This window comes from Amycolatopsis sp. WAC 01416, from assembly GCF_003947485.1.
Classification (GTDB): domain Bacteria; phylum Actinomycetota; class Actinomycetes; order Mycobacteriales; family Pseudonocardiaceae; genus Amycolatopsis.
The window spans coordinates 115,143-172,813 of the sequence record NZ_QHHX01000008.1 but is presented as its reverse complement, the minus strand read 5'-3'; the positions used below and the strand labels follow the sequence as shown (position 1 = coordinate 172,813).

The following is a 57,671-nucleotide window of genomic DNA, read 5'->3' as shown; positions in this document are numbered from 1 at the left end:
GGCGGGAAGATCTTACCCTCTCGACCCCCGCGGATCACGGGACGGCGAGCCGGGTCCGGCTACGTTCCGCGATCGGGTTCCACCCGGCCGGGTCACCGGAACAACTCGTTTCCCGGATACGGGGACCTTTGCGAGGATGGGCCGCGATGACCACTGATCGGCGCACTCGCGCCCTGAATTCCCTGTACGGACTTGCCCTCGGCGACGCGCTGGGTTCCCAGTTCTTCGTCCCCGACAACCGCGACGCCTGGCAACGGCGGCAACTGCCGCCAGGCCACTGGCAATGGACCGACGACGCCGAAATGGCGTGTTCCGTTTTCGTCGTACTGACGCAGGCGGGCCACGTCGACCAAGACCGCTTGGCCGCGAGCTTCGCGACACACCACGATTTCGACCGCGGCTACGGGCCGTCCATGAACCGCTTGCTCCGTCTCGTCCGTGAAGGCGGCTCGTGGCGTGAGCTGGCCACCGACCTGTTCGACGGACAGGGTTCGTGGGGCAACGGAGCGGCCATGCGGGTCGCGCCGCTCGGTGCCTGGTTCGCCGGCGATCCCGACGAGGCCGGGCGTCAGGCGGCGCTTTCGGCCGAGGTGACCCACACCCATCCGGACGGGGTGGCCGGCGCGATCGCGGTCGCGGTCGCCGCCTCGCTGGCCGCCGCACCCACCCCGCCGTCACCGGCGGATCTCCTCGACCAGGTCCTGCGACGGGTACCGCCCGGCCGGGTGCGCGACGGTGTCCTGGCCGCCAGGGAGCTGGCGCACGTGCCCTCGCCCGCGACCGCCGCCCACGAGCTGGGCAACGGCAGCCACACCGGCGCCCACGACACGGTGCCGTTCACGCTGTGGGCCGCGGCCCGCCACCTCGACGATTACGAGCAGGCCTTCTGGGCCACGGCAAGCGCCGGTGGCGACGTCGACACCACCTGCGCCATCGTCGGGGGCATCGTCGCCGCGCGCGTCGGCGTCGATGGCCTGCCGTCGTCCTGGCGAGCCGCTTGCGAACCGCTCCCGGAATGGGCGGGCGCCTAGACCAGGCCGAGCTCGCGTGCCCGGACGCCCGCCTGGAAGCGGGATTCGGCGCCCAGCGCGGACATCAGCTCCGCCACCCGGCGCCGGTAGGTCCGCACGCCGAGGCCGAGGGTCCGGGCGGCGGCTTCGTCCTTGACGCCGCTGCCGAGCAGGTCCAGCACCGCGGGCGCGAGCCGCCGGATCTCGGCGACCCGCGCGTCGTAGACGGCGAGATCCGTCGCCGATCGCCAGGCCGTTTCGAACAGCGACATCACGCCCTGCACGGTTTCGGGCTGGGTGATGACGCTGTAGCCGCGTTGCCCGGCGGTGAGGTCGCCTGCCAGGATCACGACCCGGCCATCCAGGATGATCGTCTCGTTGACGTCCTCGGCGGAGATGCGGATCCGCGCGCCGAACCGCTCGCTGACCCGCGCCAGCTCCCGTGCGGACGCCGAGTCGAGCAGCAGACCGGCCCGGTAGATCTTGCGGATCCGCACCTCGCCGGAGCGGCGCTCGGCGGCCGCGGTGAGCTCGTCCGACCGGCGATCGGCCACCCAGGTCGCGAGGTCGTTGGCGGCGCACGCCAGATCGGTCACGGTCGAGAACAGGTGCCCGACCCGGCGGAACAGCTCTTCTTCGCCGCGCACGACCGTGACCGAATCGCCCGCCCTCGTGAGGCCGTCACCTGTCCGCATGGCATCGATACTGCCCCAACCGCGCGACCAGCTGGCAGGTTGTTGCCATTTCCTGACTGCCGGCGGGCCCGTCGCGACGCTGATGGGTATGACGAACCTTTACGAAGACGCGGGCACCTGGCGGCTCGGCGACCTCACCGTGAACCGCGTCGGCCTCGGCGCGATGCGGTTGACCGGGATGCCGTGGGACGAGAAGCCCAAGCGCCGCGAGGACGCGATCGCGGTCCTGCGCCGCGCGATCGAACTCGGTGTCGACCACATCGACACCGCTTCGTTCTACTTCACTGCCCAGCGGTCGGCGAACGAGTTGATCAGCACCGCGCTCCAGCCGTATCCCGAAGACCTCGTGATCACCACGAAGGTCGGCGCGGGCCGCTCGAGCGACGGCGAGTTCTCGTTCGCGCGGCCGGATCAGCTCCGCGGCCAGGTCGAGGAGAACATCCGGCAACTCGGTCTCGACCACCTCGACGTCGTCAACCTGCGCTGGGGCTCCGGGATGGGCAAGGAGCCCGGATCGGTGGCCGAGCACTTCGGCGCGCTGGCCGACCTGCGCGAGGCGGGGCTGATCCGGCACCTCGGCATCTCCAACATCGTGGCGGACCAGCTGACCGAAGCGAGGACGATCGCACCGGTCGTCTGCGTGCAGAACCGCTACGGCCTGGCCGACCGCGAGGACGACGCCCTGGTCGACCTGTGCGCGGAGCACGGCATCGCGTTCGTGCCGTTCTTCGCCGTCACGACGTCGGTTCCCGGCGCTCCCACGCCCGGCGCCGTTCCGGGCGAGGCCGAGATCGCGAAGGTCGCGGCGGCACACGACGCGACCCCGGCGCAGATCCGGCTCGCCTGGACCCTGCACCGCGGCGAGCACGTCCTCGCCATCCCTGGCACCGGCGATCCCCGGCATCTGGAGGAGAACGTCGCGGCGGGCGGCATCCGGCTGGGCGACGACGAACTGGCGCTGCTCGACACGGTCGGCCGCGGCTGAGCGGTCGGTCCCGCGGTCCGTGAAGGACCCCAGTCAGGCGTTCACGTGAGTGGTCGCCGGTCCGCGAAGGGCTCCTTCCCTGGTACATGAAGGACCCCATCCTTGCGCCTAGGTACAGGAAGGGGTCCTTCACGTACTTCGAGCCGGGCATCACGCAAACCCGAATCGCCACTCACGACCCGCTGTACTTCAGGCATCACCGGCGGATGCGGTGGTCCACGGCGACCCAGTTCGTTTCCCAGGTCGTCCCGCCGTCGGCCGAGAACGCCTGCTCGAACCGAGCCACGTCCGGACCTTGCCGGACCACGAGGAAGCGCACCTTGATCGGCCGGTCGCCGAGCCGGTCGTCGCCGTGGAACTCGCCGACACCGTCGCGGAAGCCGCCGTGGACCGCCGGGGTGAGCAGGCCGTCGCGCATGTTGACGAAGGTCAGGCTCCACCGTTGCGCCTGAGGTTCGTACAGCCGCAGGTTGAGCGCGTCGATGCGACCGTTCGGCCCCGAGACCGCGAACTCGAGGACGTTCGCCCGCCGGTCCATGAGCGGGCGCACGGTGCTGGTGCCGTCGAACTGGAGCCACTGGTCCGCGGAGCCGGAAAGCGGTTCGGCGAGCACCCGCACCGTGGACCGCCAGGTCCCGATTTCCCAGTCGAACGCTCGCTGCGCATCGGGAACCGAAGCGACCGAGGCCGCGGGAGAGACCGCCGTCGCGATCAGAAGGAGAGCCGAAAGGCCCACTGTCAGGATTCGTTTGTATGGCACCGTCATGGTCCGACTATCCGAGCGGAGGACGGCCATGAACAAGAAGGCACCTGTGGGTAACCTTTCGCGTCCCAATCCGCTGCCCGGCTGCCCGATGGCCGCGGCGTTCGCCGCGATCGGCGGGAAATGGAAGCTCACCCTGCTGTACTGGCTCGCCAACGGCGAGTCCCATTTCGCCGGTCTTCGCCGCCGGGGCGCCCCGATCACGCCCAAGGTGCTGGCCGAACAGCTGCGTGAACTCGAGGCCGACGGACTCGTCGAACGCGTGGTCACCGGGCCGGTCCCGGCGCGGGTCATCTACCGCCTCACGCCCTACGGCGCCACGGTCCTGCCCGTGGTCGAGGAGGTCCGGGTCTGGGGTGAGGCGCATCTCCGGCGCACCCGCGGCGACGCCGCGCCGAACCCGGCGATGGGGTGCGCCGAGGCGATCAGGTAGTCACTTCGCACCGGCCCGGCGGGCGGCGGTCGCGGTGGCGAGGGTCTGGAAGACCTCCTGGGTGGCGGCGAGGTCGATGCAGGCGTCCGTGATGGACTGGCCGTAGGTGAGCGGCCGGTCGGGGTGGAGGTCCTGGCGGCCGGCCTGGAGGTTGGATTCGAGCATGACCCCGACGATGCCGCGCTGGCCGTTCTTGATCTGTTCGGCGATCTGGTCGGCGACGACGGCCTGCCGGAGATGGTCCTTGCGGCTGTTGTCGTGGCTGGCGTCGATCACCACACGGCGGGGCAGGCCCGCGTTCTGCAGGGCGGTGAGCGTCGCGCGGACGGACGCGGGGTGGTGGTTCGGCTCGCTGTTGCCGCCGCGCAGGACGACGTGACAGTCCGGGTTGCCGGCGGTGTGCAGGATGGCGGGCAGCCCGCTGGGGTCGACACCGGGGACGACGTGGCGCGCCTCGGCGGCACGGATGGCGTCGACCGCGACGGTGACATCGCCGTCGCGGCGGTTCTTGAAGCCGACCGGCATGGACAGGCCGCTGGCCAGCATCCGGTGGTTCTGGCTTTCCACCGTGCGGGCGCCGATCGCGCCCCACGAAACGGTGTCGGCGAGATAGGCCGGGATGGTGGTGTCCAGCCACTCGCACGCGGCGGGCAGGCCGCCCTCGGCGAGTTCGAGGAGCAGATCCCTCGCGATGCGCAGGCCGCGGTTGACGTCGCCGGTGCCGTCGAGGTGCGGGTCGTTGATGAGCCCTTTCCAGCCGCCGACCGTGCGGGGTTTTTCGAAGTACACGCGCATGACGATGAGGAGGTCGTTGACGAAGCGGCCGGCGAGGGCGGCGAGGCGGTCGGCGTATTCGAGGGCGGCGGCGGGATCGTGGATGGAACAGGGCCCGGCGATCACGAGCAGCCGGTCGTCCGTGCCGTCGAGGACACGGAGGACGTTTTCCCTGCCTTGCCGCACCGTGTCGGCCGCGGTGGGGCTGAGCGGCAGTTCGTGGTGCAGCAAGGCGGGGGTGACCAAGGGGACCATGCGGTCGATGCGCTGGTTGTCGAGTTCGACCGCGGCGATGGTTGTCATCACAGATGTCCAGGATTTCTGCCGTCACCGGGCGGGCGGGAAAGCCGGGATTTCCCGGCCCGGTCGGCGGTCTCGGGTGAATGAAAAGGCGAACCCGGCATTACCCGGAATCTTCCACCATCCGCCACTCGAAACAATGGTCCAACCCGATTCCCGCCGATTCAGCGACCGGTCCAGATCGGCTCCCGTTTTTCGGCGAAGGCACGGGCTCCTTCGCTCGCGTCGGCGCTGCGCCGTCGGCGTTCTTCCCACGGATAAGAGGTCTTGAACGCCTCTTCGAGCGGGAGGTCGAGCGAGCGCAGCGCGGCCTCCTTGATCGCGCGGACCGAAAGCGGAGCGGCGCGCACGAGGCTGTCCGTCCATTCCGCGACGCACCGGTCCAGTTCGGCGAACGGTACGACTTCGTTCACCAGCCCGTGGCGAAGCGCCGTCGCCGCGTCCATTCTGCGGCCGGTCAGCAGATAGCCCATCGCCACCTTCTGCGGAAGCTGTCGCGGCAACCGGAACACGCCGCCCGCACCGGCGATCAGGCCGAGGCGGACCTCCGGCAACGCGAAGACCGCGTCCTCGGAGGCGACGACGATGTCGCAGGCGAGCACCAGTTCGAAACCGCCGCCCAGCGCGTAGCCGTGCACCCTGGCGACCACCGGTTTGGACAGCGTGAACCGGTCGGTCAGCCGGGGATGTCCCGGCTGACCGCCACTGCCGAACGTCGAGGCCTCGACGCCTTCCTCGGTCAGCCGCGCGCGTTCCTTGAGGTCCTGGCCGACGGAGAAGGCGCGGTCTCCCGCACCGGTCAGGACCACCGCCCTGATCTCGTCGTCGGCTTCGACGTCGTCCCAGATCCCGGCGAGTTCCGTGTGCATCCGCCGGTCCATCGCGTTCAGCACTTCGGGCCGGTCCATCGTCACGTACGCGACGTGGTTCTTCTTTTCGTACCGAACCTGGCTTTCACTCATCGCGAGCCCACCGCGAAACCGTCCACCTTGCCGATCACGTCCGCGCCGTAGATGCGCAAAGCCTGCTGCAGCGCGAATTCGGCCAGGTACCGGCGGAATTCCTCCGGCGGTTCCTCGGCGAGGTTCAGCATGCGCCGGTTGGCCACCACGGCTTCCCCGTCGAGCCGTGCCAGCGCGTGGTCGATCGCCGCGTCCATCTCCTCGGGCGGGACGACCTCGTCGACAATGGACTCGGCGTCGGGTTCGCCGGCCTGGAGCCGCCGTCCGCCGAGGATCACTTGCCGGGCCACCCGGGGCCCGGCGATGCGGGAAAGCCGGAAGTTCGACGCGCCGGGGATGATCCCCTCCTTCGCCGCGGGCAGGCTGAGGTACGCGTCGGACGCCGCCAGCACGTGGTCGAAGACCAGGAGGAGCTGCGTCCCGCCGCCGATGGCGAAGGAATCCACGGCCGCCATCCAGGGCTTGTCGGTCAACCGGGACCGCCACGAGCCGTCCGTGAGCAACCCGCGGAAGATCTTCTGGAGGTAGCCCATTTCCCGCCGCAAAAGGAAATCCACGAGCGGGATGTCGCCGGAACTGAGCTTCTTGAGGTTGATCCCCGCGCAGAACACCCGGCGTCCCACGTACCGCGGATGACTCATCACCCCGCCCCGCAACAGTCCCACCCGGACGGAGGGATCGAGCAGCACCAGATCGACGGCGGTCTCCATGTCGTCGACCTGCTGGGCGTCCTCGGCGTTCAGGCAGTCGTCCCGGCACAGGGTCAGATACGCGACGCCGTCACGGCGTTCCAGCCGGACGGCCTCCAGCCGAAGGACACCGGTCTCGACGAACTCGGGCAGCAGCCGCAGCGCCCTGGCGGTGGGCCGCAGCATGGCGTCGAGCAGATGCGGACCGGCCTTCGGCGCGCGCAGGATCCCGCGCAGGAAGATGCCCTGGTCGATCTCGCGCCCCAGCTTCTCCGCCTGCGGACGCGACCGCTCGGCCGCCATCTGCTCTTCCGACGGCACCAGACCGGGAAAGGCGAGGGCCGCGGCCCGGACGAGTTCGTCGATGCGCAGGTACCGTGTCCGGCCGCCGGTGAGCTCGTCGTAGATCTCTTCGGCGTGCGCCTCGACGAAGGCCGTGCGCAGGGCACGGACGTCGTCGTCGACCCGGTGGGCCTCCCCCGCCAGGGCCCGGAGATCGCGCCCTGGCGAATCCGTTGTCACGACTTGGCTTCCCGCCGCAAGGCCCGGTCGGCCGCCGCCAGGTGGGAACCGAGCGCCTCCTCGAAGGTGGTCGAGCCCGCTTCGAAGATCAGCTGACGGCGGATCGCCGTCTCGGGTCCGTCCGTGACCCTGGCCAGTTCGGCCAGCGTCTTCGCCGGGTCGTCGGACACCTCGTCGATCAGGTCGAGGGCGAGCGCGCGATCCGCCTCGATCGGGGTGCCGACCAGCACGGCCCGCCGGATGGCGGCCGCACCGGCCTGCTGGGTGAGCCGGTAGACGCTCATCCCCGGCCAGGCACCGCCACCCGCCCAGGCGAGCCGCAACCGGGTCCCCGGGTCGGCGATCCGGATGTCGGCGGCGAGCAGCAGATCCAGTGCCATTCCGGCACATTCGCCCGACGCCACCGCGACCGTGAGCCTGCCGAGCCGCTCGAACCGGCGCACGGCCCGCTCCCATTTGGAGACAAGACCGACCGCCAGCCCCTTCGCCCAGTCGGCGGGCGGGGCGCCCGTGACGTGGATGGCGACCGGTCCCGGCTCGCGCTGGTCCTCGGCACGGTCGCAAAGGCCGCCGATCTCCTCGACCGCCGCGGCGGACAGCGGACGGGAACCGTCGAAGCGCAGCACCAGTTCGCCCTTGCTTTCGTTACGCGTCACCATTGAATAAGCGCCATTTCGATTGTGGACCCGGGCCCCATGGTCATGAGCACGCCGTAGTCCCCCGGGCGGGCGACGTCTTCGTCGGCGAGCCGCTCGAAGGAGAAGAGGAAGGAGCCGCTGGAAAGGTTCCCGTAGTCACGGAGCACACCGGTGGTGTGGCGGACGTCGTGCCGGCTCAGGCCGAGGTTGACGACGACGGCGTCGATCACCTTCTTCCCGCCCGAGTGCACCAGCCAGTGGCCGATGTCGCTGCGGCGCAGGCCCGTCCCGGACAGCAGCCGGTCGATGACGATTTCGGCGTGCGCGCCGACCACGTAGGGAATCTGCGGGTCGAGGAAGAAACTGAACCGGTCCTGGTCACGGTCCCAGTCGTAGCGCATCGCGTCGACGGCGTCGGTGATGATGTAGCTGGCGAACTTCAGGACGCGCGGACCCGGCACGCGTCCGTCGCCGGAAATGAGCGCGAGGGCCGCGGATCCGTCGCCGAAAAGGCTGTTGACCACGGCGGTCCGCATGGTGCCGTCGAGGGCGTAGGCGGCGGAACACGCCTCACTGCACAGGACGACGCCGAGTTCGCCCGGATGGGCCGCGGACCAGCCCGAAACGACGTTGAGCGCGTTCAGTCCGGCGTTGCAGCCCATGCCCACGATGTCCGAACGGCCGCAATGCGGGTCGATGCCCAGCTCTCGGATGATCAGCGCGCTCAGCCCGGGGGTCAGGAAACCGGTCGAGGTGACACAGCACAGGTGACGCAGGTCCGAAAGTGTTGCTCCGGCCGATTTCAGGCAGGCTTCCAGCGCCCGGCATCCCATGTCGACGGCGATCTTCTTGTGCTTGTCGAGAAGGTCACCCTGCGGTTCCGCCGCGCGGGCGCCGCCGGGACCCTCCTGCGGCAGGGTGAGGAAACGCCGGTCGATGGCGCTGTTGAGGAAGATCGAGCGGATCTTCGGATCCTCGATGCCGAGGATTTCGAGAAGTTCGGATTGCGAGTAGGACGACGCGGAAACCGCCGTTCCCACACCGGCGAACCGGGTGATCTCGGTGAGTCCGGTGAGGACGGAGAGGTCCTCGGCCGGTTCGATGATGGCAGTCATCGGTACATCCACCCCCATGTTCTGAGCTTGCTACGAAGCAGTTGCTTGAACCGCGCAGCGGGCATTGGTCTCACCTTTCGCGAATCTCAGTGGACATTTCCGAAATTAGGCTTCCGTGATCTCGGCGGTCAACGCGTCCAAGGCCGAATGGATGACCGGGGATCGGCGTCATCAAAGAATCTGCTCCTGCGGGCTTCTCGCCGGTTGCGTGCTCCAGGCCCGTTGTTCGGTCTCACGGACTTGCTCCTCGGCGGTGTGCTCCAGTCTTTTCATGGCGAACCGCAGGATCGGCGGTGCCATCAGCGGTGTGACGATGGCGATGAGGATGACGATCGTGTAGATCTCCACGCCGAGAATGCCCAGCCGCAGGCCGACCGTGGCCACCATGATCCCGATGACTCCGCGCGCGTTCAATCCGGCGCCGAGCGCCAGCCCTTCCCATTTGTTCAGACGGCTGAGCCGCGCACCGGCGTACACGCCGGCGAACTTGCCGATGATGGCCAGTGCGAGCACCACGAGCCCGGTGAGCAGGACGTCCGGGCGGATCAGCGCGGTGAGGTCCATCCGCAAACCGGCCGTGGCGAAGAAGAGCGGCGCGAACACCGACAGGACGACGGTACGCAGGGGAGCGAGCCGGGCCGGGTCCACCTTGCCGGCCGTACCGATCAGGATCCCGCAGACGAAAGCCCCGAAAAGGGCCTCCAGGCCGAGGGCGTGCGTTCCGGCCGAGGCGAGGAGAAGCAGTGCGACGACGGCGCCGACCGTGGTCCAGGCACCGTCGGACCTGCCGGCGAGGTGCAGTACACCCCGCACCAACGGCCTGCCGAGGGTGAGTGCGAACACGACGATGGCGACCAGGTAGGCGAGGGAGAGCAGCACGGTGCCCGCGGTCACGGCCTGGATCGCCATCGCGCTGACGACGGACAGCATCAGCCAGCCGACCACGTCGTCGATCATTCCCGCCGCGAGCGTGAGCTGTCCGACGTTGCGGTGCAACAGGTTCATGTCGATGAGGGTCTTGGCGATGACGGGGATGGCGCTGACGCACAGCGCCACGCCGAGGAACAGCGCGAAGACGGTGAGGTCGGTCCCCTCGGGAATCAGTGCCTTCGGCAGGACGAATCCCGCGCCGATGCCCAGGCCGAGAGGAATGATCAAGCCGCCGAAGCCGACTCCGGCGGCGGCACCGAAGCGCCGCCGGACCATGCCCATATCCATCTGCATGCCGGTGAGACCGACCAGCAGCAGGACACCGATCTGGCCGACGGCGTCGAGAAGGTGGTACTGCTCGGCGACGGCAGGGAACAGCCGGCCGTGCAGTCCCGGTGCGGCCCACGCCAGCAGCGAGGGACCGAGGATCACCCCGACGAACAGCTCGCCGACGACAGCCGGCATCCCGAACCGGGCGGCCAGCCGCCCGAAAACGAGGGCCAGCAGGAGAAGTAGGCCGACCTGGAGCAAGAAGATCAGGAGACTGTGCGCGGCGATCGGCGCGATCGGCGCGGGAAGCGAGAGAAGCACCTTCCTCCTTCAGGAAAGATTCACCGCGGAGACGCACTGCGGAGGGTCGACACGAACACCGGCGACGTGGCCTTCGCCGACGGGAAAGCCGGCCGGATCTTCAGCCGCTTCCAGCGACCTTCGTGCGCAACCGCCGGGCCGCGCTCACCGAGTCGCAGCCCGCCAGGCCCAACGCGTTCCGGAGTTCGACGGCGAGCAGGTCGAGCACCTGCCGCGCGCCGTCCTGGCCGTCCGCGGCCAGCCCCCATATGAAGGGCCGTCCGACCAGCACGCCCGATGCGCCCAGCGCCGCCGCCTTGAGGATGTCGCCACCGGTCCGGATTCCGCCGTCCAGCAACACTTCGCAGCCGCCGGCGACCGCGTCCGCGATCTCCTCCAGCATCTCGATTCCCGGTACGGCGCCGTCCAACTGCCTGCCTCCGTGGTTGGACACCACGATTCCGGCGGCACCCGCGTCGACGGCGCGCGTGGCGTCCTCGACCGCGAGGATCCCCTTGAGCACCAACGGAAGGTCGGTATGCCTGCGCACCGCCTCGACGGATTTCCAAGTGGCCGGGGCGAATTCGCGTGCGGTGTGGTCGGCGACGGCCGAAAGCCCTTCGGTACGCCGGTGCGCGGCCGCCCCGGCGTCGAAGTTGGCCGCCGTCACCGTTTCCGGCAGCGCGAAGCCGTTCCGCATGTCCCGCAGCCGCCGCCCCATCCACGGCACGTCGACGGTGAACACGATCGACTCGCAGCCGGCGTCCTCCGCGCGGCGTACGAGCTCCAGTGATCGTTTCTCGTCACGCAGCCAGTACAGCTGGAACCACGGCCGCCCGCCGACGGCCGCGATCTCCTCCAGCGGGACACTGCTCAAAGTGCAGATGGTGTACGGCACACCGGCGTCCCGCGCCGCACGTGCCGCCGCGAGCTCACCTTCGGGATGGAACAACCGCTGGTACGCGACCGGCGCGACCGCCACGGGAAGCGCGGCGCGCCTGCCGAGTACCTCGGACTCGGTGGTGCCGCCGGTCAGCTCGCGCAGCATCCGGGGGATCACGAAGATCCGCTCGAACGCGGTGCGATTGGCCGCCAGCGATACCTCGGCGCCGCTGCCCCCGGCGAGAAAATCCCAGATCTCGCCGGGGAGAACCGCCTTCGCGGCACGCTCGAGGTCGTCCAGGCAGAGGTGGGTCATCGCCGGGCGGGGCCGAGCTTGCTCTGCCCGGTGCGTTCCAGCTCGACGGCTTCGTACAGGGCCTTGATGTTGGAGCTGCCGAAGGTGCCGGCGCCCTGGCGCTCGATGATCTCGAAGAAGATCGTCTTACGCGGATGCGTGGAAGCGGTGAAGATCTGGAACAGCTGGCCGCCGTGGTCCTCGTCGGCGAGCAGCTTCGTCTCGCGCAGGTCGTCCAGCGAGTGCGTCTCCAGTTCGATCCGCTCGCCGAGCATGTCGTAGTAGGTGTCCGGCGTCTTCAGGAACTCGACGCCGCGCGCGGAAAGCTCCTTGACCGCGGTGACCGCGTCCGGGCTGGTGAAGGCGATGTGCTGGACGCCCGAACCGTGGTGCTCCTTGATGAAGTCGTCGATCTGGCCGGGGTCGGCGGTCTTGTCGGGCTCGATCAGCGTGAGGGTGACCGCCCCCGACAGGCTCTGCACGACGGTGGAGTTCATCGCCTGGGCACCGACCACGATGTGCTCTTCGAAGATCTGCTTGAACCCGAGGGCACGCTCGTAGAACGCCACCGTGGGGCCGAGATCGCCCGCGTCCAGGCAGACCGCGAAGTGGTCGATCTCCCCCAGCTCCACGCCACCCTCGCCGCGGACGGCTTCCTCGGTGGCGTCGCTCTGGATCAGAGTGTGCACGACGTCGCCGAAACCGCTGACGGTGGCGGTGACGACCGAGTCGCCGCGCTTCTCCGGCTCGCGAATGGGTTCGGCGCCGCCCTTCACCGCGGCCGCGAAGGCGGCGGCCACGTCGGGAGTGCGCAGCGCGATGTCGGCCACCCCTTCGCCGTGGGTCTGCAGGTACGTGGCCCCCGGGTGACGATCCGACAGCGGCTCGGTGAGGACGAGCGTGATCGCGGCGTGCCGCAACGTCACGCTACGGTGGTCCTCCGACCGGTCGGTGGTGACGACGGAGAAGTCGTACCGGTCCCTCCAGCCGGTCGCGGCCGCCTCGAGGTCGGCCACGTACATTTCCACCTGGTCGATCTCGAAATTCTGTGTGCTTTCCTGAGCAGACAAGACATTCCTCCGTGGAATAGATGTGATCCTCGAGCACAGGATGGCGTGAAGCCATTTCCGCATCAACGTTGTCCGCTTGACACTTCCGTCCACATCGGACGGACGGGGTCAGCGGCCGGTGAACCGCACCGGGAGTTCCCGGTACCCCTGCACGACGACCGCGCGCAGCCAGGCCGGCTCCTTCACCGGCTCCACCCGCGAAACCCGCTCGGCCACTTCCCGCAGCACGACCGCCAGCTCGATCCGCGCGAGCGCGGAGCCGAGACAGTGGTGCATGCCGTGCCCGAAGGCGATGTGCCGGTTGGGTTTCCGCCCCGGCCGGAACGTGTCGGGATCGTCGAACACGGCGGGATCCCGGTTCGCGGCGGGCAACCACGCGACCACCGGCGTGCCCGCCTCCAGGTCGTGGCCGTTGATCGTGACCTCGCCGGTCGTCACCCGCAGCACGTGCATCGCGGGCGAGGTCCAGCGCAGCACTTCGTCCACGACGGTGTCGACGTCCGCGCTCCCGTCACGCACCTGGTCCAGTAGCCCGGGCACCGTGGCGAAAGCGTGCACCGCGCCGGTGATCGCATGGCGCGTGGTCTCGTTTCCGCCGATCAACACGTTGTCGCAGTTGAGCAACACGTCGTCGATCGAAAGTTCGTCGTCGGAAAGGAGGGTGCTGACGAGGTCTTCGCCGGGACTCGCGCGGCGCGCGGTGATCAGCTCGTCGAAGTAGACGAGGATCTCGGTGTGCGCCTGCCTCGGCGTCATCCCGTCGAACAGCTCGTCCTCGCCGCCGAACGCGTGATTGGTCAGGTCGATGAGCATGCCCTGGTCCTCGGCGGGCACACCGAGGATTTCGCAGACGACGGCGGCGGGGATCCGCGGGCCGATCGCGGCGGCGACGTCACACACCTCGCCCTCGAGCGCTTGGTCGAGTACGCCGCGCACTTCGGCGCGCACCCGCTCCGAGAGCTTCCGTGCGGACGCCCTCGAAAGCAGCGGCCCGACCAGTTTGCGCAGTTTCCGGTGCTGATCCTGTTCGGACACCACCATCATCTGGCCACCCGAGTTGTCGGGATGGTCGCGGTCGAAGCCGATCATCATCCCGTATTCGGAGGTGAACGGGGCGGAAGGGCCGAGCACCGCGGCGCACGCCTGATGCGAGAACACCGACCAGAAGCCACTGGGTGAGCTGCCCGGCTCACTCCACACCATCGCGTCTTCCGCCGCGTACGCACGCCATCGGTCGTGCCGGTCCAAAGTCGTGTACAGGTCGGGATCGCCGAGGTCGACGGCTGCCGTCGTCTGCATGAATGGTCTCCAGGTCAGGGGTGGGCGCCGTCGAGCACCTTGGCGAGCCGTGCCACGGTCGGCGCGTCGAAGAACGCCTGCACCCTCAGCCGGATCTTCAGACGTTCCCGGATCCGGCTCACGAGCCGGGTCGCGAGCAGCGAATGACCGCCGATTTCGAAGAAGCTGTCTTCCACCCCGACACTGCTGACGCCGAGCACTTCGGCGAACAGTTCGGCCAGGATGATTTCCGTTGGCGTCAGGGGTTCCCGGCCCGCCGCGCGTCCCGCGTGCTCCTCTTCGGGAGTGGGCAGGGCGACCCGGTCGATCTTGCCGTTCGGCGAGACCGGCAGGCTCGGCAGACCGACGACCACGTCGGGCACCAGATATCCGGGCAGTTGCTCGCGAAGCGGCGGCAAGAGCCGATCGGCGGGCACGCGCGTGCCGCCGGTGCCGACGACATAGGCGACGAGCCTGTTCTCGTGTTCGGTCACCACCGCCTGGGCCACGCCGTCCACCGCCAGCAGGGCGGCTTCGACCTCGCCCGGCTCGATCCGGTGGCCGCGCACCTTCAGCTGGTCGTCGACCCGGCCGACGAAGACGTACTGGCCGTCCGAACGCGCCCGCACCCGGTCTCCGGTGCGGTACATGCGCCCACCCGGGCCGCCGAAAGGATCCGGCAGGAAGCGCTCCGCGGTCGCGGCCGCTCGTCGGAGGTAACCGCGGGCGAGACCGGGGCCGACCGTGTACAGCTCGCCGACGTCCCCGTCCTCGACGGGCTTCAGCCTGTCGTCCAGGACGTAGGTACGGACACCGGTGATCGGCCTGCCGATCGGCGGCGTCTCCTCACCGGTCAGGGGTTCGCTCGCGGTCACCGCGACGGTGGTCTCCGTCGGGCCGTACGCGTTGATCATCACGCGGTCCACGGCCCAGCGTTTCGCGACCGGGGCGGGGCAAGCCTCGCCGGCGACCAGGAGGGTCAGCCCGGCGGGCAGGCCACCCGCCTCCTCCAGCGGCGCCAGCGCGGACGGCGGCAGCGTCACATGGGTGATGCGCTGATCCCGCACCAGCCTGCCGAGCGGCTCGCCGGGCACCAGATCCGGTGCGGAAGCCAGCACGAGACAGCCACCGGCCTGCCAGATCGGCCAGAACTCGGCGACCGCGGCGTCGAAACTGGGGGACGCGAAGGCCAGCAACCTGCTCTCCGGCCCCAGTTCTTGACGGCGCACGTAGTCGTCGGCGAGGTTCGGGATGCCGCGATGCGTGACCAGCACGCCCTTCGGCCGTCCCGTCGAGCCCGAGGTGTAGATGACGTACGCGGGGTGATCCGGGCGCAACGGGCCGTTCCGGTCCTCGTCGGCCAGGTTCGGCTCGGCGCGGCCCGGCTCCCGTTCCACGCTCAGCACGACGGGGGCACCGGTCACGTCCTGACCCGGCAGGGACAGCAGGCAGTGCGCCGACGTGTCGTCCAGCATCTGCCGCTTGCGCTCTTCCGGATAGTCCGGGTCGACCGGCACATACGCGGCGCCTGCCTTGTGCACGGCCAAAACCGCGATGACGAACTCGATCGACCTCGGCATCGCCAGCGCGACGAGCCGCTCCGGGCCGATGCCGTGCGCCACGAGCCGTCGGGCGAGCCGGTTGGCCTCACCGTTCAACTCCGCGTAGGTGAGCGTGGTGGTGTCCATGGCCACCGCCGGACGATCCGGCAGCACGGCTGCGGTCGCCTCGAACAGGGCCGGTGTCGTGGCCGCCGAAAGGACGGTCATGCGGTCTCTCCCAGTGTCTCGCGCGATTCGGTGCGGAGGAACCGGATCAGCTCGCGGTTCACCGCTTCCGGGTTCTCGAGGTAGCCGAAATGCCCGCACTCGGGAATCGTGCGGTAGGTCGAGCCGGGGATCGCCGAGGCCAGTTCGAGCCCGGCGGCCGGTGGCGCCACGAGGTCGTGCTCGAAGGAGACGACGTGGCAGGGCACCTTGATCGCGCGATAGGCGTCGAGGCGATCCGGCAACGCGCTCAGCAACAACTGCGCCCGGACACCCGGACCACCCCACGACCCCGACGCCGCGAACAGGTCGAGCCAGTCTCCGGCGAGATCGTCGTCGGCGAGCGTCGCGGGCCCCAGGTTGTGCATCGCGCGGACGGCGGCGAGGAATCCCGGCGGCAACTCGATGCCCTGTTCGATCAGTTTCGCCTCACCCTCGGCGAGCTCCCGCTGGACGAGGCTGCTCTTGCCACAGGCCGCCATCAGCACGACCGAATGCAGCAGTTCCGGATGGGCGAGCGCGACCTCTTGCGCGATGTACGAACCCATCGAAGTCCCGATCACGCGGCACGGCACCGCGTCGAGAAAGTCGATGAGGGCGGCCACATCCGAGACGAGATCTTCGATGGTGAAGCCGTCCGTGCCGTCGTCGCTCGGCTTGATCCCACGATTGTCCATCGTGATCACGCGGAAACCGGCGGCACGTAACGCGGGTACCTGATGCAGGTCCCACACCGAACTCGGCGCCCCGGTGCCGGTCAGCAGAAGAACGGGCGGGCCGTCACCACAGTCGTTGTAGGACAACCGGATCCCGTTCTCGGTTGTCATCAGCATGATGCTCCTCCGGAAAAATGCCTTGTCGCGGATCCGACCGTACCTTCGGAGATCGAGTGTCGGCGAGGATTCGGCGATGGACAGCCTGAACGTTCCCGGGAACATTCCCGGCGTCCACGGACTTTTCTTGACACCTCAACGGCGTATGGAAATCCTAGTATTCATGGATTCAAACGGTCTGTCCACTCACTTGAACGTGGAAACGCTGCACGGATCGCTCACCGATCCGGCCATCTCGTCGATGAATCTGCTGAACGAACTGATCGACGAATACCCTGTGGCCATTTCCATGGCGGCAGGCAGGCCGTACGAAGAGTTCTTCGACCTGCGGCTCATTCACGAGTACCTCGACGCCTATTGTGATCATCTCCGGCGCGACCGGAAAATGGCGGAGTCCGTGGTCACCCGCACGCTCTTCCAATACGGCACCACCAAGGGCGTCATCGCCGATCTCATCGCCCGGAATCTCGCCGAGGACGAGAACATCGACGCCGCCCCCGAATCCGTCGTCGTCACGGTCGGCGCACAGGAAGCCATGTTCCTGGTTCTCCGCACGCTGCGGGCGGGCGGACGGGACGTGCTGCTCGCCCCGGCCCCCACCTACGTCGGCCTGACCGGCGCGGCGCTGCTCACCGACACGCCCGTGTGGCCGGTGCGGTCGACCGAGAACGGCATCGATCCGGAGGACCTCGTCCTCCAGCTCAAACGTGCCGACGAACAGGGCAAGCGGGCCCGGGCCTGTTACGTGACCCCCAACTTCGCCAACCCCACCGGCACCAGCATGGATCTCCCTTCGCGCCACCGGCTCCTCGACGTCGCCGAATCGCACGGGATCCTGCTCCTGGAGGACAACGCGTACGGGTTGTTCGGCGCCGAGCGGCTGCCCTCGCTGAAATCCCTCGACCGGTCGGGATCCGTGGTCTACCTCGGCTCCTTCGCCAAGACCGGCATGCCCGGCGCCCGGGTCGGCTTCGCGGTGGCGGACCAGCGGATGGCCGACGGCGGCCTGTACGCCGACCAGCTTTCGAAGCTCAAGGGCATGCTCACGGTGAACACCTCGCCCATCGCGCAGGCCGTGATCGCCGGCAAACTCCTGCTCAACGATTTCAGCCTCACCAAGGCGAACGCGCGGGAAATCGCCATCTACCAGCGCAATCTCCAGCTCACCCTGAGCGCACTCGACCGCGAACTCGGCTCGTGCGCCGACGTCAGCTGGAATAGCCCGACGGGCGGGTTCTTCGTCACCGTCACAGTGCCGTTCGTCGTCGATGACGAATTGCTGGAAATCGCCGCCCGTGACCACGGCGTGCTGTTCACCCCGATGCATCATTTCTACGGCGGAAAGGGCGGATTCCATCAGCTCCGGCTGTCGATCAGCCTGCTCACGCCCGAATTGATCAAAGAGGGCGTTGTGCGGCTCGCGGCGCTCATCAAGCCGCGGCTCCCCTGAGTGGAATCGTGTCGCGCGCCCAATGCGGCATTGGGCCACTGATCGTCCCCAATGCCGCATTGGCGCATCCTGATCGCGAAATAAACGTTCCGGCTGCGGCCAGGCCGGTCCGTGAAGGACTCCGGCCAGAGGCACTCACGTGAGCTTTCGCGGTCGTGGGGATGTCGTGAAGGGCCCCTTTGAGACGTTGAAGGTCTCAAAGGGGCCCTTCACGACACACCGGGCCGCCTCAGCCCGGGCCGAGGCTCGCCAGAACGACACTTACCACTCACGACCCACCCGACCCGCCGCGCCAGGTTGCCTTACTTCTCAATAGCTCCTCAGTGCAGGTAGCGCTCGAGGAAGGCACGCTCGGAAACGGTGAAGCGCCGCGGCTTGGCGGTGTCCTGGTCGACTGCCGCGATCGTCGAACGGGCCTCGATGTGCACCCCTTCGTCCGAGCGGATCTCCGCGGCCAGTTCGCAACTGGCCCAGCTGACCTTGGTCACCCACGACTCGATCCGCACCGAACGCCGCCCGAATTCGAGCGGCCTGCGGTAGTCGACCTCGTGCCGGACGACCACCATCCCCACCGATGGCAACCCGCCGCGGTCTTCCTGCAGGGCACCGGCGTAATCGAGGTAGAGGGCGATCCTCGCGTCTTCCAGGTACTCGACGAAACGGGCGTTGTTGACGTGGCCGTGTGCGTCGATGTCCGCGAAGCGGATCTGGCGGTCATAGGTGTGCCGCCTGGAAGTCTCCCGCACCTCGATCGGACGGCCGGCGGCCGCGAGCTGGGTGACGGCCTCGGTCATCAGGTACCCCCGGATGGTCGTGACGGTCCGGCGACTTGGTTCACCGGATCCGCTCTGTGGTGAGAAGGTGTCGCCGCACGCGCCGAGAAGGGAGGATCCGGCACCTGCGCACCCGGATCCTCCCTCTCGGATCGCTCACCTCACGCGGAACCTGACGCCGGTCCGGCGTTGGCGTCGAAGGAGCTGCCGGCGTAGTTCGGATGGATGACCGAGGCGGCATACGTGACGGGTGCGGCCAGCATGGCCGTGACGCCGACGACGAGCCCGGCCTTGACCAGGGCCGCGGGGGCGTTTTCGCGCACCCGCGCCAGAATCAGCAGGGCGAGAGCGACCGTGCCGAGCACGAGCGTTCCCCATTTCGCCCACGGCAGGAAGTTCGGATAGTGGGACCACAGCCAGGCACCCCAGGCCAGTTCGGCCGCGATCGCGATCGGCAGTAGCCAGGCCTGCTTTCCGCCACGCTGGTATGCCCGCCAGAACATCACGATGCCAATGGCGGAAAGGGCGGCGATCGCCGGCGCGAGTGAGGCCACGTACGCGGTGTGCGCGACGGCGCTCGCACTGAAGACCAAACCGAAGGTCGCCAGCCACACGCCCCACATCACCAGCCCGCCGCGCACCGGGTCGGTGCGTTCGGCCCGGCGCCACCACCGGAGCCCGCAGATCAGTGACAGCACGGTGAGCGGGAACAGCCAGGCGATCGCGACGCCGAGGTGACCGTCGAACAGCTTGGTCCAGCCCATCGGATCCGGCCTGCTCTCCACCTTGGACAGGTCCCCGCCCGGGGGCCCGCCCAGTTGCCCCGCACCGATCGGCGGCAGGCCGTGCGCCTTCGGGCCGACCTTCGGGCGACCGCTCGACCCGGGGCCCTCCTTGGCCTTCGGCCCGACCTTCGGCCCGTTCCTGCCGTTGGCGTCCGCGGCGCCCGGCAGGTCGATGCCCACGCGCCCGAGGCCGTTGTATCCGAACACCATGGCGACGGCGCTGTTGTTCGTGCTGCCACTGACGTACGGCCGGGAACCGGCCGGGGTGAAGGTGTAAAGCGCGACCCACGAGAGCGACACCGCCAGCATCACCACTCCGGCGATCCCCAGATGCTTCAGCCGGAGGCGCCGTCCGATCGGCGCGGTCAGCAGGTAGCCGATCGCCAGCGCGGGCAGGATCATCCACGCCTGCATCATCTTCGCCTGGAAGCCCAGCCCGATCCAGACTCCTGCCCAGACCAGGGATCGAAGCCGCGCCTCGAGGACGGCCCGCTGATACGCGTCCACCGCGAGGACCAGGCACATGGTCAGCAGGCCGTCCTGCATGCTGTGCCCGAACATCGACGCGACGACCGGGGTGAACGCGAAGATACCCGCCGCGAGCAGGCCGGGGACCGCACCTGCCCACCGCCGCACGACCCGGTACATCACCAGCACCGAGATCACGCCCTCGATCACCTGCGGCAGCGCCAGCGACCAGGCGTGATAGCCGAAGATCTTGGCCGAGATGGCCTGCGGTACGAAAGACCCCGCCAGCTTGTCGAGGGTGTACGTGGCCTCCGCGTCGACGGCGCCGAAGAAGAACGCCTTCCAGCTCCCCGACATGCTCTTGACGGCGTCCGCGTACAGCGGCGCGTAGTCGACGAACGGCAGGCTCGCGGCATAGAGCACCATCGCCACGAAAGCCATGCCCAGCAACACCGGCCGGGCCCAACGCGGCTGATCGGACGGCGACCGCCAGACCGCCCAACGGTTCGCTCCGCCACCGGGTCCGGGGTCCGGGGACCGCGACGGCAGATAGGTCAGTGTTGCGGACATTCCGATACCTCCGGCGTGATACGGCATCGCAGGGTGGCGGATCAGGGACTTCGGTCTCACCCGATGGCGGGAGAGGCGGTGGATTAGCCGACGGTCACGACCGGCCAGGTCGTTTCGCCGTATCCGCCAGGGGGCGAAGTCTTCCGAGCATGCGTTTCGAGTCGCTCGAACAGATTCTTGTCCCGCCCGTTGAGCATCGACAGCTGGGACGGGTAGTACTCCACGGACTCGAACTTCCGTACCCGTGCCTCCGGTTCGACCGCGGTGAAATCGGGCGAACCGAGCTGGAAGCCCTGCGGCAATTCGACCGCGCCTGGCCGGAACACCGCGTAGGGGAGGTCTTCCCAAAGCCGGACGGGAACGTTCATCTCGTGCGCGGCGAGCAATGCGGCGTCTCGCGCGGTCTCGTGATCGGGATGGCCACCGATGGCCGCGCACGTGACGAGCAGCGTGGGATCGACTTCCTCGATGAGCGACTTGATGTCGTCCTTGATCTCGGCGACGAGATCGTGATCCCGCTCCGGCGCCTTCTCGTTGATCGCCAGCTTTTGCCCGCCTTCCACGTGATCCGCCAGCCAGCCGCCATCGGGCAGCTTGCGATAGATCGTGTCGAGGAACCGGCCGTGCCGGTAGCCCACCTTCAGATGGCCGAGCGCGGCGATGTCCTCCTCTCGGCGATAGAGCGGCGCGTCGTCATCCGGTGAAAGACCCCAGATCGCGTGCATCCGTTCCGCCGCGGGAGAATAGGGAGGGGCCGCGGTACCGGCGAACACCGTGTAGACGGTCACCTTCGCGCCGTCTTGCGCCGCTTGGGTGAGGCAGGCTCCGAAAGACAGGACCGCGTCGTCCAAATGAGGGGAAATCGCCAGTAACCGGGTCGCGCCGGCGTCGTGGAACATGGGGTTCGGTTTGGCGACGGACTCGCCACCCGGCAACGGGGAACCCTGGACGGAAGACACCACGTCTTCACCTCTCTCGACCGTGAAACGGCCGTATAGGACGCTTTTACGGAAGCGGAAGATGACCGGCGTACTCGTACCAGTGCCGCCCGGCCCTCAAATGGGCGACCACCGCCCTTTCCAGGGAGGTGCGCTGGGGAAGTTCGTCCAGCGGCTCGCCGTTGTAGTGGAACACGAACTCCAGGATCGCGTCGTCCCCAGGCTCGGGGTCGCCCTCGATACGCGTCCACGCCCGCCTGAACCGGATGATGTGGGACTCCTCGGAGAGGTATTCCTCCAGCTGCGGATCGAGCAACCACGATGTGCCGGTCAGCACGTCCGCGCCGTGCTCGGGGAAATGCCGGTCGAAGAACGGGCGGGCAAGGCACAGCGAGTCGTAGAAGATGGTGCCTTTCAGCGGTCCGCCCGCTTCGGGGATGTGCAGACCGAGCTCGGGAGTGCCGTCACGGCCGACGGCGAGGCTGAACTGGAGACGGCCGAGCTGGTAGACGATGCCGCTCAGGAAGTAGGCGGTCCACCATTGCGTGTCCATGCCGCCCTCGCCGTGCTTGCGGCGATAAGTGGCGACCGAATCCCCCAGTTGCGCCAAGGACTCCCAGGTGACTTTCTCGGGGATTCCCCGGCTCTCGTGGAAGCCGCGCACCGACGGAACGGTCGCGAGGAAGACATATACATGGAAGTAACGCCCGGCGGCGCCTGTCCCGGACGGCAGGTTCGGCGCACCCCGCCGCTTCACCCGGCAGTCGCCCATGTTCCGGATGATCGCGTGGTGGCTGCGTTCGAGCAGCCACCACAGGGCCGGGTCACGATCGGGCTCTGGAGCGGCCGCCACGATCTCCTCGACGTCGAGCTCCGGCACCCCCAGCCGCCGCAAGAGCTCTCGTGCCTCGTCGCCCCGCGGGAGTCGTACCGGCTCGGGAGGCGAGCCGAGCTTCTCGAGGTCCGAGAGCCAGGCCACACTCCTCTCGTCCTCCATCTTCAGCGCACTGCGTACGGTTTCGGCATCCATCGGCGACCGCCCTCGGTTTTTGACGACTCGGTGTCAAGCGGAAACAGCCGGCTTGTTCCGGCTGACCGCCTCGAACAACAGGTTCGCGGCCACGCCGGCCCCGTCGGTACGGACGGTGCCTGCCACGGCCGAAGCCCGCGCCCGGGTCTCCGGGCTCAGGGCCGTCGCGAGCGCGGCCGACAAGGAATCGAAGGTCGGGGCCGGACCGTCGTGTGCCACCCCGACGCCCAGCTCGGCCACCCGGCCCGCGTAATACGGCTGATCGGTCATCTGGGGCACCACGACCTGCGGGACGCCCGCCCGGGTGGCCGCGGTCGTCGTGCCCGCGCTGCCCGCGTGGACGACGGCGGCCACCCGGCCGAACAGCACCTGATGGTTCACCTCGCCCACCGCCCGGCAATCCTCCTGGTCATCGGGAAGAGCCAGGTCCGCCCACCCTCGGGACAAGACCACCCGATGCCCCTGCGCACGAACCACCTCGACCGCCAGCCTGGCGGCGTCGGCGGGCGCCGGCCCACTGCCGAAACCCACGTAGACAGGCGGCGGCCCGGCGCGCAGAAACGCCTCCAGCTCCGCCGACAGCGGCCTCGTATCGGGCAAGATCCACGCACCGGTCTGGACGGCCGCGAGATCCGTCGGCCGCAACGGGGCCAGCACCGCGTCCGCGGCGAGCCACGGGTGATCGGTGAACCCGTAATCGAAGATCTTCTCCACCGGCGCCAGCCCGATCGAAGCCCGGCGGCTGTTGAGCGCGTCGCCGAACCGCCGGTATGCGCTCTGGTCGTTCCTCTCCCAGAGCACGCGGTTGTCGGTCACGTCCTGTGCGGGCGGTTCACCGAGCGGTGGCGGCGGCGGGTAATACGGCGACGGCAGGTAGATCGGGCAGTAAAACGCGTAGAAATAAGGGATCCCCAGTTTCTCGGCCACCGACCGCACCCCGACCGCGGCGGCAAGCACGCCGGACGCGACCACCGCGTCGCACCCCTCGGCGGCCGCCGGAACCTTGTCGAACTGCAGGGCGATCGCCTCGGCCGAGAGCCGGGGCCCGTCCGCGGGTGTCGGCCGCTTCTTCCCGTGCAGCATCGCTCGCGCCGACTGACCGACCGGTACCAGCGGCACGTCGACCTCGGCCAGCCGCTCCGCGGAGTCCGGCGGCGCGCACATCCGCACCTCGGCGCCGAGTGCGCGCAACCGCACCGCCAGCGCCACCAGCGGTTCGACATCTCCGCGGCTTCCGGACGTCGACAACAACACGCGCATGAGGTATTCCCCCGATTCATAGGTTCTGGTTCGCGGACCTGCTCGGTGCGGGTTACGCGGAAACGGTCGGCTTGTTCCGGCTGACCGCCTCGAACAACAGGTCCGCGGCCACCGACGTCCCGTCGACGCGGATCGTGCCTGCCACCGCCGAAGCCCGCGCCCGCGTCTCCTGGCTCAAGGCCGTCGCGAGCGCGGCCGACAAGGAATCGAAGGTCGGGGCCGGACCGTCGTGTGCCACCCCGACGCCCAGGTCGGCCACCCGGCCCGCGAAGTACGGCTGATCGGCCTTCTGGGGCACCACGACCTGCGGGACACCGGCCCGGGTCGCCACGGTCGTCGTACCCGCGCCGCCATGGTGCACGACGGCGGCCACGCGGCCGAACAGCGCCTGATGGTTCACCTCGCCCACCGCCAGGCAATCCCCCCGATCGTCGGGAAGAGCCAGTCCGGCCCAACCCCTGGCGAGCACCACCCGGTACCCCTGCGCCCGGACCGCCTCGACGGCCACCGTGGCCACATCGGTGGGCGCGGGCCCGCTACCGAAGCTCACGTAGACCGGGGGCGGGCCGGCGTTCAGGAACGCTTCCAGCTCCGCCGGCAACGGCCGCTCGTCGGGCGAGATCCACGCGCCGGTCTGCACGGTGGCGGCATCGGGCGGCGCCGGAGCCAGCACCGCGTCCGCGGCGAGCCACGGTTCCTCGGTGAACCCGTAATCGAAGATCTTCTCCACCGGCGCCAACCCGACCGACGCCCGACGGCTGTTGAGCGGACCGCCGAACAGGTCGTAGGCGCCCTGATTACGCAGGTCCCGGTCCGTCGTCGGCAGATAGTTGGGGCAGTAGAAGGTGTAGAAGTAGGGAATACCCAGCTTTTCGGCCACCGACCGCACACCGACCGCGGCGGACACCAAACCGGTCGAGACCACCGCGTCACACCCCTCGGCGACCGCCGGGATCCGGTCGAACTGCTCGGCGATCGTCGCGTCCGCGAGCTCGGGCGCACCGGGCGCCGGCCCTCCCCCGCGGGCTCCCGCTCGCACCGGCGGGCCGATCCGGGTCAGCGGTATGCCGACCTCGGCCATCCGCTCCACGTAGTCCGGCGGCGCGCACATGCGCACCTCGGCACCGCGCTCCCGCAACCGCAGCGCCAGTGCCACCAACGGTTCGACATCTCCGCGTGTTCCATTACCGGAGAACAACACACGCATTTCTCATCCTCTGTTCCGTGGGTCCTTTGTCACGCCGGGCGATAGGGCAGCCAGCTCATTCCGTCGGGCGAGGTCACCAAGCCGCCGGGGAACAGCGGCAGCTCGGGTTCGGCGTCTTCACCGAGCACCGCCCTCATCTGTTCCTGGCCCGCCTCCTGCATCACCTGCTTGACCACCTGCGACTTGTACAGCGGCACCATGCTGTCTTCGTCGCCACCGGCCATCTGGTCCACGGCCGCGGAGAACTCGGCGCTGCGCTCCACGATCCTGTCCGTCGGCGTCAACGCCGCCTCACCGGACGACACCCCACCGACCAGGTCCACGAACGACTCGATCTCGGTGTGCTGGTTGTTCGTGACCTTCTTCGCCTGCCAGAAGTACGAATCCTCGTTCACGTTCATCTGGTAGAACGAGGTGAGGAACTCGTAGAACACTCCGTACTCGCGCCGATAGCGTGCTTCGAACTCGGTCAAGGCGGTCTTCTCGTCGGTGTCCCCGCCGAGAACACTGTTGATCGAGCGGGCCGCGAGCAGCCCGCTGTAAGTCGCCAGATGCACTCCGGAGGAGAACACGGGATCCACGAAGCACGCGGCATCACCGACGAGTATCATTCCAGGCCGCCAGAAAGACGTCTGATGGTACGAGTAATCCTTGCGAACCCGCAGCTCGCCATATTTACCGGAAGTCACCCTGCGCGCGTCCGAAAGGTACTCCGAAATCAAGGGGCATTCGGCGATCAAGGTCTTGAGCGCCTTCTCCTGGTCGCCCTGGATCTTCTCCGCGTCCTCCCGGCGCACCACCGCGCCGACACTGGTCAGCGTGTCGCTCAGCGGAATGTACCAGAACCAGCCGCTGTCGAACGCGACACTCAGGATGTTCCCCGAATACGGGGCGGGCAGTCGTTTACCGCCCTCGAAATAGCCGAACAGCGCCAGACTGCGGAAGAACTCCGAATAGTTACGCGTGCCGCCGACTTGGGAGTACAAGCGGCTCTTGTTGCCGGAGGCGTCGATCACGAAAGTCGCCGACACTTCACGCTGTTCACCATCGGGATCGGTATAGCGCAGGCCGGTGACCCGCTCACCCTCTTCCAGCACACCGGTGACCGTGCACTCCTCCCGTACCACCACACCCTTGCGCCGCGCGTTGTTCAGCAGGATCTCGTCGAATCGAGCCCGCTCGACCTGATAGGCGAACGACGTCGGCCCGGTGATCCGCGGGGAAACCGAGAAGGAGAAAGTCCACGGCTCCGGACGAGCGCCCCAACGGAAAGTACCGCCCCGCTTCACCGGGAAGCCCGCGGCCGCCAGTTCGTCCGTCACGCCGAGCATCCGGCAGATCCCGTGCACGGTGGACGGCAGCAACGACTCACCGATCTGGTACCGCGGAAAGACTTCCTTCTCCAACAGCAACACCCGATGCCCCTGCATGGCCACCAGCGAAGCCACCGTCGAACCACCCGGCCCGCCTCCGGCCACCACCACATCGAACTCTTCGACCGACATCTCCCACCATTCCTCTGTCAAATAGCACTTCGCCGGGTGACTACCAGGTGACCGGCAACCGGTCCGGACAATCGATGAACGCGTTTCGCAGCTTCACTTCCTCGACCGGTACCGCCAGCGCGAGCCCGGGAAAACGGCGCCACAGCGTCCGATAGGCCATGCGCAGCACCGTTCTCGCCACCGCGGCGCCCACGCAGTAGTGGATGCCGTGCCCGAACGCGACATCCGAGACGGAAGCACGCTTCGCGTCGAGCACGTTGGGATTCGGCGTCAGCGCTTCATCCCGGTTGGCCATCAAGATCGAGCACAGAACATAATCCCCGGCCTTGATCAGCTTGCCGTCGACGACGACGTCACGGATGGCCATTCGCGGGTTCGGCTGCTGCACGGGCGAGAGGTAACGCAGGAGTTCGGCGACCACGCGATCCACGTTCTCGGGACCTTCGAAGACCAGGTCTTTCTGTTCGGGGTCGTCCAGCAGTGCGAGCACCCCGAAGCCGATCATCCCCGCGACGGTCTCGACACCACCGAGAAGGAGCGCCGTGCACAGGCCTTTCAGCTCCTCGTCCGTGACGTTCTCGCCGTGCTCTCGGACGAGCATGCCGATGAACCCCTCGTCGGGGTCCTTCCGCTGCCGGGTGATGAGGCTGTCCAGATACCGGTTGAACGCCGCGCTGTCGGCCGCCCGCGCCTTGAATCCGCGGCTGATATCGACATTCCGCCTGATTCGCCGGATGAATTCGGCCCGGTCATCACGCGGAATGCCGAGCAGTTCGCACAGCACGCCGCCGCCGACCGGGTCGGCGAACAATCCCTGGAGGTCCGCGTGCGGTCCCTCGGCCTCCATCTCGTCGAGATGATCGTCGATGAGTTCCTGGATCGCGGGTTCCAGCCTCCGGATCCGCCGGACGGTGAACTCGGGTGTCAGCATCCGCCGCAGCCGCGTGTGTTCCGGCGGATCGTAGGTCGAGATCTGCCCGACGAAGTGCGGCGCCATGGGGACGTCTTCACCGTTGGTCGTCCGTTGTGCTTCCGCCTCGGTCAGCCGGGGCCGCGTGGTGAAGTTCTCGTGATCGCCGAGGATCTTCCGGACGACGTCGTAGCCGAGGGCCTGCCAAACGTAGCCCTTGCCGAGCTGGGTGGGGGCGTCCCCGAGTATCCGGACCAGCGATCCCTTCTCCCGCAACGCGAACATGTCCTCGTGCGGATCGCAGTGCGTCCTCGTCATGTAGTTCGCCGTCGGCTCCACGGCCGGCGCGACCTCGTCGATTGCGTGCTCCATACCGAGTGGAAGCTCCTTCATTGACCAGGAATTGCGGTCCGTGCCGTTGCCGCGCCGCAATCTTCATCCGTGATCGGGCGGGACGTCCAGCGCCGCCATGGACGGCCCGATCACCACGCGACCATCAGGCTCGTGAGCCCGTAAGCCGGGGTGGTCAGGCGGAACATGGTCTCCTTGGCGGGATCCGCGAGCCTGAGCCCGGGAAAACGCCGCCACAGCAAGGTGAAGACCGTACGCAGTTCCATGCGGGCCAGCGAAGCGCCGATACAGTGGTGGATCCCGTGCCCGAAGGCCACGTGCGGCGCGGGCTGCCGCGTGAGATCGAGCCGGTCCGGATCCGGTACCAGCGCCGGGTCGCGGTTCGCCATGGGGAGCGAACAGAGAACGGTCTCGCCCTGCTTGATCACCTCGTCCCCGATGACGACGTCCTCCATGGCCGTCCGGGGTGTCGGGGCGTACGGCACCGTCAGGTAGCGGATCAACTCGTCGACCGCCCGTTCCGCCGACTGGTCGTCACCCCGCACCGCGGCGATCTGCTCGGGGTGCCGTAGCAGCGCCAGAACCCCCAGTCCGATCATGCCGGAGATGTTGTCGTCGCCGGCGAGCATCACCTGCACGCAAAAGCCTCTCAGCTCCTCATCGGTGGCATCGTCACCATGTTCGGCGACGACCGCTCCGATCAGCCCTTCGCCGGGTTCTTTCCGGTTCCTGGCGATCATCGCCAGCAGGTAGCGGGAGAACGCCTCGCCGGCGGCCGCCCGCTTCCGTTGACTGCGCGTGGCGTCGAGATGCCCGTGGCACAGGCTCATGAACATGGCGCGGTCGTCCCGGGGAACGCCGATGAGCTCGCACAGCACGGCTCCCGGCACCTCGTCGGCGACGAGTTCGATCACGTCGGCGGGCGATCCCGCGTCCGCCATGGCATCGAGCCGTTCCGACACGATCTGGTCGATGTACGGCTCCATGCGCCGCATCTTGCGCAGGGTGAACCCCGGGGTCAGCTTCTGCCGCAACCGGGTGTGCTCGGGAGGGTCGTAGTCCATCAGATTGCCGACCAGTTCCTTCGGCCGGAAGATGCCCTCCCCGCCGACCTCGTCCCGCTGATGCCAGCGGCGCCGCGTGCTGAACCGCTTGTGGTCACCCAAAACCTGGCGCACGACGGAGTGGCCCGCGGCCATCCAGGTGGTCTCGGCGTCCGCCCCGGTTCCCACGGTGACCCTCGACAGCGGACCGGCGGCGCGCAGTTCTCCCGCCGGATCGAGATCCTGCCTGCGGATGTGGATCGGGCGCGTGTCGTCACCACTCAATGGGGAGCTCCTCGAGGTTGAACGGCGCGGGCTTGCCGGGGACGAACCGCAGTTCCTCCTCCGGGACCGCGAGCCGCAGCGCCGGGAACCGGCGCGCCAGTAGCGGCAGCGCGACCCGCAGCTCGAGCCTGGCCAGCGGAGCGCCGACACAGTGGTGGATGCCGTGGCCGAAGGCGAGATGACCCGGGCTGTTCTCCCGGGTGATGTCGAACTTGTCCCCGAGCGCGCGGTTGACCGCCAGCATCGAGCAGGTCAGCACGTCACCGGCGCGGATCTCGTACCCGGCGATGGTCAGGTCGACGAGCGCCGTCCGGGGAGAAGGGGCCTCGACGATCGTCGGGTACCGGAGGACTTCTTCGGTCGCGCTGTCCACCAGCTCCGGACGTTCGCGCAGCAGCGACAGCTGGGCGGGGTTCGTCGCGAACAGCAGCACCGCGACCGCCAGCTGGGCGGCCATCTGCTCGACGGCCACGATCAGGATCGCCTCGGCGAGCCCGGACAGTTCCTCGTCGCCGACCTTGTCCCCGTGCTCACGGGCGATGAATCCGATCAGCTCGTCGCCGGGATCGCGGCGTTCGCGGGCCGCGAGCTTTTCGCAGTAGTTGACGACACCGAGGCTCGACTGGACCCGCTGCTTGGGGATCCGGCTCTCCCGGCTGTCCCGGATCATCCGCGACAAATCGGCCTGATCGTCGCGCGGGACACCGAGGAACTCGCAAGCGATGAGCGCCGGGATGGGCCAGCCCGCGTAGCGGACGAAGTCGATCGGCGAGCCCATGCTCTCCAGATCGTCAAGGCCCTCTTCGATGATCTCTTCGACCCGCGGCCGCAACCGCTCGATCCGCCGGACGCTGAACGCCGGGGCCACCGTCCCGCGCAGGCGGGTGTGGTCGGGCGGATCGTAGGCCTGCAGGATCCCCGGCAGATGGGCCCGCTCCGCCTCGTCGTCGACCGGTCGCATCGAACTGAACCGGGTGGCGTCGGCGAGGATCTCGCGCACTTCGTCGTATCCGGTGACCAGCCATTGCCGTCGGCCGTCCAGCCCTGTCTCGGTGTCGTACTCGTGCAGCGGGCCCTTCTGTCGCAACGCGCAGAGCTCCGGCGCCGGATCGAGCCGGATCCGCTGATGCGGTAAGGGAACTACCATGACTCTCCTCAGGCTTTCTGGCGCTACCAGTCGAGCAGCAGGGCTTCCACGTCGAACGGTGGTGGACCGAACTTGAGCTTGCGATCGGGCTCGGCGAGCCTCAGCCGGGGAAAACGCCGGGCCAGCGCGGGAATCGCCACCCGGAACACCATCTCCGCCAGCGGCCTGCCGAGACAGTGGTGGATCCCGTGCCCGAACGAGACATGCGGCGACTTTTCCCGGGTGATGTCGAATTCGTCCTCTCGCGCGGGGAAGTTCGCGCGGTTCGCCCCCAGCAGGGAACAGGTGACCGTGTCGCCCGCCTTGACGAGGCGGCCACCGATCTCGATGTCCTCCTTCGCGATGCGCGGGTGGAGTTTCTCGTCGGTGGTGAGATACCGGTTCAACTCCTCCAGCCAGTCCGGGATCGTGTCCGGCTTTTCCCGGAGAAGGTCGAACTGCTCCGGGAAATCGACCATCAGCAACGCGCCGGCCGCGAGGAAACGGGCCACCTGATCGCCGCCCGCGCCCATGATGAACGCGGCCACCCCGGCCAGTTCCGCGTCGGTGATCTCGTCACCGTGTTCGCGCACGACGACACCGAACAGGTCGTCACCGGGATCGCGGCGCACCCGGGCGACCGCCTTGTTCATGTACTGCATGAACTTGTTGCCCGCCGCGTTGCGCCGCTTGTCCGTCCGTTCGGTGCGGCTGGCGTGCAGGGTGCGCGACAGGTCGGCCTGGTCGTCGCGCGGGATGCCCAGGAAGTCGCAGGTCGCCGTGGTGGCGACGGCCCAGCCGAAGTGCGGGACGAAGTCCGCCGGACCGCCCATGTCCTCGATGGTGTCCAAGGTGTCTTCGACGATCCGCTCGACGTGGGGCTCGAACCCCCGCATCCGCCGGATGGCGAACGGCGGCGTCACCAACCGGCGCAGCCGGGTGTGGTCCGGCGGGTCGTAGTGGGTGAGGAAACCGGGCCAGGCGATGCCCGCCGCCGTCCCGCCGTAGATCAGCCGGGCGCTGAACTTGTCCGAGCTGAGGACCTGGCGGACCTCGTCGTATCCGGTGGCGAGCCACGCTGTCCGTCGTTCGCCGGACTCCTCGGTGCCCAGTGCGGAAAGGGGCCCGTCGGCCATCAGCGAAAGGAGCTCCGCCCCCGGATCGAACCGGTCCCTCCGGTGGATTTCCAAGCCCCGGACGACGTTGAGCTCTTCGAACACGGCAGATCCTTTCGTCTTTGGTCCGGCGGGTCGTGAGTGGCGTTTCGGGTTAGAACCCGAAACGCCACTCACGACCGCAAGCGGGCGCCGAGCAAGTCCAACCGCCCGGATTGAGCGGCTGGACACCTCGGGCTCAGCCGTTGACCTCGGCGATCAGGCTCTTCGGCCGCAGGTCCGTCCAGTTCTCCTCGACGTAGGCGAGGCATTCCTGGCGTGAGGCCTCACCGTGGACGCGGGTCCAGCCGGCGGGCACCTCCGCGAAGGTCGGCCAGAGGGAGTGCTGCCCCTCGTCGTTGACCAGCACGAAAAAGGAACCGTCTTCGTTGTCGAACGGATTGGTCATGATCTTTCCTTTCAGGCGCCCGGCAGAGGCCGGAGCTTCTCGGCGACGATGGATCCGATCCGGACCAGCGCCGCGGGTTGCACCATGTCGTAGTGGTTGGTCGGGATCTCGTGGTGTTCGATGGCGCCGCTGGTGAAGTCCTTCCAGCCGGCGACGGCTTCCGAAACCGGCAGATGGGCCGGCCTGTCCTCGGAAGCGACGAAAAGGAGGATGTCGCCGTTGAACGGCGAGGCGGTGTGCTGGGGCCCGACCTTCCAGAGGTTGCGCATCACGGCTTCCAACCGCTCCCGCGCGCCGGGCCCTTGGACCATGCCTCCGGCGAGTTCCAGATCTTGCACTTTTCGTTTCTGGAGCCCGTCTTCGTCCCGCGCGGCCTCTTCGGTCACCGTGCCGGTCGCGTTCCGTCCCATGTAGACCGGATAGGCGTCGAGCAGGGCCAGCAGGCCGAGCTCTTCCCCTTCGGCTTCGAGCATCGCGGCCATCGCCTGCGCGATCCGGCCGCCGAGCGACCAGCCGAGCAGGTGATACGGCCCGGTCGGCTGCACGGCACGGATGTGCGCGAGGTAGTCCGCCGCCATCTCTTCGACACTCTCGGGCAAGCGTTCCGTACGCGCGAGGCCGCGCGCCTGGACGCCGTACACCGGCTGGTTCGCGGGAAGGTGCCGCAGCAGCGGCCCGTAGTTCCAGCTCAGTCCGCCGCTCGCGTGCACGCAGAACAGCGGCGGGCGGTCGCCGCCTGCCTGCAACGGCAACAGGATCTCGTAGTCGCCGGTCTTCACCGCGGTGCTCGACCGCCGCCGCTCCCCCACCACGATCAGGGTCTTGGCCGCGGTCTTGCGCGCGAGCAGGCCGGTGTTCAGCATCCGGTGTCCCGGCTCGCCGAACGGGCACGGCTCACCCGACTTGCCCTCGTCGACCGCCGGACCGGTGACGTACAGATCGCCGACGGCGCCCGGAGCGACGGGACGACGCTGGTCGTCGAGCACGAGCGCGCCGAGCGGGCCCAGTTCCGCGACCACCGAGGGTGCCTCCCCTGCCCATCGCGCCGGCGCGATCGCCGGACGGCCGCGTTCGGTGTCGTCGAGGAAGAGGTCGAGGTCGCCGATCCGCCGCTGGGGATCCTCCGCGACCTGTTCCAGCACTCGCACCAGCCGCCGGGCGACCGATTCCGCCGTGGCTTCGTCGAACAAGTCGGCCGCGTAGCGAAGGGTGCCTTCGAGACCGTCCTCGTTGTCGTCCTCGTCGAGCCGCTCGGTGAGCTTGAACGCGAGATCCAGCTCCGTGACCTCCGTCCCGCCGGAGACGACGCTGGTGCGCAGCGCGGGCAGTTCCGCCGCGTCCCACGCGCCGATGTCCTCCTCGTCCACCTCCAGTCCCACCTGGAACACGGGGTGGCGGGAGAGCGAGGCGGGCAGGTCCAGCAGTTCGACGATCCGCTCGAAGGGGACGTCCAGATGCTGCCGCGCGGCCCGGACAGCCTCCTGCACCCGGGTGACGACCTCGAGGAACGTCGGGTCACCGGAGAGATCCGTGCGCAGGGCGAAGGGCCGGGCGAACGGCCCGATCATCGGTTCGAGGTCGATGAGGTCCTCGTCCCGCGCCAGCGTCGTGCCGATCACGAGGTCGTGCCCGGCGCCGTATCTGGTCAGCAGCATGGCGAGCGCGGCGTGCACGACGTGGATCGTGTCCGCGCCGAGCCGTTGCGCCGCCTCGGTCAGCCGGTTGTACGGCTCGGCGTCCAGCCGCAGCGCGACCGTGCCCGCCTCGCGCGACGGGACCGCGGGCCGCGGCCGGTCGAACGGGAGCACCGTCTCCCCGTCGATCCCGGTGAGGGTGTCCCGCCAGAAGACGACCTGTTCGTTGATCAGGCTGCCCTGTTCGTCCTCGTCCGCGAGGAGCCGCTGTTCCCAGATCGCGTAGTCGGCGAACTGCAGTGCCAGCGGTGCACGCTCCGGGACCCGGCCCGAACGCCGTGCGCCGTACGCGGCCGCCAGGTCACGGAAGAACACGTCCATCGAGTCGTCGTCGGCCAGGATCCGGTGCACTCGCAGATGCAGCACGTGTTCCTTTTCCGACAGCGCGAAAAGGTCGCAGCGCCACGGCACTTCGCGCGTGAGGTCGAAGACCGACGCACGCAGCCCGGCGAGCAGACCGGGGAGTTCTTCCTCGGTGGCCGAAACCGGTGACAGCTCGATGGCCGCGGCCTCGTGGACGTCCTGCCGGACGCTCTGCGGGTCGCCCGGGAACGTCGTGCGGAGCACTTCGTGCCGGGTCGCGACGTCCCCGAGCGCCGCCGCCAGCCCGGGTACGTCGAGCCTGCCGCGCAGCCGCAGCGCGACCGAGATGTGCAGGCCCGCGGTCTCCTCACCGGGGCCGGCCAGTAGCCAGGCGCGGAGCTGCCGTGCGGTGAGCGGGAGCCGCTCCGGCCGCTCGGCGGGTTCCAGCGCGGGACGGGACTTCGCGGCGAGCGCCCTGGCGACCCCGGCGGGCGTCGGCGAGGAGAACAGCTGCCGGATGGGCAGATCCACGCCGATCACCTCGCGGATCCGCGCGATGAGCCGCATGGCCAGCGCCGAACTGCCGCCGAGGTCGTGGAAAGCATCGTCGACGCCCACGTTGTCGACACCGAGGATCTCCGAGAACAGTTCGCAGAGAACCTTTTCGGATTCGCTCTCCGGCGCCTTTTCCGACGCGCGGCCCGCGAGATCCGGGGCGGGCAGGGCGCGGCGATCCACCTTGCCGTTGGGTGTGACGGGCAGACCGGGAAGCGCGACGACCGCCATGGGAACCATGTACGCGGGCAGGACGAGGCCCATCCGGCGCCGGATCTCCTCCGGTCCCGCGTCCCCGCCGTCGGAGACGAAGTACCCCACCAGCCGCTTCTCCCCCGGCTGGTCCTCGCGCGCCATGACGACGGCCTCGACCACGCCCGGCTGAGCCGCCAGCACGGACTCGACCTCGCCCAGTTCGACGCGGTAGCCGCGGATCTTCACCTGGTCGTCGGCGCGTTCGAGGAACACGACCTCGCCGTCACGGGTCCAGCGCGCCAGGTCACCGGTGCGGTACATGCGCTCGCCCGGGACGAACGGGCACGCCACGAAGCGCTCGGACGTGAAGCCAGGGCTGTCGAGGTATCCGCGTGCCAGCCCCGTACCCGCGATGTACAGCTCGCCCGCCACACCAGGCGCGACCGGCCGCAGGAACGCGTCGAGGATGTGGATCCGGCGGTTCGTCATGGGGTGACCGATCGGCAGTTCCCGGTCGACCACGTCACCGGGTTCGATCGGGAGCCACGTCGCGCACAGGGTGGTCTCGGTCGGGCCGTAGGTGTTGCGCACTCGCAGGCCGGGCTGGGCCCGCCGCAGGTTCTCCACGGACTGCGCCGGAACGATGTCCCCGCCGGTGCCGATTTCGACCAGTCCCTCGAAGCACTCCGGCGAGGTTTCCGCCAGAGCGCGGAAAGTACCGGCGGTGAGGTGGACATGGTTCGCGCCGCGTGCGACGGCCTGCCGCACTCCGGCCGCGTCCAGCACGCCCGGCTCGGTGAGCAGGACGCGGGCACCCGTCGAAAGCGGCACCCACATCGCGTAGAGCGAAGGGTCGAAGACGTGCGTCGCGTGCATCAGCACGCCGTCGCCGGGGCCGATCTGCCAGCCCTGGTCGCCCGCCAGGCCCGCCACGGCGCCGTGCGGGATCCCCACGCCCTTGGGCAGACCGGTGGAGCCCGACGTGTACATGACGTACGCCAAGTCGTCCGCGCTCGGCCGGAATTCCGGTGCTGTGGCGGCGAAAGCGTCGATAGTGGCTCGCGTCTCCGGGGCGTCGAGAACGATCGCGTCCGCCGGAGCGACGCCGCTGGTGGCCTGGGTGCACAGAACGACCGAGACCTGGGAATCGCCGAGGATGAACGAGATCCGCTCCGCCGGGTACTCGACGTCCACCGGAACGTATGCGGCGCCTGCCTTCCAGCTCGCCAGGAACGCGATCAGCAGCTCCGGCGACCGCTCCATCGCCACCCCGACGCGGTCACCGCGGCCGACGCCACGGGTGGCGAGGTGCGCCGCCAGCCGATTCGACGCCTGGTCGACCTCGGCATAGCTCAGATCCGCGCCCGCGGCGTCGGTGATAGCCACCGCGTCGGGCGCTTCGGCGACCCGCCGCGCGAACAGCTCGACGACGGAGTCGCCCGGCACCGGGCCCGCGGTCGCGTTGAATTCGTCCACCACCAGCGCGCGTTCGGTCTCGCTCAGCAGCGTCAGACGGCCGACGAGGACGTCGGGTTCGGCGACCAGGCGTTCCAGCACGCGGGCCAGCGCCCCGACGACCGATCCGGCGGCCGTCTCGTCGAACAGACCGCGGTCGTAGTCGAGGATCAGCGGCATCTGCTCACCGGGACCGGTGACGAGGGTGAACGGGTAGTGCGACGAGTTGCGCCCGCGCTTGACCGGCCGCAGGGTCAGGCCGTCGTGCGCCTGCCCGAGCCCCTTGCGAGGGAAGTTCTCGTAGATGACGAGCGTGTCGAAGACCGCGCCGGGTCCGACGACGGCCTGCACGTCCTGGAGGCCGAGATGCTGGTGGGCCATGAGGGCGGACTGGCCGCGTTGCAGTTCGGCGAACAGGTCGACGGCCCGCCGCGCGCCGTCGAGCCGGACCCGCACCGGCAGGGTGTTGAGCAGCTGGCCGACCATCGACTCCACGCCGGCCAGTTCGGCGGGACGCCCCGAAGCGGTCGCGCCGAACACCACGTCGGTCCGGCCGGCGAGCTGCGACAGCACGACGGCCCACGCGCCCTGCACGACAGTGTTCAGCGTGAGGTCGTGGCCGCGCGCGAACTCGGCCAGCCCGTCCGTCAGCTCCGTGGAGAGCTCGACGATCGTCGTGTCGATTTCCGGCACCCGGCCAGGATCGGCCGGGGCGACCGCGACGGGCGTGTCCAGTCCGGCGAACTCCTCCCGCCAGGCGGCCCGCGCGATTTCCTTGTCCTGCTTGCCGAGCCAGGCGAGATAGTCCCGATAGGACACTGTGGGCGGCAGCCCTGACGCGTCCCCGCCCGCCGCGTAGATCGCGGCCAGCTCGCGGTGGATGATCGGCATCGACCAGCCGTCGGTCAGCACGTGGTGGAGCGTGTGCACGAGCCGGTGGCGGTCCGGGCCGAGCCGGATCAGGTGCAGCTTCATCAGCGGCGCCACCTCGATCCGGAGGCGCTCGGCCAGCTCGTCCGCGGCCAGCCGGTCGACCTCGCTGTCGAGGATGTCCTCCGGCAACCCGGTGAGATCCGTTTCGCGCCAAGGGATCTGCGCGTCCCGCGTGATGACCTGCACCATCTGCGCGCCGCTGACGTAACGGAAACAGGCCCGCAGGGCGGCGTGCCGGTCGACCAGCGCCTGCCACGTCGCCCTCAGCAGGGCGGCGTCCAGCGGGCCGTCGATGCCGTAGACGGTCTGCACGGTGTAGGTGTCGGGCCCCTCGCCGTCGAGGACAGTGTGGTAGAGCATTCCCTCCTGCAGCGGGGAAAGAGGCCAGACGTCCTCCACGCTGGAACGTGGCTTCGCGCGAGTGTCGTCAACGGTCACGATCTGCTCCTGTCGGTGGGTGAACTCGCGTTCGCGTTGGGCGGGTGGGGCGAACTCGCGTGATTGAAGGCGTAACTCGCGTGATCAGAGCCGTAACTCGCGTGATCGGAGCCGTATATGCGAGTTACGCCTCCAAGCACGTGAGTTACGGTCCCAAGCACGTGAGTGCGGTGTCTGATCACGAGAACCCGGCCTCGAGCTGATCCAGCTGGTCGGCGGAAAGCGCGATGAGCGCGCCTCCGGCGGGCTCCGGTTCCGGGGTGGTCTCGCCTTCGGCCGGGATCTCCTTGACGAGCGTCGCCAGCCGTTCCGGTGTCTTCTCTTCGAACACCTGCCACGGGCTCAGTTCCAGCCCGTTCCGGCGGGCTCGGGCCGACAGCTGCATCGAGGTGATCGAGTCGCCGCCGAGTTCGAAGAAGCTGTCGTCGGCACCCACCCGTTCCAGCCCGAGTACCTCCGCGAACAGTCCGCACAGCTTCGTCTCCAAGGCCGTGCGCGGGTTCCGCCCGGAGGTCATCCCGGCGAAGTCCGGCGCCTGGAGCGCCCGGTGGTCGAGCTTGCCGTTCGGGGTGAGCGGCATCTTCTCCAGCGCCACGAACGCCGCGGGCATCATGTACTCCGGCAGGCGTTCGGCCGCCAGTTCGCGCAACGCGGAAGCCGGCGTGCCGCCCCCGGCGGGGGCATCGGCCGAGGGCACGAAGTACGCCACCAGCTGCTTGTCGCCAGGGCCGTCCCGGTGGACGGCGACCGCCACCTGGGCGGCCAACGGGTGTTCCGCCAGCACGGCCTCGATCTCGGCGGGTTCGACCCGGTAACCGCGCACCTTGACCTGCGCGTCGGCCCGGCCGACGAAGTACAGCCTGCCGTCGGAACCCCAGCGGAACCGGTCGCCGGAGCGGTACATGCGGCCGCCGGGTGAGAACGGGTCGGCGACGAACCGTTCCGATGTCAGCCCCGGACGTCCGAGGTAACCGCGGGCGAGCCCGACTCCCGTGATGTAGAGCTCGCCCGCCACCCCGGGCGGCACCGGCTGAAGGAAGGCGTCGAGCACGTAGTGCCGCACGTTCCGGATCGGGCCGCCGAGCGGGACGACGTCGTGCCCCGGAGACAACGGGGCACTCATCGTCGAGCAGATGGTCGTCTCCGTCGGCCCGTAGGCCTGGATCATCCGACGGCCGGGAGACCAGCGGTCCACGAGCGCGGCGGGCAGGACCTCGCCGCCGGTCAATACGGTCCGCAGCGTGTCGGGCAGATCGTCCTCGCTTGCCAGCACACTCGGCGAAACGGTCAGGTGGGTGATACGCGCCCGGCGGATCGCGTCGCCCAACGTCACCCTCGGCGGCATGCTCGCCGGATCGGGCAGCACCAAGGTCGCGCCGGCGAGCAGGGACATGTAGAGCTCGGAGACGATGGCGTCGAATCCGATCGCGGACAACTGCAAGATCCGCGAGGACGAAGTCACGGCCATCCGCTCGATATGCGCGTGGCCCAGGTTGACGAGGCCGGAATGGGGGACCACGACGCCCTTGGGCACTCCGGTCGACCCGGACGTGTAAATGACGTAGGCCGCGTCTTCGGAGGCCACCGGCGGCAAGGCCACGTCCGGCTCGGCGGCGGGCGGTTCGTCCAGCACCAGCACCGTTCCCGCGAACCCGGCAGGCACGACCGCCCGGGTCGCCTCGGTGCACACCAGCACTTCGGGTGCCGAGTTCGCCAGCATGAATTCGACGCGCTCACGGGGATAGTCCGGATCGACCGGTACGAAAGCCCCGCCCGCGAACGTGACGCCCATGAGGGCGACCACCAGTTCGACCGAACGCTCGACCAGTACGCCGACCCGGGTTTCGCGCCGCACGCCCAGCCCCACGAGCACGCGCGCCAGTGTTTCGACCTCGACGAGCAATCCGCCGAACGACAGGCTCCGCGCCGCGTCCTCCACGGCCGTCGCGTCCGGTGTCCGCCCGGCCTTGGCACGGACCAGGGCGGGCAGTGTCTCGGCGGCGAGCGCCTCGTCCGTCCGGTTCCATTCCCTCACCACCAGGTGACGCTGCTCCGGACCGATCAGCTCGACGCGCCCCACCGGGATCCGAGGGTCGGCCACGACCTGTTCGAAGGCCCGGATGATCGACGCGAGGATCTCCTCGACCCGCGTCCGGTCGAACACGTCGGGGCGGAAGATGATCTCGCCGTGGACGCCACCTCCTTCGGACGCGCGGATGGACAGCGGGTAGTGCCCGGTGTCGTCCGGGATTCCGGCGGGTCGCAACGCGAGGACATCCGGGTCGTCGGACGGCCGCGGCGGGGGCGGGTAGTTCTCGAACACCACGATCGTGTCGAACGCGGCACCCGGACCGACGAGCTGGTTGATCTCGGCCAGCCCGATGTGCTGATGCGACATCGACGCGACCTGACGGTCCTGCAGGTCCGACAGCATGTCGAGGAACGGCTCCGCGCCGATGAGGCGGGCCCGGACCGGCAGCATGTTCATGAACAGGCCGACCGCGGATTCGACGCCGGGGATCTCGGGCGGGCGTCCGGCCACCGTGGTCCCGAAGACCACGTCGTCGCGTCCCGTCAACCGGGCCAGCAGCAGCGCCCAGACCCCTTGGAAAAGGGTGTTCATCGTCACGCCGTGCCCGCGGGTGAACTCCACCAGGCGCCGGCTCAGCTCGTCGTCGAGGTCGAAACGCACGCGGTCGGGTTCGATGGGCGTGGTGATCGTGTCCGGTGGCACGACGTGGGTCGCTTCGTCGAGCCCGGCGAGCGCGGTCTGCCACGCCTCCCGGGCGGCCGCCTTGTCCTGGCTGGCGAGCCAGGACAGGTACTCCCGGTATGACGTCGGGGCGGGCAGGGTCCGGCCGTCGCCGCCGGCTTCGTACGCCGCCATCACGTCGCCGAGGAAGACCGGAAGCGACCAGCCGTCGGCCGAGATGTGGTGCGACCTGAGCACGAGCCGGTGCCTTCGTTCGGTGAACCGCACGAGGTGCACGTGGACCAGCGGCGCTTGGGGCAGCTCGAATCGCGCGGCATAGGACTCCGCCTCGATCCGCTCGAACTCCGCCAGCGCCTCGTCTTCCGGCAGGTGGGACAGGTCGGTTTCCTGCCAGGGCAACGCCACCTCGCGGGCCACCGCCTGGACGGCCGTTCCCGACCCGAGCTGATGGAAGCTCGCCCGCAGGGCGGGATGCCGGTCGAGCAGGGTCTGCCACGACGCCCGGAACCGGGCGACGTCCAACGGGCCGTCGAGAGCGAGCGTCCGCATGCCCGCGTAGACGTCCGGGCCGCGCTCGTCGACCGCGTGGAACAGCAACCCTTCCTGGAGGGGGGAAAGCGGCCAGATGTCGTGCACGTCCGGGACGAGAGCCTCGACCTCCGCCACTTCCTGCCACGTCAGCGTGATGAGCGGGAAGTCCGACGGCGTGTGTCCCCCGGCGCTCTCGTCGCTGCCGACGTAGGCGGCGAGGCCGGTCAGCATGTCCAGCCATGCCTGGGCGAGCGACTCCGCGTCGGCCTCCCCGAGCAGCCGCTCCGCCCAGGTCACGGTGAGGGTGAACTCGGGTCCGGCCGCACCGTCCAGCACGACCGCGTCGATCTCCACGGCGTGCCGCAGCGGCAGGTCGTCCTCCGCCGTGCCGCCGATGGTCCCGGCCAGCCGCCAGGGTTCCGCGTCGCCGTCGGGCCGGGGCGAGAACCGGCCGAGGTAGTTGAACCCGATCTCCGCCGACGGCAGCGCCGCGAGCACCTTCCCGGTCTCGTCGCCGAGGTACCGCAGGATCCCGTAGCCGAGCCCGCCGTCGGGCACAGCTCGCACGTTTTCCTTGACCTGCTTCAGCAACCGACCAGGCGCGTCCGCCTCGGCGGGGTCGATCCCGGCCGTGTCCAACCTCAGCGGATGGACATCGGTGAACCAGCCGAGCGTCCGCGAAAGGTCCATGTCTTCGAGCGGCTGACGGCCGTGGCCTTCGACGTCCACCACGACGGCGGTGCCGCCGCGCCAGCGGGTCACCGCACCGGCCAGTGTCGCCAGCAGTACCTCGTGGACACCGCAGTGGAAGGCCGTGGTGGCCTTCTCGACGAGCACGCTCGCGCGGTCCCGCGGCAAGGTCCACGACCGGCGTCCCGAGGTCGCGATGGTGTCGCGCCGGGGATCGAGTTCGCCGACCCGAGCCTGTGCGCCGTCGAGGATCTCCTTCCACAGCTCCAGTTCCCCGGTCCGCGACGCCGCCTGGTCTGCCAGCGTCCGCGCCCAGCGCCGGAACGTGACGGGCGGCGGATCGAGCACCGGTCGCTCGCAAGCCGCTTGCAGATCCGCCAGCAGGACACGCCACGACACCACGTCGACCGCGAGGTGATGGGCGGCCATCACGAGCCGTCCCCCGCGACCGGGGCCCGCGTCCACCCACACCGCCTGGAGCATCACGCCCGCGACGGGGTCCAGCCGTCCGGCCGCCTCGTGGGCGTGGCGCTCCGCGATCTCGTCGATGTCGCCGTCTCCGGCCTCGACCCGTTCGAGCAGCGCCGCCGCGGCCACGGTTCCCCGCTCGGCCACGACCAGCCGGGATTCGACGACCCGGCTCCGCAGCAGATCATGGGTGTCGATCACCGCACCCAGACCGGCCGTCAGCGCCTCGAGCGACAGGTCGGCCGGCACACCCGCGGTCACCCACTGCGCCGGCCCGCCCCGCGCCATCGCACCGGGATCGCGCTCCAGCAACGCCCGCACGACCGGCGTCCAGGGCACCTCGCCGACGCCGTCGGCGACCTCGGCCCGCGACACGCCACGTTCGGCGACCGCCGCGATCCCCGCGGGGGTCTTCTGTTCGAAGACCTGTTTCGCCCCGAAGACGAAGTTCTCGCGCCGAGCACGGGCGGCCAACCGCATCGAAAGGATCGAGTCGCCGCCCAGTTCGAAGAAGCTGTCGTCCGCGCCGACCCGGTCCAGTCCGAGGATCTCGGCGAACAGGTCGGTCAGCACCCGTTCGGCCTCGGTCCGCGGCTCGCGACCGGCCGGTTTCCCGGCGAATTCGGGGGCGGGCAGGGCCGCGCGGTCGAGCTTTCCGTTGAGGGTCAACGGGAAGGTGTCCAGCACCAGCACGACGGCGGGCACCATGAACTCCGGCAGCCGCTCCGCGAGCCGCGCTCGGACCGCGTCGGATTCCAGTGCCTGCCCGGATTCCGCGGTGACGTACGCGATCAGCCGCTTCTCGCCGGGACGTTCTTCCCGCGCCACCACGACCGCCTGCGCGACGTCGGGTGCGTCGGTCAACGCCGCCTCGATCTCCCCCGGTTCGACGCGATAGCCGCGGATCTTCACCTGGGAATCGGCCCGGCCGCCGAACAGCAGCTCGCCGTCGTCCGTCCAGCGCGCGAGGTCTCCGGTGCGATACATCCGCTCACCGGCCGCGAACGGGTTCGCGACGAACCGCGGGGCCGTCGCGGTCGGAGCGCCGAGATAACCGTGTGCCAGACCGGCCCCGGCGAGGTACAGCTCGCCGGTCACGCCCGGCGCCACCGGCTGCAGGAACGCGTCGAGCACGTACGCCTTCCTGCCGGCCAACGGTCCTCCGATCGGCAGGACGTCACCCGTTTCGGCGCCGGGTTCGAGGACGAGCCAAGTGGCGCACAGCGTGCTCTCGGTGGGGCCGTACAGCTGCCGGAACCGGACGTCGGGGCAGGCGCGGCGCATCCGCTCGACGGAGGCGAGCGGCACCGCGTCGCCACCGGTCAGGATTTCGCGCAGGCCGGTGAAGGATTCCGGTGCTTCCTCGGCCACCACACGGAAAGTCCCGGCGGTCAGGTGAATGGTGGTGACGCCGCGTTCGACCGCCTCCCGCACCCGCTGCGCGTCGACCGCGCCCGGTTCCGCGACCACCACGGTGGCCCCGCTCACCAGCGGCACCCAGATCTCGACCAGCGACGCGTCGAAAGCGTGGGAAGCGTGCAGCAGTACGCGATCGCCGGGGCCCTGCGACCAACCCGGGTCACCCGCGAGGGCCGCGACACTGCCATGCGGCACCGAAACACCCTTCGGCACGCCGGTCGATCCCGACGTGTACATCACGTAAGCCGTGTCGTGCACGCCGACAGAGACCGGCGGTGCCTCGTGCTCCGTCGCACCCATGACCACCGGCTCGACGCCGTCCGGCACCGCGTCGCGGCTCGCCGCCACGCAGATCGCCAGCGCCGCACCGGAATCGGCCAGCATCCGCTCGATCCGCTCCGCGGGGTAGTCCACGTTCACCGGAACCTGCGCGGCCCCGGCCTTCCAGACCGCCAGCAGGGCGACGAGCAGATCCGCGCCGCGTTCCATCACGACGCCGACGCGGTCACCGCGCCGCACCCCCCGCGCGGCCAGGTACCCGGCCAGCCGGTCCGATTCCCGGTCCAGCTCGGCATAGGACAGCGTGCGTTCCCCGTCGACGACGGCCACGGCGTCGGGGGATTTCCCGGCCGTGCGCCGGAACAACTCCGGCACCGTGGTCCCGGACGTCGCCTCGCCCGTCGCGTTCCACCGCTCCACCACGGAAACGCGCGCCGGTTCGCTCGTCACACCGAGACGGCCCACAGGAAGCGACGCCTCCGTCGGCACCCGTTCCAGGACCCGCACGATCTGCCTGGCGACCTCGGCCGCCGTTCCCTCGTCGATCCGGTCGGGCCGGTAGGCCACGCGGATCCGCAGGGTCTTCCCCGGCGAGACGCTCATGGTCAGCGGATAGCCGGTGCCGGTCCTGGTCACGACCGAGCTGATCGAAACCCCGCCGTCGTCGCCGAGACCGTCGGCGTCGTGCGGGTAGTTCTCGATCATCACGATGGTGTCGAAGACCGCGCCCGGCCCGGCCGCCCGCTGCACCTGCGACAGCCCCAGGTACTGGTGCTCGGTCAACGCCGACTGACGGGTCTGCAGGTCCTGGAGCATTTCCAGCACCGGCAGGTCGCCGTCGAGGCGCACGCGGACCGGGACGGTGTTGATGAACATCCCCACCATCTGTTCCACGTCCGGCACTTCCGCGGGACGCCCGGACACGACCGTCCCGAAGACGACGTCCGTCCGGCCGGCCAACCGCGACAGCACCAGCGCCCACGCGCCCTGCAAGATCGTGCTCAAGGTCAGACCGTGACCACGCGCGAAACCGGTGAGGGCTCGCGTCGCGGCGTCGGGCAGCCATTCGGCGTGCTCACCCGGTACGACCATCGCCTTGTCCGCGTCGGCGTCCACCACGGTCGGTTCGTCGGCACCGGCGAGTTCGGCCTGCCACGCCGCCCGGGTCGCCTGCTCGTCCTGACGGCTCAGCCACGTCAGATAGTCCCGATAGGACGGTGACTTCGACGGACTTTGCCCGCCCGCGTACGCGATCGACACCTCGCCCAGGACGAGCGGCGTGGACCAGCCGTCGAGAAGGACGTGGTGCGACGTCAGCACGAAGCGGTGCCGCACCGGGCTGAGCTTGATCAGCATCAGCCGCAGCAGGGGCGCTTCGGTCACGTCGAATCGCCGCGCCTGGTCCTCGGCGAGCAGACGTTCGATCTCCGCGGCCGCGTCCGCCGCCCCGACCTGCGACAGATCGACCGCACGCCAAGGGATTTCGGCCTCGGCCGCGACGACCTGCACCGGTTCGCCGGAGCCCAGCTGGTGGAACCCCGTCCGGAGCGAATCGTGCCGGGCGATCACCCGGTTCCAGGCGGCACGCAGCCGGTCCGCGTCGAGGGGCCCGTCGAGGTCCAGGATCCGCTGGCTCTGGTAGACGTCGACGCCGTCATCGGCGACGGTCCGTTCGAAGAGCATGCCTTCCTGGAGCGGCGAAAGCGGCCAGATGTCCGTCAGGCCCGGCGTCGCGGCTTCCAGCTCGGTCACGTCCTGCTGGGTCACCTCGGCGACCGCGAAGTCGGACGGCGTGTGCCCGCCCGCGGCGGGATCGGCGGCGAGTCCGGTCAGCACCTCCAGCCAGGCCTCGCCGAGACGCTCCACCGCGGCGGGGTCGAGATCCCGGCCGTCGATGGCGAGCCCCAGCCGGGGCCCGTCCGGGGTGTCCTGGACCTCCGCGCCGACCTCCACGGGGTGGGCAAGGATCATGTCCGGACCGCCGCCGAGCGGCCCTTCGCCCGACGGCTGCCATGCCCGGTCCTTGGCGGAAAGGCTTGTCCTGCCGAGATAGTTGAAGCCGATCTGCGCGGACGGCAACGCGGCCAGCCTGGCGGCGGTGCCGGGGTTGAGGTAGCGCAGCAGCCCGTAGCCGAGTCCGTCGCCCGGGACGGCGCGGATCTGTTCCTTGGCGGTCTTGAGTAGCTGTCCCGCCCCGACCTCGAAGCGGACCGGGTGCACACTCGTGAACCAGCCCACGGTACGCAGCAGGTCCTCGCCGTCGGCGGCCTCACGGCCGTGGCCTTCGACGTCCACCAGCAGCGCTCCACCGGTCCCGCGCAGCCGCGTCACCGCACCGGCGAGACCCGCCAGCAGGACGTCTTGGATCCCGCAGTGGAAGGCTCCGGGCAGCCGGGTCAGCAGGTCGTCGGCCACGTCGCCGGACAGCGTCGAAGACCACGAGTGCGTCTTCCCCGGGCTCAGTTCCACGGCCGGTTCCGCGCCGTCGAGAAGGGCGATCCACTGTGCTGTCTCGGCCACGGTGCGCTCGTCGCGGGCCTGCTCGGCCAGCCTCCGCGCCCACTGCCGGTACGACGTCGTCACGGGTTCGAGAGCGGCGGTGGCGTCTTCGTAGGCCGAGCGCAGATCCGGCAGGATGATTCCCCACGAAACCGCGTCGACGGCCAGGTGATGCGCCACCAGCGCCAACCGGCCCTGACCGGTCTCCGGGGAGTCGATCCACACCGCGCGCAGCATGATCCCTGCCGCCGGGTCCAGCGTGCCCGTCGCCGTCCGGACCGCACTTTCGGCGGCCTCGTCCGGGTTCTCGGCCACCACCCGCGTCACCAAGGCGGCCGCGTCCACCGCACCCGGCTCGGGCACGATCAGCCGTCCCGTCTCCACCCGTGCCCGCAGCAGATCGTGGGTGTCCAGCACGGCTTGCAGGGCTTTCACCAGCACGTCCTGGTCGAATCCCGGCGGGGTCACGAAGACCCTGGCCTGTGCGAAGCCGGGCCGCACGGCGTTCTCGCCGAGGGCGAGCATCACCGGCGTCATCGGGATCTCGCCGACCCCGCTGTCCCCTGTATCCACTGTGGAGGGTGTCGGCCGGTCCTCCTCGGCCAACGCCGCCAGGCGCGCGGGAGTCCGGTGCTCGAACACCAGCCGCGGCGTCAGGGAGATCCCTTCACGCCGGGCGCGGGCGGCCACCTGCATCGACGAGATCGAGTCGCCACCCAGCTCGAAGAAGCTGTCCTCGACGCCGACCCGCTCCAGCCCGAGCACCTCGGCGAACACTCCACAAAGGACTCGTTCGTCCTCGGTCGACGGCTCGCGGCCTGCCGCCTTCGAGGAGAAGTCCGGTTCGGGCAGCGCCTGGCGGTCCACCTTGCCGTTGACGGTCAGCGGCAACTCGTCCAGCACCAGCATCGCGGCCGGGATCATGAATTCGGGCAGTGTGTCGGCGAGCTGTCCGCGCAACTGCTCCGCATCGACGTCCTGTCCCGCTTCGCCGACCACATAACCGATCAGATGCTCATCACGGGCGAGCACCACGGCCTGCGCGACGCCGGGCAGCGCGGCGAGCGCCACCTCGACCTCCCCGGGCTCCACGCGGTACCCGCGGATCTTCACCTGGTCGTCGGCGCGGCCGGCGAACGCCAGCGCGCCTTCGTCCGTCCAGTACGCCAGGTCGCCGGTCCGGTACATGCGCTCGCCGGGAGCGAAGGGATCGGCGACGAACCGCTCGGCCGTCAGCACCGAACGTCCCAGATAGCCTTGCGCCACACCGGCTCCGGCGACGTACAACTCGCCGGGCAGCCCCGCGGGCACCGGCCTCAGGAACGCGTCGAGGACGTAGACCCGCCGTCCCGCGAGCGGACGGCCGATCGGCAGCACCGACCCCAGGTCGTCACCGGGTTCGAGCAGCCACCACGTCGCGCACAACGTGGCCTCGGTGGGCCCGTAGAGATGCCGCACCCGCACGTCCGGGCACGTCCGCCGCACCCGCTCGACCGCCGCGGGCGGCACCGCGTCGCCGCCGGTCAGCACCTCGCGCAGGCCGGCGACCGACTCCGGTGCTTCCTCGGCCAGCACCCGGAAACTCCCGGCCGTCAGGTGCGCGGCCGTGACCCCGGCCGCGACGTGAGCGGCCAGCGCCTCGCCGTCCACGACACCCGAGCCGGCGAGCACCAGCCGCGCGCCCGACAGCAGCGGCACCCACATCTCGAACAGGGAGATGTCGAAAGCGTGCGAGGCGTGCATCAGCACGGCGTCGTCCGGGCCGACATCCCAGCCCGGTTCGCCGACCAGCGCCGCGACGTTGCCGTGCGACACCGCGACACCCTTCGGCGTGCCGGTCGACCCCGACGTGTACATCACGTACGCGACATCCTGTGCCGTCGCACCGATCGACAGCCGGGCCGACTCCGCGACCACCCGGCGGGTCTCCGGATCGTCGAGGACGATCGGTGCGAGACCGCCGTCCAGCACGGCGTCCCGATGCGCTTCCGTGCACACCACCGCGGCCGGCTCCGCGTCCGCCAGCATGAACTTCACGCGTTCCGCCGGATACGCGGGGTCCAGCGGGAGGTACGCCGCGCCCGCCTTCCACACCGCGAGCAGCGTCGCGATCAGGTCGGGCGATCGGTCCATCACCACGGCGACCCGGTCGCCGCGCCGGACTCCCTTGCCACTCAAGAAACCCGCGAGCCGCTCGGCGCGCTCGGCCAGCTCCCCGTACGACAGCGTCTCGTCACCGGCGACGACCGCGACCGCGTCGCGACGGCTTTCGCTCTGGCGCGCGAACAAGTCCGGTGCCAGCACGTTCGGCCGCGCCTCGGACGACACGCCCCACCGACCGAGCACCACTTCGCGCTCGGCCTCGCTGGTGACGTCGATGTCGGCGACGGTGAGGTCACCCGACAGCCGGCGCAGCACACCCGTGAACCGCTCGACGATGGCGAGCGCGGCGGCCTGGTCGTAAAGGTCGGTCAGGTAGTCGAGTTTGACGAGCATCGACTCGCCGGGGACGGCGACCAGCGTCAGCGGATAGTGGGCGGCTTCCTGGCCCTGGTTGACGCGAATGCCGAAGGGAGCGGCGGAATCCGGCCCGGCGAGCTCGCGGGGGAAGTTCTCGAAGACGATCAAGGTATCGAAGCTCGCGCCGGGTCCGGCAGCCTGCTGGATGTCCGCCAGCCCGACGAACTGGTCGGGAATCAGCGCCGACTGCCGTTTCTGCAACTCCGCCAGCATCTCGACGACCGGCGCCGCCCCACGCAGCCGCGCGCGCACCGGGACGGTGTTGAGGAACAGCCCCACCATCCCCTCCACGCCGGGCAGATCCGGCGGGCGCGCCGAGACGACCGCGCCGAACACGACGTCAGTCCGGCCGGTCAGCTGCGCCAGCACCAGCGCCCACGCACCCTGCACCACCGTGTTCAGCGTCAGGCCGTTACCGCGGGCCAGCTCCTCCAGCGATCGCGTGAGATCCGGGGGGAGTTCGACCGTGACACTCTCGGGGACGCCGGGCGCACGTCCCGGATCGGCGGGTGCCACCAAGGTCTGCGCCTCTAGGTCCCCTAGTTCCTTTGTCCAGGCCGAAAGCGCCTTGGTCTTGTCCTGGCGGCTCAGCCAAGCGAGGTATTCGCGGTAAGGCGTCACTTCCGGCAGCTCCGCCGCCGCGTACAGCGCCGACAACTCGTCGAACACGATGGGCAGCGACCAGGCGTCCATGATCGCGTGATGGCAGGTGACCACCAGCCGGTGACGGTCGTCGCCGAGCCGGATCAACGTCAGCCGCAGCAACGGCGCCGTCGCGAGGTCGAACCGCTTCGTCCGGTCCTCCTCGGCCAGCTCGCGCACGGCCTCATCGGTGTCGTCGAGATGGGACAGGTCGATCTCGCGCCACGGCAGTTCCACCTGCCTGGCGATGATCTGCACGGTCTCACCCGATTTACGCTGCCGGAAACAAGCCCGCAGCGAAGCGTGGCGGGCCAGCAATGCCTCCCACGCCGCGCGGAGCCTCGCCGCGTCCACCGGGCCGTCGAGCTCCAGCACCCAGTGTCCGATGTAGACGTCGAGCCCGTCACCGTCGTAGACCGCGTGGAAGACCAGCCCTGCCTGCAACGGCGACAGCGGCCAGATGTCCTCGATCCGCGACTGAGCCATCAATATCTCCCTCGATCAGCGAAGTTCTCCGGCGAACCGAGCTCGAATTCCTCGATCCCGTCCGGCGCGAAGCCGAGGCGCCGACGTCGAACACGGCATGTCCCCCCGCAGAATCGTCACCCGAAGGGGCGGCACGGACAACATGTCCAACGGGCGCTTTTCCTGCGGTGAAAAGCAAAAGGGGTCGGTTGGCGCCAGGCCGGTCCGTAGTCGCGGTCCGTGGGGATGTCGTGAAGGGTCCCTTTGAGACGATGAAGGTCTCAAAGGGGCCCTTCACGACCGTGACCTTGCCCGCCCCAGTACACGAAGGACCCCCTCCTTGTGCCTAGGTACAGGAAGGGGTCCTTCACGCGCAGCCGCTGTGACCGCTGGTGCACCTGAGGCGAACGTGGCGACGCCCGAGTCCGTGAAGGACTCCTTGAGGGACTCTGGGTCCCTCAAGGAGTCCTTCACGGACCGGCCGCCACCCGGCTCACCCTCAGCAGGTACCTATGAGAGAGAGACCGCACCTACACCGAGTCGAACTCGGACTCGAATTCCTCGATCTCGTCCCGCCCCATGTCGACCAGTTCGAAGTCGGCGGCGGGACGGCGGGCCGCGGGGACCTCGTCCGGTTCCTCTCCCAGTTCGACGAACGACGCGAGTCCCGCCGGTGTCCGGTACTCGAACACCTCCCGTGCGCCGAAGGCCATTCCTTCGCGACGGGCCCGCGCCGCCAGCTGCATCGAAGTGATCGAATCGCCGCCCAGCTCGAAGAATCCGTCGTCCGCGCCGACCCGTTCCAGCCCGAGCACGCCGGCGAAGAGCCCGCACAGCACCCGCTCGATTTCCGTGACCGGCTCCCGGCCGGAAACGCGTTCACCGAAGTCGGGCGCGGGCAGCGCCTCTCGATCGATCTTCCCGTTCGCCGTCACCGGCCACGCGTCCAGCGCGATCACCGCCGCCGGCACCAGGTGCTCCGGCAGCACCCGGGCGACCTGCTCGCGCAGCCGTCCCGGATGCGTCTCCTGATCGGACACGACGTACCCGATCAACCGTCCGTCACGTGCCACCACCACGGCCTGATCGACGCCCGGCTGATCCGTCAGTACCCCTTCGATCTCCCCCGGCTCCACTCGATAGCCGCGGATCTTGACCTGGTTGTCGGCCCGCCCGGCGAAGACCAGCTCGCCTTCGCCGGTCCGGTACGCCACGTCCCCGGTGCGATACATCCGTTCACCCGGCGCGAACGGATCGGCGACGAACCTCTCCGCCGTCAACGCCGTACGTCCCAGATAACCCTGTGCCACCCCGGCGCCCGCGATGTACAGGTCGCCCGCGACTCCCGGCGCCGCCGGGCGCAGGAAGACATCGAGCACATACAGCCGCCGTCCGGGCAGTGGCCGTCCGATGGGCAGCAACGGCCCTATCCGTTCACCGGGCTCGATCGGTTTCCACGTCGCGCACAGTGTGGTTTCCGTCGGGCCGTACGTATGCAGGACACGCAGCCGTGGGCAGGCACGCCGGACCCGCTCCACCACGTCGAGCGGCACCACGTCGCCACCGACCGCCACGTCGCGCAGGCCAAGGAAGGATTCCGGCGCCTCCTGCACAAGCGCGCGGAACTGCCCCGCGGTGAAGTTCACCGCGGTGAGACCGTCCGCCACATGGGCGGACAGCCGCTCCGCGTCGACCACGCCCGGCTCGGTGACGATCACCCGCGCACCCGATACAAGCGGCACCCACACGTCGTACAACGACGCGTCGAAGGTGTGCGGAGCGTGCATCAGCACCGCGCCACCGGCCTGGACGCCCCAACCGGGATCCCCGGCCAGCGCCGCCACGCCTCCGTGTGAGATCACCGCGCCCTTCGGGGCACCGGTCGATCCGGACGTGTACATCACATACGCCGGATCGTCCGCCCCGATCGGGACAACGGAGGTCTCGTGGCCGAGAGCGTCGTCCACGACGATCCGCCGATACCCGGGAGGCACCACACCCGAGGTCTCCGCTCGGCACAGCACCACCGCGACGGCGGAGTCGGCCAGCATGTAGGCCACCCGGTCAGTGGGGTAGCCGGGATCGACGGGGATGAAGGCCGCTCCCGCCTTCCAGACCGCGAGCCAGGCCGCCGGCACCTCCGCCGACCGCTCCAGCACCACCCCGACGCGGTCGCCACGCCGCACGCCCTGCGCCCTCAGCGCCGTCGCCAGCCGACCGGACCACTCGTCGAGCTCACCGAACGACCAGCTCCGGCCCCCGTCCGTCATCGCCGTCGCCTGCGGCGTCCGTTCCACCTGACGGCGGAACAGTTCCACCGCCGACGGCGCGTCCACCGTGTCGTCCGTTTCGTTCCAGCGCCCGACCACCAGCGCGCGGCCGACGTCGTCCAGCACGTCCAGCCTGCCGACGGCCGTCCCCGGCTCCGCGATCATCCGCTTCAGCACCAGGGTGAGCCCGTCCAGCGCCGACTTCGCGACGGAATCGGCGACGACGTCCGCGTGATACTGCAGTTCGATTTCGAGGCTCTCGCCCGGCATGACGCCCAGAGTGATGGCGTACGGCGTCGCCTGGGTGAAGTCCCGCAAAGTCAGGCTGAGCTCGGACGGCGAGTCCGTCGTCTGGCCGGCGTAGTTCTCGAACACGACGATCGTGTCGAAACCCGCCTCGCCCAGTTTCCGGATCTCCGGCAGGCCGAGATGGTGGTGCGCCATCATCTCGGCCTGCCTGCCCTGCAAATCCGTCAGCATCCCGAGAACGGACTGTCCACCGTCCAACCGCACCCGCACCGGCACGGTGTTGATGAACAGTCCCACGGTCTGGTCCGCGCCCGGCAGCTCGGCGGGCCGCCCGGAGACGACCGCGCCGAACACCACGTCACGACGGCGTGCCAGTCTCGCCAGCACCAGCGACCACGCCCCTTGGACGAGCGTGTTGAACGTCAGCCCGTGGCCGCGCGCGAAATCGGCCAGCGCGGAGGTGAACTCCGGCGAGTGGCGGACCACTTCGCTCGCGGGCAGCCCCGGGGCCCTGCCGGGGGTTTCGGGCAGTCCGAGCGCCGATCCGTCGGCGCCGTCCAGCTCCGCGCGCCACGCCGCCTTGGCGGCCTCCTTGTCCTGCTTTCCCAGCCAGGCCAGGTAGTTCCCGTACGAACCAGGGGGCCGCAGCCGCGTCCCGGCGCCGCCCGCCGCGTAGCTCTCGAGGAGATCCGCCTCGATGATCGCCCGCGACCAGCCGTCGATGAGCAGGTGATGGCTCGTGGTCACCAGGCAGTGTTTGTCCGGGCCGAGCCGGATCAGCATCAGCCGCAACAGCGGCGGCCTCGTGAGGTCGAACCGCGTGGCGCGTTCCTTCTCCGCGATCACGCTCGCCTCGGCCAGCGCGTCTTCCTCGGAAAGATCGGACAGATCGCGTTCGGCCCAGGGAAGCTTGACGTCCCGGGGAATGAGCTGGATCGTCTCGCCGTTCTTCCGCCGCTGGAAGCTCGCCCGGAGCGCCGCGTGCCTGCTGACGACGAACTCCCAGGATCTCCGGAATCGTTCCGTGTCCAAGGGTCCGTCGATGACCTGCGACTGCTGGATGAGGTGGATGTCCGGCGCCTCGTCGTCCAAGGAGGCGTGATAGAGCATTCCCGCCTGCATGGGTGAGAGCGGCCAGACTTCCGCCAGTGCCGATCCAGAAGGGGCCGATCCGGAAGTGGTGGTCGAAGTATTCACGATGCCCGGCCTTCGCTGAGTTCCGCTGCTAGTGCTTCGAAGCTCTCGATCTCGTCCTGGTCCAATTCGAGGAGACCGAAATCGGATGCGGTGTGCCCGCCAGCCGCGGGGTCTTCCGCCTGGGAAGCCAGTCCGGACAACACATCCAGCAATTCGCGGACGAGTCGTTCGATCGCGGCTTCGTCGAACGACTCGTCCGACCATTCGAGCATGAGGATCAGTTCCGGCCCGTCCGGCAGATCCTGGACGATCGCGTTGACGTCCAGGCCGTGCGGCACCGGCGTGTTCGCGTCCATCGAGCCGCCGATTTCCCCCGTCTGCCGCCAAGCCCGCACGTCGCTCTCGTCACCGGCGACGAACCGGCCGAGGTAGTTGAACCCGATCCGCGCCGACGGCAGCGCCGCCAGGACCGGCTCGGTCTCGCCGTTGAGATGGCGCAGCAAGCCGTAGCCGAGCCCGTCACCGGGCACCGCGCGCGACTGTTCCTTGACCACCTTCAACAACGTCCCGGCCGGCGAAGCACCGGCCACCACACCGGCGAGGTCGATCCCGGAGACGTCGAGGAGCACGGGATGCGTACTGGTGAACCAGCCGACCGTCCTGGACAGGTCCATGCCCTCGACTGGATGACGACCATGGCCTTCGACGTCCACCAGTACCGTGTCGCGTCCGTCCCATCGGGCCACCGCTCCCGCGAGCCCGGCGAGCAGGACCTCGTGCACCCCGCAGTGGAACACCACCGGGGCCCGCCCGACCAGGACCGACGTTTCGGCCGAAGGCACCACCCACGACCGCGACCGCACCTTCCCCGCCGGGGTCCGCTCAGTCTGTTCCCCTTGGCCGAGGATCGCTTGCCACGCAGGCAGTTCCGCGACCCGTTCGGCGGAGACCGCCCACTCCTCCAGCAGGCCCGCCCACCGGCGGAACGACACGCCGACCGGCTCGAGTTCCGGTTCCCGTCCCGCCGCCACCGCTTCGCACGCCGCTCGCAGGTCGGATGCCAGGACTCGCCACGAAACCCCGTCGACGACGAGGTGGTGCGCCGCCACGACCAACCGGCCCACCCGGTCCGGTCCGGCGTCCAACCACACAACTTGGACGACCACGCCTGCGGCCGGATCCAGCCGTCCGACGGCTTCCCGCGCCGCTTCGCCGGCGGCTTCGTCCAGCGAACCGCCTTCGACCTTCACGCGGGTGAAGGTCCCGGCCGAGCCGCGCTCGGCGACCACCAGCCGTCCGACGGCAACCCGTGCCCGCAGCATGTCGTGCGTGTCCAGCACCGCCGCCAGGCCTGCGCTCAGCGTCTCTTCCGTCAGGTCCGCGGGGGCGCCCAGCACCATCCACTGCGCGAAGCGCGGAGCCGCGACACCGTCGCCGAACAGCCGCATCACCGGCGTCAATGCCACGTCACCGATGCCATCGGTGGACCTGCCCGGATCCCGCTGGGGAACCAGCGCCACGAGCTGCGCGAGACGTTCGGGCGTCCGGTGCTCGAACACCTGCCGCGGGGTCAGCGACAGACCGTCGCGGCGCGCGCGGGAAGCGACCTGCATCGACGAAATCGAATCCCCGCCCAGCTCGAAGAAACTGTCCTCGACCCCGACCCGCGCCAATCCGAGGACCTCGGCGAACACCTCGCACAGGATCCGCTCGGCGTCGGTGGCGGGCTCCCTGCCGGCCGTCTTCGAAGAGAAGTCCGGCTCGGGCAACGCTTTCCGGTCGATCTTGCCGTGCGGCGTCAACGGCAGGACATCCAGCGCCATCACGGCCGCGGGCACCATGTACGCGGGCATCCGCTCCGCGAGACCCTTCCGGAGCTCCTCCGGATCGACGTCACCCGGCGACACGTAGGCGACCAACCGCCCCTCGCGGACGGTCACCGTGGCCTGGGTGACCTGAGGATGGTTGGACAGCGCGAACTCGATCTCACGCGGCTCGACGCGGAACCCGCGGATCTTGACCTGGTCGTCGGCCCGGCCGGCGGACACCAGCTCACCCTGCTCCGTCCAGTACGCCAGATCACCCGTCCGGTACATGCGCTCACCGGCGACGAACGGATCGGCGACGAAACGCTCGGACGTCAGTGCCGCGCGCCCGAGATAGCCCCGTGCCACCCCGATCCCGGCCAGGTACAGCTCACCGACGACCCCGTGCGGCAGCGGGCGCAGGAACGCGTCCAGCAGATAGCCGCGGACACCGGCGATCGGCCCGCCGAACGGGATCACCTCTCCGTGCGGCGCGAGCGGCATGCTCACGGTCGCGCAGATCGTGGTCTCGGTGGGCCCGTAGGCGTTGAGCATCCGGCGGTCGGCCGACAGCCGGTCCACCAGGCCCGGCGGGCAGAGTTCACCCGCCGCGGTCACCGTTTCGACCCCGTCCGGGAACACGTCGACGGTGGCCAGCACGGACGGCGGGGCCTTCACATGCGTGACGTCCCACCGTTCCAGCGTGTCGCTCAGCGAAGCCTGCGGCGGCAGATCCTCGTCCGGCGGCATCACCAGCGTCGCTCCCGAAAGCAACGCCATCATCACCTCGGAGACGATGGTGTCGAAGCCGAGCGCCGCGAACTGCAGGACGCGGGACGACGGTGTCACGGCGAGGCGTTCGATATGCGCCATCGCCAGGTTGCCCAGGCCCGAGTAGGTGACGATGACGCCCTTCGGCGTTCCCGTCGATCCCGACGTGTAGATCACGTACGCCGCGTCGCGCATGCCGACGTGCGGCAGGACCGCGCTCGGAGCGTCCGCCAGGTCCAGTTCGTCGAGCACGACGACCCGGTCCGCGAACTCCTCCGGCACCGCTCCGCGTGTCTTTCCCTGGCACACCACCAGCATCGGATCCGCGCTGCCGAAGATCAGCTTCACGCGCTCGGCCGGATACGCGGGGTCCACCGGGACGAAGACGCCGCCCGCCAGTGACACGCCCAGCATCCCGATCAGCCACCACGCGGACCGTCCGGCCACCAGCCCGACCCGGCGCTCCCGCTCGACCCCGGCCGCCCGCAGGACGGCGCCGAACTTCGTCGCCCGCTCCCACAGTTCCGCGTAGGTCAGGTCGCCCTCGCCGTCGGAGACCGCCACGGCGTCCGGCCGTTCGGCCGCCATCCGCCCGATCAGCGACGGCAACGGCTCGCCGTCGAGCAACGCGGGTTCCCAGCGCGGCAACGGGATCTCGCCCAGATCGGTCCGCCCGACGAGAGCGGACGGATCCTCGACGACCGCGCCGAGGGCACCGACGAACCAATCCAGCATCCCGTCGGCGACGGCTTCGTCGATCTGCCCGCGCCAGTAGGCGAGCTGGATCCGGAACCGCTCCCCCGGGATGACACCGACGGTCACCGGGTAGTGCGTCCCCTCGACCGTGCCCAGATACGTGAACTGGTCGGCGAAGTCCCGCGGATAGTTCTCGAACACCAGCAGCGTGTCGAACATCGCGCCGGGTCCGGCCGTCTTCTGGATCTCCGTCAGCCCCAGATGCTGATGCGGCATCAAAGCCACCTGACGGCGCTGGAGCGCGGCGAGCATGTCCACGACCGTTTCCCCGCCGTCCAGCGAGACCCGCACCGGGATCGTGTTCATCATGAGCCCCGGCATCGACTCGACGCCGGGGAGTTCGGCGGGACGGCAGGCGACCGTGGTGCCGAACACCACGTCGGTCCGCCGCGCGAGCCGCGCCAGCACCAGCGCCCACGCGCCCTGCACCACCGTGTTCAGCGTCAACCCGTGGTCACGAGCGAAATCGGTCAGCCGGGTATAGAGCTCCCGAGAAAGATGGGTGACGCGGTAGTCGTATTCCGCCGCGGTGTCCGACTTGGCGACCAGCGCCGGCACGTCGATGTCGGACAGTTCGGCCTGCCACGCCGCGCGAGCCGAGTCCTTGTCCTGCCTGTCCAACCAAGCCAGATAGTCGCGATACGAGGCGGCCGTCCGGTCCGGGAACCGGCCATCGGCGGTGTACGCCTCCGACACCTCGTTGAGGATCACCGCCACCGACCAGCCGTCGGTCAGGATGTGGTGATTGACGACCAGCAGCCGGTGCCGGTCCTCACCGACCCGGATCAGCACGAGCCGGAACAACGGCGCCTTGGCGAGATCGAACCTGTCCCGCTGTTCCGCCGCGGACAGCGCCTTGATGGCCTCTTCAGTGTCGTCGATATCGCTCGTACCGGTCAGATCGACCTCGCGCCACGGCAGCTCGACGCGTCCGGCGACGGCCTGCACCGCCTTGCCCGACGCGAGCCGGTGGAAGGTGAGCCGAAGCTCGGCGTGCCGGGCGAAGACCGCCTCCCACACCGATCGCAACCTGGCCACGTCCAGCGGACCGGTCAGCTCCACGATCCACTGGGTCTGATAGATGTCGGGACCCTGGTCGTCGAGGGTCGT

At 69.3% G+C, this 57,671-nt stretch carries 33 protein-coding genes (1 of these 33 only partly in view); 4 read left to right on the top strand and 29 right to left on the bottom strand.

What is annotated here, in order from left to right; translation table 11 throughout:
• The first annotated feature begins 146 nt into the window (after positions 1–146).
• A complete protein-coding gene (locus DL990_RS27165; protein WP_125785541.1) occupies positions 147–1,031 on the top strand; it encodes an ADP-ribosylglycohydrolase family protein in 885 nt (294 codons plus the stop codon).
• Here the strand turns inward: DL990_RS27165 and DL990_RS27160 are convergent.
• Entirely contained in the window at positions 1,028–1,705 is a 678-nt protein-coding gene (locus DL990_RS27160; protein ID WP_125785540.1) for a response regulator transcription factor, read from the bottom strand. The genes DL990_RS27165 and DL990_RS27160 overlap by 4 nt on opposite strands.
• Before the next feature lie 88 nt (positions 1,706–1,793).
• Between DL990_RS27160 and DL990_RS27155 the strand changes: the two genes are divergently transcribed.
• On the top strand, positions 1,794–2,690 hold the full coding sequence (locus DL990_RS27155) for an oxidoreductase (protein WP_125800333.1): 897 nt from the start codon (positions 1,794–1,796) through the stop codon (positions 2,688–2,690).
• Positions 2,691–2,886: 196 nt separating this feature from the next.
• Here DL990_RS27155 and DL990_RS27150 read toward each other — a convergent pair whose 3' ends face one another.
• A complete protein-coding gene (locus DL990_RS27150) occupies positions 2,887–3,456 on the bottom strand; it encodes a hypothetical protein (protein ID WP_233620583.1) in 570 nt (189 codons plus the stop codon).
• Positions 3,457–3,502: 46 nt separating this feature from the next.
• Here DL990_RS27150 and DL990_RS27145 point away from each other — a divergent pair, with 46 nt between their 5' ends.
• Positions 3,503–3,886, top strand: coding sequence for a helix-turn-helix domain-containing protein (locus tag DL990_RS27145; protein WP_217444265.1), 384 nt, complete (start codon positions 3,503–3,505; stop codon positions 3,884–3,886).
• Here the strand turns inward: DL990_RS27145 and DL990_RS27140 are convergent, their stop codons facing one another.
• The 11 genes from DL990_RS27140 to DL990_RS27090 all read right to left on the bottom strand — a co-directional run bounded on the left by DL990_RS27140 (position 3,887) and on the right by DL990_RS27090 (position 16,510).
• Positions 3,887–4,963 carry a 3-deoxy-7-phosphoheptulonate synthase gene (locus DL990_RS27140; protein WP_125785538.1) on the bottom strand — a complete coding sequence of 359 codons (1,077 nt, stop codon included), beginning with the start codon at positions 4,961–4,963 and terminating at the stop codon, positions 3,887–3,889.
• Between the two features lie 161 nt (positions 4,964–5,124).
• A complete protein-coding gene (gene dpgD / locus DL990_RS27135; protein ID WP_125785537.1) occupies positions 5,125–5,922 on the bottom strand; it encodes an enoyl-CoA-hydratase DpgD in 798 nt (265 codons plus the stop codon).
• Positions 5,919–7,133, bottom strand: coding sequence for a (3,5-dihydroxyphenyl)acetyl-CoA 1,2-dioxygenase DpgC (dpgC, locus tag DL990_RS27130; RefSeq protein WP_125800332.1), 1,215 nt, complete (start codon positions 7,131–7,133; stop codon positions 5,919–5,921). The genes dpgD and dpgC overlap by 4 nt, the downstream gene beginning before the upstream one ends.
• Positions 7,130–7,792: an enoyl-CoA-hydratase DpgB gene (dpgB, locus tag DL990_RS27125; RefSeq protein WP_125800331.1), complete on the bottom strand. Its 663-nt coding sequence runs from the start codon at positions 7,790–7,792 to the stop codon at positions 7,130–7,132. The genes dpgC and dpgB overlap by 4 nt, the downstream gene beginning before the upstream one ends.
• Positions 7,786–8,886: a 3,5-dihydroxyphenylacetyl-CoA synthase DpgA gene (dpgA, locus tag DL990_RS27120; RefSeq protein WP_125800330.1), complete on the bottom strand. Its 1,101-nt coding sequence runs from the start codon at positions 8,884–8,886 to the stop codon at positions 7,786–7,788. Before dpgA ends, dpgB begins: the two co-directional genes overlap by 7 nt.
• 171 nt (positions 8,887–9,057) lie before the next feature.
• Positions 9,058–10,407, bottom strand: coding sequence for a cation:proton antiporter (locus DL990_RS27115; RefSeq protein ID WP_125800329.1), 1,350 nt, complete (start codon positions 10,405–10,407; stop codon positions 9,058–9,060).
• A gap of 100 nt (positions 10,408–10,507) precedes the next feature.
• A complete protein-coding gene (locus tag DL990_RS27110) occupies positions 10,508–11,584 on the bottom strand; it encodes an alpha-hydroxy acid oxidase (RefSeq protein WP_125785532.1) in 1,077 nt (358 codons plus the stop codon).
• Positions 11,581–12,633: a 4-hydroxyphenylpyruvate dioxygenase gene (gene hppD / locus DL990_RS27105; protein ID WP_125785531.1), complete on the bottom strand. Its 1,053-nt coding sequence runs from the start codon at positions 12,631–12,633 to the stop codon at positions 11,581–11,583. The genes DL990_RS27110 and hppD overlap by 4 nt, the downstream gene beginning before the upstream one ends.
• Before the next feature lie 108 nt (positions 12,634–12,741).
• On the bottom strand, positions 12,742–13,932 hold the full coding sequence (locus DL990_RS27100; protein WP_125800328.1) for a cytochrome P450: 1,191 nt from the start codon (positions 13,930–13,932) through the stop codon (positions 12,742–12,744).
• 14 nt (positions 13,933–13,946) lie between these two features.
• On the bottom strand, positions 13,947–15,680 hold the full coding sequence (locus tag DL990_RS27095) for an amino acid adenylation domain-containing protein (RefSeq protein ID WP_125785529.1): 1,734 nt from the start codon (positions 15,678–15,680) through the stop codon (positions 13,947–13,949).
• Positions 15,677–16,510, bottom strand: coding sequence for an alpha/beta fold hydrolase (locus DL990_RS27090; RefSeq protein ID WP_125785528.1), 834 nt, complete (start codon positions 16,508–16,510; stop codon positions 15,677–15,679). The genes DL990_RS27095 and DL990_RS27090 overlap by 4 nt, the downstream gene beginning before the upstream one ends.
• A gap of 163 nt (positions 16,511–16,673) precedes the next feature.
• On the opposite strand from DL990_RS27090, the gene DL990_RS27085 reads away from it, so the two are divergent.
• Complete coding sequence (locus DL990_RS27085) at positions 16,674–17,960, top strand: PLP-dependent aminotransferase family protein (protein WP_125785527.1); 1,287 nt, start codon at positions 16,674–16,676, stop codon at positions 17,958–17,960.
• Between the two features lie 320 nt (positions 17,961–18,280).
• On the opposite strand, the gene DL990_RS27080 is transcribed toward DL990_RS27085, so the two are convergent.
• From DL990_RS27080 to DL990_RS27005, 16 genes are all read right to left on the bottom strand, one after another.
• Positions 18,281–18,754, bottom strand: coding sequence for a thioesterase family protein (locus tag DL990_RS27080; protein WP_125789846.1), 474 nt, complete (start codon positions 18,752–18,754; stop codon positions 18,281–18,283).
• A gap of 140 nt (positions 18,755–18,894) precedes the next feature.
• On the bottom strand, positions 18,895–20,556 hold the full coding sequence (locus tag DL990_RS27075; RefSeq protein WP_125789845.1) for a glycosyltransferase family 39 protein: 1,662 nt from the start codon (positions 20,554–20,556) through the stop codon (positions 18,895–18,897).
• A gap of 83 nt (positions 20,557–20,639) precedes the next feature.
• A complete protein-coding gene (locus DL990_RS27070) occupies positions 20,640–21,518 on the bottom strand; it encodes a PIG-L deacetylase family protein (protein WP_233599318.1) in 879 nt (292 codons plus the stop codon).
• A 43-nt stretch (positions 21,519–21,561) separates the two neighbouring features.
• On the bottom strand, positions 21,562–22,524 hold the full coding sequence (locus tag DL990_RS27065) for an acyltransferase domain-containing protein (RefSeq protein ID WP_125800327.1): 963 nt from the start codon (positions 22,522–22,524) through the stop codon (positions 21,562–21,564).
• Between the two features lie 33 nt (positions 22,525–22,557).
• Positions 22,558–23,784, bottom strand: coding sequence for a glycosyltransferase (locus DL990_RS27060; RefSeq protein ID WP_125800326.1), 1,227 nt, complete (start codon positions 23,782–23,784; stop codon positions 22,558–22,560).
• A 52-nt stretch (positions 23,785–23,836) separates the two neighbouring features.
• Positions 23,837–24,991, bottom strand: a complete 1,155-nt coding sequence (locus DL990_RS27055) for a glycosyltransferase (protein ID WP_125800325.1) — start codon at positions 24,989–24,991, stop codon at positions 23,837–23,839.
• Between the two features lie 29 nt (positions 24,992–25,020).
• A complete protein-coding gene (locus tag DL990_RS27050; RefSeq protein ID WP_125789841.1) occupies positions 25,021–26,496 on the bottom strand; it encodes a tryptophan halogenase family protein in 1,476 nt (491 codons plus the stop codon).
• Positions 26,497–26,536: 40 nt separating this feature from the next.
• Entirely contained in the window at positions 26,537–27,778 is a 1,242-nt protein-coding gene (locus DL990_RS27045; protein WP_125800324.1) for a cytochrome P450, read from the bottom strand.
• Positions 27,779–27,888: 110 nt separating this feature from the next.
• Complete coding sequence (locus DL990_RS27040) at positions 27,889–29,085, bottom strand: cytochrome P450 (RefSeq protein WP_125789839.1); 1,197 nt, start codon at positions 29,083–29,085, stop codon at positions 27,889–27,891.
• On the bottom strand, positions 29,075–30,232 hold the full coding sequence (locus tag DL990_RS27035) for a cytochrome P450 (RefSeq protein WP_125800323.1): 1,158 nt from the start codon (positions 30,230–30,232) through the stop codon (positions 29,075–29,077). Before DL990_RS27035 ends, DL990_RS27040 begins: the two co-directional genes overlap by 11 nt.
• 23 nt (positions 30,233–30,255) lie before the next feature.
• Positions 30,256–31,431 (bottom strand): cytochrome P450, encoded by a 1,176-nt coding sequence (locus tag DL990_RS27030; protein ID WP_125789837.1) that lies wholly within the window; start codon positions 31,429–31,431, stop codon positions 30,256–30,258.
• Between the two features lie 133 nt (positions 31,432–31,564).
• Positions 31,565–31,774 carry an MbtH family protein gene (locus DL990_RS27025; RefSeq protein WP_125789836.1) on the bottom strand — a complete coding sequence of 70 codons (210 nt, stop codon included), beginning with the start codon at positions 31,772–31,774 and terminating at the stop codon, positions 31,565–31,567.
• An 11-nt stretch (positions 31,775–31,785) separates the two neighbouring features.
• Positions 31,786–37,347, bottom strand: a complete 5,562-nt coding sequence (locus tag DL990_RS27020) for a non-ribosomal peptide synthetase (RefSeq protein WP_125800322.1) — start codon at positions 37,345–37,347, stop codon at positions 31,786–31,788.
• 178 nt (positions 37,348–37,525) lie between these two features.
• Positions 37,526–49,594 (bottom strand): non-ribosomal peptide synthetase, encoded by a 12,069-nt coding sequence (locus tag DL990_RS27015; protein WP_125800321.1) that lies wholly within the window; start codon positions 49,592–49,594, stop codon positions 37,526–37,528.
• 509 nt (positions 49,595–50,103) lie between these two features.
• Positions 50,104–53,202, bottom strand: a complete 3,099-nt coding sequence (locus DL990_RS41950; protein ID WP_158632655.1) for a non-ribosomal peptide synthetase — start codon at positions 53,200–53,202, stop codon at positions 50,104–50,106.
• An 83-nt stretch (positions 53,203–53,285) separates the two neighbouring features.
• On the bottom strand, positions 53,286–57,671 hold the 3' portion of the coding sequence (locus tag DL990_RS27005; protein ID WP_158632654.1) for a non-ribosomal peptide synthetase. It continues 1,842 nt past the right edge of the window; the window shows 4,386 of its 6,228 coding nt (coding positions 1,843–6,228); the start codon falls outside the window, past its right edge — the gene reads right to left on this strand; the stop codon is at positions 53,286–53,288.

What these genes read in the sequence shown, in the direction of transcription:
- dpgA (WP_125800330.1), bottom strand. Translation starts at nt 8,886, where the DNA reads ATGACTGCCATCATCGAACCGGCCGAGGACCTCTCCGTCCTCACCGGA.
- DL990_RS27150 (WP_233620583.1), bottom strand. Translation starts at nt 3,456, where the DNA reads ATGACGGTGCCATACAAACGAATCCTGACAGTGGGCCTTTCGGCTCTC.
- DL990_RS27110 (WP_125785532.1), bottom strand. Translation starts at nt 11,584, where the DNA reads ATGACCCACCTCTGCCTGGACGACCTCGAGCGTGCCGCGAAGGCGGTT.
- DL990_RS27085 (WP_125785527.1), top strand. Translation starts at nt 16,674, where the DNA reads ATGGATTCAAACGGTCTGTCCACTCACTTGAACGTGGAAACGCTGCAC.
- dpgD (WP_125785537.1), bottom strand. Translation starts at nt 5,922, where the DNA reads ATGAGTGAAAGCCAGGTTCGGTACGAAAAGAAGAACCACGTCGCGTAC.
- DL990_RS27045 (WP_125800324.1), bottom strand. Translation starts at nt 27,778, where the DNA reads ATGGAGCACGCAATCGACGAGGTCGCGCCGGCCGTGGAGCCGACGGCG.
- DL990_RS27075 (WP_125789845.1), bottom strand. Translation starts at nt 20,556, where the DNA reads ATGTCCGCAACACTGACCTATCTGCCGTCGCGGTCCCCGGACCCCGGA.
- DL990_RS27090 (WP_125785528.1), bottom strand. Translation starts at nt 16,510, where the DNA reads ATGCTGATGACAACCGAGAACGGGATCCGGTTGTCCTACAACGACTGT.
- DL990_RS27065 (WP_125800327.1), bottom strand. Translation starts at nt 22,524, where the DNA reads ATGGATGCCGAAACCGTACGCAGTGCGCTGAAGATGGAGGACGAGAGG.
- DL990_RS27095 (WP_125785529.1), bottom strand. Translation starts at nt 15,680, where the DNA reads ATGACCGTCCTTTCGGCGGCCACGACACCGGCCCTGTTCGAGGCGACC.
- DL990_RS27055 (WP_125800325.1), bottom strand. Translation starts at nt 24,991, where the DNA reads ATGCGTGTGTTGTTCTCCGGTAATGGAACACGCGGAGATGTCGAACCG.
- DL990_RS27060 (WP_125800326.1), bottom strand. Translation starts at nt 23,784, where the DNA reads ATGCGCGTGTTGTTGTCGACGTCCGGAAGCCGCGGAGATGTCGAACCG.
- DL990_RS27080 (WP_125789846.1), bottom strand. Translation starts at nt 18,754, where the DNA reads ATGACCGAGGCCGTCACCCAGCTCGCGGCCGCCGGCCGTCCGATCGAG.
- DL990_RS27155 (WP_125800333.1), top strand. Translation starts at nt 1,794, where the DNA reads ATGACGAACCTTTACGAAGACGCGGGCACCTGGCGGCTCGGCGACCTC.
- DL990_RS27015 (WP_125800321.1), bottom strand. Translation starts at nt 49,594, where the DNA reads ATGGCTCAGTCGCGGATCGAGGACATCTGGCCGCTGTCGCCGTTGCAG.
- DL990_RS27050 (WP_125789841.1), bottom strand. Translation starts at nt 26,496, where the DNA reads ATGTCGGTCGAAGAGTTCGATGTGGTGGTGGCCGGAGGCGGGCCGGGT.
- dpgB (WP_125800331.1), bottom strand. Translation starts at nt 7,792, where the DNA reads ATGGTGACGCGTAACGAAAGCAAGGGCGAACTGGTGCTGCGCTTCGAC.
- DL990_RS27035 (WP_125800323.1), bottom strand. Translation starts at nt 30,232, where the DNA reads ATGGTAGTTCCCTTACCGCATCAGCGGATCCGGCTCGATCCGGCGCCG.
- DL990_RS27160 (WP_125785540.1), bottom strand. Translation starts at nt 1,705, where the DNA reads ATGCGGACAGGTGACGGCCTCACGAGGGCGGGCGATTCGGTCACGGTC.
- DL990_RS27165 (WP_125785541.1), top strand. Translation starts at nt 147, where the DNA reads ATGACCACTGATCGGCGCACTCGCGCCCTGAATTCCCTGTACGGACTT.
- DL990_RS41950 (WP_158632655.1), bottom strand. Translation starts at nt 53,202, where the DNA reads ATGCTCTATCACGCCTCCTTGGACGACGAGGCGCCGGACATCCACCTC.
- DL990_RS27100 (WP_125800328.1), bottom strand. Translation starts at nt 13,932, where the DNA reads ATGCAGACGACGGCAGCCGTCGACCTCGGCGATCCCGACCTGTACACG.
- DL990_RS27140 (WP_125785538.1), bottom strand. Translation starts at nt 4,963, where the DNA reads ATGACAACCATCGCCGCGGTCGAACTCGACAACCAGCGCATCGACCGC.
- DL990_RS27025 (WP_125789836.1), bottom strand. Translation starts at nt 31,774, where the DNA reads ATGACCAATCCGTTCGACAACGAAGACGGTTCCTTTTTCGTGCTGGTC.